The following is a 46,995-nucleotide window of genomic DNA, read 5'->3' on the forward strand; positions in this document are numbered from 1 at the left end:
ATAATGGAATCGATTCTTCTTCGTTAAAACATGGGACTACAACTGATATGGTCATTTAACTCTCTCCTTGATTTCTTCACCTTCTATTGTAACAAAAAACTAGAATAAACCCTATTTTTTTATTATTTCAATCCTATTATGATTATGTTCTCAATTGATAAAACATGATTAAAACATAGTAGATAGACGGGAGCAATGATAAATATAGAATTTGTCTTGCAGATTTTTCATCTAATTGACTCTTACCATTTGAAAAAGGAATCAGTAAAATTAGAAAAGAAATACCGTCCTTGAACACAATTAATTGCATCAGCCCCCACTTCTGTGACCTGCAAATAAAAATTAATAATAAAATTCCTAAAAATACCAATTTAGAGAAAAGATTATAAATCGTGCGATATGATTTTTCAATCACAATACTATCTTTTTCTTGAATTCTAAAACTAGTAAACATACAAAATATGGAAAAGAATGAAATTGTAATTGGAACATGCATCATTTTTAAAAGATCGGAATAACCTAACTGAAATTCAAAATATGGAAAATTTATAATGCTTTCAAAAAAAGTTTTCATCGCTTTTAACGGATGAGCAAATATAAAACTCAACTGTCTGCCTTGATCAATATTCTTTGCCCCATAGTAAATTATATTCCCGTTTATATTTTTGATATTCAAATACCATAAAACTGTCAATAAGGCACAGTAAATTAAACTTCCACTTAACAAATAAATCTGGGATTTTGATAACCTAACCCTTTTAACACCAATGTAAATTAACGGTAAGTAAAGCGCTAGGATAACTAATGCCGGCATTTTAGACATGACAACTAGAATGGAGCACAAGATTAAAGAAACAAATTCCCTCTTTTTAATTTCACTGTTAAGAGCTAATTTTTGATATAAGCTTATAATTTATGAAACAAATAGGAATATAAGGCCATAAGTAAGCGTACCAGCAGATATAGCTGTAAAGGATAAAATTACAGTTGGGATGGACCAGATGATTAAAAGAGTTGTCTTCCCAAATGGTATTTTTCGAATCGCTAATAAGAATAACCAAAAAACTGATAAAAATCCAACTAACCTTAAGAGTAAAAATGTATTGATAGTACTTAGGTTAAGTAACTTCGAAGTCCAAGCAGTTATAATATACGGGAAATATACTAAAGGAGAATACACTGCTGCCGTAGATCCATCCTTAGTGAGTACTTTTTCTTTGCTATCTGTTAGATTATTAAATTCACTCTTCCAATCTATACTTATTATCTTTTGACTCTCCTGCGCTAATGACTTAGAAATGATTGTCATTGATAAATGAATAAAGTCTTGTTCGCTTTGAGTAATATATCCCTCACTTTTGGAACTCAAATTATTCGAATAGGTATGAACTCGAGCATAATGAACTTGTTCGTCATACCATGACATTGGATAACGTACAAATATAGATAGCAAACCAATCAAGATGATGAGGTATAGTTGAATCAAGTATATTGACTTGTACCTACTCTTTTCAATCTTTATAAATCCTATTATTCATACTTTTCCTTCCCTACTAGAACCATGTCTCCATACAAAATACGATCAGAATAATTGTGACTAACAATATCCATTTGGATGCTTACTCTGCCATCTCCAAGCATCTTGGCACATCCGATGAATATCAAATTGGGCACTCCATCCTAGTTCTTTGCGTGCTTTGGATGGATTTGCATAACAGGTTGCGATATCCCCTGGTCGTCGATCAATAATCTTGAATGGAATTGTTTTTCCTACAACCTTCTCCATATTTTGAATAATTTCTAATACAGAGTAGCCCCGACCCGTACCCAGATTATAAATATTTAACCCTGAGTCGTTGGAAAGTTTTTTCAAAGCAGCAACGTGGCCTTTTGCCAGGTCAACTACGTGAATATAATCGCGTACACCAGTTCCATCAGGTGTTGGATAATCGTTCCCAAATACATTAACAGACTCTAACTTTCCTACTGCTACTTGTGTTACATATGGTAATAGGTTATTAGGAATACCATTTGGATTTTCACCAATATTCCCGCTTTCATGAGCCCCAATTGGATTAAAATAACGTAACAATACAATATTCCATGTAGAATCCGCTTTGTAAATATCCTGAAGGATTTCTTCAGTCATAAGTTTTGTTCTACCATATGGATTTGTAACAGATAAGGGAAAATCTTCCAAGATAGGAACTGTATGTGGATCTCCATAAACAGTTGCTGATGAACTAAAGATGATATTTTTACATTGAACTTCTTTCATGACCTGAAGTAAAGTCAATGTTCCACTAATATTATTTTCATAATAAGTGAGTGGGATTTGTACTGATTCTCCAACCGCTTTTAATGCAGCAAAATGGATCACACCAGTCGGTTTTTCTTTTAGAAAAATTTCTAGAAGTTTTGATTTATTTCGAATATCTTCATGATAAAAAGTTATCGATTTTCCAATGATTTTTTCTACTTCTTGTATACTTTTCTCATTACTATTTACTAAATTGTCTATAATCACAACTTCATGACCTGCATTGACCAATTCAATAATAGTGTGGGAACCAATAAAACCCGCTCCACCAGTTACTAATATTTTATGCTGCATGTAATCTATCTCCCGACTGAATCAACTTTTTTCCATTATCCCACAATTAAAAAAATTTTTCAAAATTTTTCCTATAATAATTTTCTTCTTTTCACACAAAAAAGCAAGTTTTAATCCGGTTTTTACCGGTAAAAACTTGCTTTAGCTTTTGTAGAATTTTATCCTACTTCCGATACATCTTCACTTGTAGGTAGAGGTCGTTATAGACACCCAACCACTTCTTCCCAAGTTGTTCATAGACTTCTAAGTTCTTTAGCGTGTCATCACTTGGGTAGAAAGCCTGGTCCTCTTGGACCTCTTTTGGTAGCATCTTCTTAGCTTCTTTGTTCGGTGTGGAATAACTGACATAGAGAGCATTCTTATATGCATTCTCTGGGCGAAGCATGAAGTTGATAAAGGCATAAGCTGCTTCTTTATTCTTCACGGTCTTTGGAATGACAATATTATCAAACCAAAGGTTGCTGGCTTCTGATGGGACGACGTAACGAAGGTCCTCATTGGCATCCAGCATTTGACGAGCTTCACCAGAGAAGGTCACCCCAATAGCCGCATTGTTCTGGATCATGTATCCTTTCATTTCATCGGCTACAAGGGCCTTGATATTAGGCATCAAGGTATAAAGCTTATCGACAGACTCTTGCAATTGCTGAGGATCCTTGGAGTTGAGGCTGTAGCCTAAGCTATTGAGTCCAATCCCCATGACCTCACGCGCCCCATCGTACATCATAATGTCATTCTTGTACTCTGGTCTCCATAGATCAGCCCAGTGTTCTGGAGCCTTGTCGACCATCTTGGTGTTGTATATGATACCAAGGGTCCCCCAGAAGTAAGGAACTGAGTACTGATTGTCCGGATCAAAATCCAGGTTCAAGAAGCGTGGGTCGATATTGTCTAAGCCTTTCAGTTTAGACTTATCTAATTTTTCAAGCAGATTCTCGTCCATCATCTTGGCGATCATGTATTCACTTGGAATCGCTATATCGTAAGCTGTTCCCCCTTGCTTGATCTTGGTGTACATGGCTTCATTGGAATCAAAGGTATTGTATTGGACTTGAATGCCTGTCTCCTTGGTAAATTCCTTAAGCAATTCTGGATCGATATAGTCTCCCCAGTTGTAGATGACCAGCTTGTCACTGTCTTTTGGATTGGTCTTGGCTTCAAGACGGGCACTTAACCCTGCTAAAACAAGGATGACCACGACAATCCCTAGCAAGAATGAATAGAGTTTTTTCATACTGTCTCCTCCTTCTCTCTAGTGATGAAGTAATAGCCGACCACCAGTAAGATACTGAAGAGGAAGACCAAGGCAGAAAGGGCATTGATATTCAATGAAATCCCTTGACGAGCCCGTGAGTAGATCTCAACAGACAAGGTTGTAAAGCCGTTCCCTGTGACAAAGAAGGTCACCGCAAAGTCATCCAAGGAATAGGTAAAGGCCATAAAGTAACCAGCGATGATGGCAGGTGTCAAATAAGGAAGCATGATTTCCTTCAACATCTGTACCTGAGTAGCTCCTAGGTCATAGGCCGCATTGACCATATCACGGTTCATTTCCTTCAAGCGTGGCAAGACCATCAAGACCACGATTGGAATAGAAAAGGCCACGTGACTCATCAAGACAGAGGCAAAGCCCAGCTGGAACTTGATGGTCGTAAAGAGGATCAGGAAGCTAGCGCCGATCATCACGTCAGGTGCCACCATAAGGATGTTATTGATGGACAAAAATGGTCCTTCAAACTTCTTCTTAGACTGGTAAATGTAGATCGCCCCAAAGGTCCCAATAATGGTCGCAATCAAGGCTGACAAGAAGGCTAAGAGGAAGGTCTGTGAGAGGATCAACATGAGACGCGTATCCTCAAAGAGACTCTGGAAATGCTCCAAGGTAAAGCCTGTAAAAGCATTCATATCCCCGCCAGCATTAAAGGCATAGGCAATCAAGTAGAAGATTGGCAGATAAAGGAGAAGGAAAATCAATCCTAAATAGATACGTGAAATCTTTTTCATCGTTCACTCCTTTCTCTCGTTACCCACATGACTAAGAGCATAGCAAGGATCAAGACTACCCCAATGGTGGATCCCATTCCCCAGTTTTGCGTCGTAAGGAAGTGCTGCTCGATGGCAGTCCCCAGGGTAATAACTCGGTTTCCTCCAATCAAACGCGTCAACATGAAGAGACTCAAACTTGGAATAAAGACTGACTGGACACCGGAGCGAACCCCGTTCATAGACAGTGGAAAGACAACCCGACGGAAGGTATCCCACTTGTTAGCTCCTAGGTCATAGCTGGCATTGATGAGGTTTGGATCCAAATCATCCAAGACATTGAAGATAGGAAGGATCATAAAAGGCAACTCAATGTAACTAGCAACAAAGATGAAAGAAAAGTCCGTAAAAAGGATCTGTTGCGGACCGATTCCGATGAAACTCAAGAATTGGTTAATAGATCCCCCTTGACCAAAGATCCCGATAAAGGCATAAGCCTTGAGCAAGAGGTTGACCCAGGTCGGAAGGACAATCAGCATGAGCCAGAGTTGGCGGTGCTTAAGCTGGGTCAAAAAATAAGCTGTCGGGTAAGAAATCAAGAGCGTCACAAAGGTGACGATTCCAGCATAGAGAATGGAGTTAAAACTCATCTTGAGGTAGGTCCAATTCTGCGCTGTAAAAAAGGTTTGGTAGTTCTCTAAGGAACCCTGTCCCTGGACATTGACAAAGGATTGCCAAATAATCAAAACTACAGGAGCCAAGACAAAGAGGAGGATCCAGAGAAAGTAGGGAACCACAAAGAGGTTAGAGGTTGTTTTCTTCATCTCTTTCCTCCTCGATGGCATTGATCAATCCAGCTTCTTGCTCTTCCACTTCGACGTACTCTTCGATCCGAGCATCAAACTCTTCTTCCGTTTCATTGAGACGCATGACGTGGATATCTTCTGGCTCAAAGTCCAGACCGATTTCCTCTCCTACAATAGCCTTACGGGTTGAGTGAATCATCCACTCATTACCCAATTCATCATAGGCGATGATCTCATAGTGAACCCCACGGAACAGTTGGGTATCTACTTTCACCTGGAGCTTGCCTTCTTCAGGCAGTGTAATCTGCAAGTCTTCGGGACGAATCACGACTTCGACCGGTTCGTTTGGTCTCATCCCTCCATCGACTGACTCAAAACGTTTACCATTAAACTCTACTAAGTAGTCTTCAATCATGATCCCTGGAAGGATGTTGGACTCACCAATAAAGGTCGCAACAAAATGGTTAATGGGCTCATCGTAGATATCGACTGGCGTCCCTGACTGGACGATTTCTCCTTCGTTCATGACAAAGATCCAGTCACTCATCGCTAGCGCTTCTTCCTGGTCGTGGGTTACAAAAACAAAGGTAATACCCAAGCGTTGTTGCAATTCACGGAGCTCATACTGCATGTCAGTCCGTAACTTCAAGTCAAGGGCAGACAAGGGCTCATCCAAGAGGACTACTCGCGGTTCATTGATAATAGCCCGTGCAATGGCTACCCGCTGGCGTTGACCACCAGAAAGTTTCTGGATGGACCGTTTCTCCAAGCCTCCCAATTGCACCATCTTGAGGACTTCTGTTACTCGTCTCTCGATTTCAGACTTGTCAACTTTCTTCAAACGGAGAGGGAAAGCAACATTCTCAAACACATTCATATGTGGGAAAAGGGCATAGGATTGGAAGACGGTATGGACGTCCCGTTTATTGGTCGGTACATCATTGATCCGAACACCATCCAAGAGGACATCTCCTGTCGAAGCGTCTAACAAACCAGCAATGATGTTCAGAATCGTTGATTTACCAGAACCTGAAGCACCGAGGAGGGTATAGAATTTCCCTTCTTCCAACTCAAAGTTGATGTCTTTGAGAACCACTGTATCACTGTCTTCAAATACTTTTGAGACATTTCTAAACTCAATAATTGGTTTTTTCAATTCACATAAATTCCTTCTTTTTCATGCGTTTCCTTCTGAGACCAACCAACTAGTCTCATAGGCTGACGAGCGAACCCGTCAGACCACCAACACCTCTCGGGGACTTATAAGACTGCCCCACCTATTTTCAGTATCGATAGGCACTCACCCCCCTTCTAAAGTAGGACGGGTCTACCCTAGAGTAGCCCCTATTCCATCTCGAACCGTTAATCTTTCCCAATAATACGGACTTCGCGCTCCAAGGTCACCCCAGCTGATTTTTCAACTGTCGCGATGACATGGGCAATCAAGTCTTCATAATCTTTGGCAGTACCATGATCGACGTTAATCATAAAGCCAGCATGCTTTTCAGAAACCTCCACACCACCAATTCGATGCCCTTTCAGTCCAGCTTCACTGATCAACTGTCCCGCAAAGTGCCCGACCGGACGCTTAAAGACAGAGCCACAAGACGGGTATTCCAGGGGTTGTTTCATCTCTCTCAAATGCGTCAAGCGAGCCATTTCTTGATCGATCTGATCATAATTGCCAGGTGCTAAGGCAAACTTAGCCGAAATCACCACGTCACCAGTCTCTTGGATCTTGGAATGGCGATAGCCAAAAGCTAATTCTTCTACTGTTAAGGTTTTAATTTCTCCTTCTGGCGTCAAGACCTTACACGATTGGAGAATATGGGCAATCTCACCACCATAGGCGCCAGCATTCATATAGACTGCTCCACCGATGCTACCTGGAATCCCACAAGCAAATTCAAAGCCTGTTAAGCCATGGTAGCGGGCTACATGAGTCACATCGATGAGCTTAGCTCCTGCCTCTGCTTCAATCACATAGCCATTGACACGGATGTCATGGAAATGATCAAACATGATCACAAAACCTTCAATCCCACCGTCACGGACGATAATATTGGAAGAATTCCCCAAGACCATCCAAGGAATTTCCTGAGCATTAGCAAAGGTGACAATTCGTTTTAATTCATATTGATTGCGAGGGAAGGCTAAATAATCTGCCGCTCCTCCAACCTTGGTATAGGTATATTGTTTGAGTGGCTCATTGAACAAAATATCAATACCAGCCAACTCCTCTTTGATTTGCTTTAGGATTTCCATCTCACAACTCTCTTCTATACGTTATCTTATCCATTATAACAAAAACCAGCTCACTTTTCGACTCAGAAGTAAAAAAACAGAAACAGTCAAAGGACCGATTCTGTTTTAATTTTTTTAAACAATGGTTAATTTAATTAGCCAATCTTACGTGCAATGCCACGTGATTTTTGAGTAGACAAGGCTGAGCTAATCGCTCCCCATGCTCCAATACCCGTAAATACAGCCAGCAAAAGGAAGTTAATGAAATATTCTTGTGGAGCATCCCCATTTAAGACTGTCGCGTTAACCGCATCAAAAGAATCAGCGAAGCTCAATTCATATTCACTCATAAGATGTAGAGTATAGTCAAATTGGTGAACTAACACAATGGTCAACAACATCAGAACTGTTGAGATCACAGCACCTTTTTTGCTAAATTTCTTTCCTAAGATCTCATAACCTTTGACAACGCAGACACCCAGAACCAAGCCAGCGATATAGGATACATAGCCCATACGAGCGATAAATAGTGCAACTGCCCCTCCAATAATGGCACCAACAAAGGCACCGACTGTTCCAATAAGAACATTTTCATTCTGACTATTATACGAATCGGTTTCAATCTTTAGTTGAGTACTTAACTCTTTAAAGCAATCTTCGTTCATCAAGAAGAGGGAGTCATCGATTTGGTAGAGGCCAACCGGTCCTTTTTCACCAGAGTATCCACAAACAGTGTAGAAGCCATTGGTTTGCAAAAATTGCAGGATTTCTGTTAAGGCTTGACGAATGTTTTCAATCGTTTTTGCTTTAGTCATTCCAGCTTTTACAGTAAAAGTTGTGACATATTGGTTGAGGCTAATGCTCTTCAAAACAGAAGAGTCTTTCACCATTTGATGCAATTGAGCCGCTGCTTCTTCTGCATCATCACGCGACACAGAAAGCGAAATGGTAAAAACATTTTTTGTGTCTGTTTCTCTCAGTAAGAAGAAATAGCCAGAGTTTTCCCCATAAATAGATGATGTTTCAGGATCATACTGGAATCCAAGTTCCGTAGCAAGTTGATGACGTTCAAAGTCTTTCATTAGAATTACAATCTCCTTTACAATTCTATCTATCTTTCGAATAATTGTTTATTATCCTAAAATAATTTGATAGACAAATGATTTATAGAACTATTTTATCATAGATAAATAAAATTAGATAGACTAATTTAGCCTATCTAATCATTTTTTTATTAAATCAAGATTCGCTGTTCTCTACCTTCACACCAGTTGTGTCAATATTTAAAGAGAAGACCTGACCATTTAAGCCCTTCGATTCTAAGTCTTTGGCAAAGGCTTCTGCATGTTCAACAGGGAGCAAGGTCATAATAGTTGGACCTGCACCAGAAAGGTAAGTGGCATAAGCATCGTGTTGATGTGCAACTTCTTTCACCTGAGGGAACTCTGCAACCAACTGTTGGCGGTAGCGTTCATGGAAGCGATCTGCTTCAATAGCTTTTCCTGCGACTCTTAAGTCTCCCTTAGCAAGGGCAGCAATGGCCACGTTTGCGATCGAACTAGCTGCAACAGCCTCCTTATAAGTCCATTCACTTGGAAGGACATTTCGGCTATCACTGGTCTTGAGTTCGTAATTCGGAACAAAGGCTACCAAAGCACATTCAGGGAAGGAAAGGACCAAATGATTGGTCTGCTGATCCACATAGCTCGCTACGACCAGATTTCCAAAAATGGCTGGCGCTACGTTATCTGGATGGCCTTCGATTTTTGTCGCAATTTCTAGTTTATCTTCATCACTTAGGGATAATTTGCCCAGTTGATTGGCCAACTCAATCCCCGCTACGATAACAGAGCTGGATGACCCCAAACCACGCGCCAAAGGCACTTCACTGATCATCTTGAGACGATGAGGAGGCATATCTGGCGCAACTTGGAGAGCAGTTTGAAGCAAGAGATTCTCTTCATTGCTTGGAATCTCCTCCCCCAAGTCATGTTCAATCCACCAGTTTTCTTGCGCTTCTAGCACTTCAATGGTCAAATAGCGAGTCACGGCAATCCCAACAGAATCAAATCCTGGACCGACATTGGCACTGGTCGCTGGTACTGTAATTCTCATCTTATTCTCCCAATACTTTAAAGGTATTCAACAAGGTAAAGTCAGCTTCGGCATCAATTTTCTCAATGATATGGTGCAATTGTGTTTGATTCAATTGGTGAGTGATAATCACAACACGAGCCACAGAATCTTTAGCACCTGCTTGAAGAACCTGCTTAAAGGAAACATCTTCTTGGTTGAAAATTTGTGCCAACTTGAGCAATTGTCCCTTCATATCTGGAGTTTGAATAGAGAAGTAATAATCACTCTTCACATCTTCTGGTTTAGCTAATTGCACAGGACGGCTGTATTCGTTAAAGGCTTTTCCAATTGTTCCCTCATTGAGGCGACGAACAATGCGAATAATGTCAGCGACTACACTAGTTGCTGTTGGTTTTTGACCTGCACCAGGACCATAGTACATGGATTCCCCGATTCCGATAGACTCCACATAAACGGCATTCATGACACCATTCACGCCAGCTAGTGGGTGTGCTTTTGGTAAGAAGGTTGGAGTTACTTCTGCTGAGAGACCTGAAGGAGTTTCTTCGATAGATCCCACCAATTTGATTACATAGCCTAAACTTTGAGCCACAGCAACATCCTCAGGAGTAATGTTGCGGATCCCCTTATGACCTACTTGGTCAAACTGAACGTTCATCCCAAAAGCAAACTGGCTCAAAATCACCATTTTGTAGGCTGCATCAATCCCATCTACGTCATTGGTTGGGTCACTTTCCGCATAGCCCAACTCTTGAGCCTTAGCTAAAGCATCTTCATAAGTCCAGCCCTCTTCGACCATCTTGGTCATCATAAAGTTGGAGGTTCCATTGACCACACCGAGGACACGAGTCACCTTATCTGCAGCGAGAGAGTTAACCAAGGTCCGAAGTATTGGAATGCCTCCAGCTACTGCTGCTTCATAATAGAGGGCAACGCCATGCTCTTTGGCAATCGCAATCAACTCAGCTCCATGAACCGCAAGCAAATCTTTATTAGCTGTTACGACATGTTTTCCAGCTTGAAGAGCACGTGTAATAAAGGTCTTAGCTGGCTCAATTCGACCCATCAATTCAACAACGATGGCAATGTCTTTGTCTTCAATGATCTCATCAACATTGGTCACAAAGTTATAGTCATGACCAGCAGCTAACAAGCGGGCTTTCTCTTCTTCATCCTTGACAAGAACTTTAGCTACTTCAATTTCAGACTGAGCAGCTTGGAAGATCTTATCACCATTTTCTTTTAATAGAAACGGCACACCACTTGCTACCGTCCCAAATCCTAGTAAGGCAATTTTTACAGACATGTTGGTCTCCTTAAAAATCTAATATAGTCTATTATATCAAAAACTAGCCCCTTCTGACTAGTTCTATAGCCTTCTTCCTCTACAAGAACTCCACTTTCTCAGATTTATATCTTCTCACTAAACCTACTAGCAAGCCATTCCTTCAAAAGTCAAGGAGATTTCCCAAAATTTTAGTCCATTTGTAACTTTGTCTTGAAGAGATTTCCTGCCCCTATGATATAATGATAATGAATTAGAAAGGGGTCTCTATGAATCACCGAAAAAGACGTGTCCCAAAGAAAATACGCTTACTACTTATTTTAAATGCTTTTCTCCTATCTTGCATCTTCATTTTAGGCTTTCTCCTATTAAAACGAGCTGCTAGTACTCCCGTTACAGACAAGCAAGAAACAAATACAAGTCGGACTGTGAATCAGCAAGGCTCCACCACTAAATGGGTGAAACAAGATCAACCTGTGAAAATCCCTATTCTCATGTACCACGCTGTTCACACGATGGCTCCCTCTGAAGAAGCCAATGCCAATCTCATCGTGGCACCAGAAACCTTTGAAAGTCATCTCAAAGCTCTTAAAGAAGCCGGCTACTATACCTTGACGCCTGAAGAAGCTTATCGGGCACTTACTAAAAATGAACTACCTGAAGGAAGAAAAGTCGTTTGGTTGACCTTTGATGATGGAATTGCTGACTTTTATACCATTGTCTATCCTCTCCTAAAGAAATACCAAATGACCGCAACCAACAATATCATTACTTCTTTTTCTGATGAAGAAAGACCCAGTGTTTTAACCTTCGATCAGATCAAAGAAATGAAAGCGCAAGGTATAACCTTTGAGAGTCATACGGTATCTCACCCAGACTTAGCCCAATCAGATAGCTCTCGTCAGGAATCTGAACTATCAAATTCTAAACAAGTACTAGACAAGAAACTCAACCAAACCACTACTACCATTGTCTACCCAGCCGGTCGCTACTCTGACGTCACCATGGAACTAGCAAAAAACAATGGCTACAAAATGGGCTTAACGACCAATAATGGACTAGCTAGTCTAGACGATGGTCTCTACTCACTAAAACGCCTGCGGATTTTACCGACTACGACAGCTGAAAACCTACTTGCAGAAATGCAAACCAATTCATAAGCACAAAAAAGCACGAGTCCGACTGACTCGTGCTTTCTTTCTCCATAAGGGAGGCTTTTATTTCGATTTGATATAGTTCACACCATCTGCTTTCGGTGCAACCGACTTACCAAAGAAGGCTGCTAGTACGATGATGGTCAACACATACGGAGCAATACGGAGGTATACTCCAGGAATATGGGCAAGGAAAGGAATCTGCGTAGATACAACCGCCAAGGCTTGTGAAAGTCCAAAGAATAGACTGGATAGCATGGCACCGATTGGGCTCCATTTACCAAAGATCATTGCCGCTAGGGCGATAAATCCTGGTCCCACAATGGTAGTGGCAGAGAAATTGACAGAAGCAGATTGTGCATACAAGGCACCGCCAACTCCTCCTAAGAATCCAGAGATGAGCACACCATAGTAACGCATAAGGTAAACATTGATACCGAGGGTATCCGCAGCTTGTGGGTGTTCACCAACTGAGCGAAGGCGAAGACCGAATTTCGTTTTAAACATAATAAACCATGCTACAAATGAAAATGCAATCGCTACATATCCCATTAAGCTAGTATTCTTGAAGAAGATATCACCAATGACAGGAATATCAGACAAGAAAGGAAAATCAAATTTACCAAATGACAAATCGATATTGTTGGTTTGGCCTTTTCCGTAAATAGCTTTAACCAAGAAGACGGCTAAGGCAGGAGCCAACAAATTCAATACTGTACCACTCACCACATGGTCAGCACGGAAATTAATAGTCGCTACCGCATGGATAGCAGAGAAAATGAGACCAACCAAACCTCCTGCAAGGAGAGATAACCAGATTGTCATGCCTCCAAGAGAGCCAGCAAAAGTCAAGTTAAACACGACTCCTGTGAAAGCTCCCATAACCATGATCCCTTCCAAACCGACATTAACGACACCAGCATGTTCGGAGTAGGCACCTCCGATACTAGTGAAAATGAGGGGAGCAGCATAGACCAGCATATTCGATACAAGAATCGTTAGTATAGCAACAATATTCATCCTTACTCTACTCCTTTCATTTGTTTTTTAGGCTTGATGTATTTTTCGATAATATAGTGAGCACTTACAAAGAAGATGATCGAAGCTGTCACAATATTGACAAGTTCTGGTGGAATAGTCGCTGTGGTCATACCTGGCGCACCTGTTTGCAAGGTTCCAAGCAAGAAGGCAGCAAAGACAATCCCAATAGGGGAATTGCTAGCAAGGAGAGCCACTGCCATCCCATTAAATCCAACAGCCAAGGAACCAGCTTGAACATAAACATTCTGGAAGGTACCAATCCCTTCTACAGCTCCTCCAATCCCACAAAGGGCACCTGAAATCACCATGGAAAGGATGATGGTACGTTTAGCTGACATCCCTGCATAGTCTGAAGCATTGGGGTTAAGACCAACGGAACGGATTTCAAAACCAAGTGTTGTTTTCTTAATAATGAACCAAATAACTGCAACAGCAATCAAGGCGATAAAGATACCGATATTCATCCGTGACTTAGTCAATTCTGTCAAGAACCCTAGGCGGTAACTTGCATTTGCTCCAACTGTAATACTGGATTCAGAATCGACCATGAACTTTTTAGGGAAGTTCCGGATAATTTCATTTCCAGCAAACAGTACGATGTAGTTCATCATAATAGTAACGATGACTTCACTCGTCCCCAAAAATGCTCGCAGAAGTCCTGGAATTAAACCAATGAGACCACCGGCAATTGCAGCCACAAGGACCGTCAAAGGAATCATCAGGATACGCGGAATATCTGGGAAGGACAAAGCGAACCATACTGCCGCGATCCAACCAGCCAAGGCTTGTCCTGGTAAGCCGACATTGAAAAATCCAGCTCGACTGGCTACCGCAAATCCGAGAGCGATCAAAATCAGCGGCCCCATAGTACGGAAAATTTCACCCACATTTTTAATGGAACCAAAAGCTGTCTTGAAGAGTTCTTCATAACCCCAAAGAGCATCATAACCAAAGATCCACATGATAATGGCTCCGAGGATGATTCCTAGGATTACAGAAATAAAAGGAATAGCAATTTGTCTTGTATTTTTATTCATTTGAAGCCTCCTTGATTTCTCCACCAGCCATTAGAATACCAAGCTCTTGTTTGTTGGTCTCAGATGGCTTCACAATACCTTGGATTTTTCCATCATGAATAACAGCAATCCGGTCTGATAGATTTAGAATTTCATCTAATTCGAAGCTGACTACGAGGACGGCTTTCCCTTTATCACGTTCACCAATCAAACGTTTATGGATGTACTCAATCGCACCAACGTCCAATCCACGTGTCGGTTGGCTAACGATTAACAAATCTGGATTCCGATCAACTTCACGAGCAATAATGGCTTTTTGTTGATTTCCTCCTGATAGAGCACTTGCTGGCACAATCTCGTTGGCTGCACGAACATCAAATTCTTCCATCAACTTGCGGGCATAGGAATTAATTTGATTGTAATTTAATACACCATTTTTGCTAAGTGGTTCTTTGTAGTAAGTTTGAAGTGCGATGTTTTCAGAAAGCATCATTTCGAGCACAAGACCATCACGATGACGATCTTCAGGCACGTGGCTGACATTCATTTCCGTAATCTTACGTGGGGAAAGGCCAACAACTTCTTGTCCCTTAATTTTGATACTACCTGATTTGACTTTGCGAAGTCCGGTAATCGCCTGAATCAATTCACTCTGACCATTGCCATCAATCCCTGCAATCCCGACAATTTCACCTGCGCGAACGTCAAGAGATAGCTCTTTAACCGCAGGGACACCACGGTTTTCATTCACGACCAAGTCAGAAATTTGCAGAACTACTTCTTTAGGCTGCGCTTCTTCTTTTTCTGTTACGAAAGAAACTGAGCGCCCAACCATCATTTCCGCCAAATCTTTATTGGTAGCACCTTCGATGCCAACGGTTTGAATGGATTTCCCACGACGAATAACTGTGACACGGTCCGCAACGGCACGAATTTCATCCAGTTTGTGAGTGATAAGGATGATAGATTTCCCTTCTTTAACAAGAGTTTTCATGATTTCCATCAACTCCAAAATTTCAGCAGGAGTTAGCACTGCTGTAGGCTCGTCGAAAATCAGAATATCAGCTCCGCGATAGAGTGTCTTCAAGATTTCTACACGTTGTTGAGCCCCAACAGAAATATCTTCAACTTTTGCGGTAGGATCCACAGCCAAGCCGTAGCGTTCTGACAACTCAAGGATATCTGCATTAGCCTTTTTCAAATCTAATACACCTTTATTAGTAACTTCGCTACCAAGAATGATATTTTCTGCAACAGTGAAAGCCTCTACCAACATGAAGTGCTGGTGAACCATCCCGATCCCTAGAGAAGCAGCCTTTGAAGGAGAATCTAGTTTTTCAGATTTCCCATTGACCACAATTTCTCCGCTCGTTGGTTCCAAAAGACCAGCCAACATATTCATCAGGGTTGATTTCCCAGCTCCATTTTCACCAAGAAGTGCATGAATTTCACCTTTACGCAATTCGAGGTTGATTTTGTCGTTTGCGACAAATTCACCAAAGATTTTGGTAATTTCACGCATCTCAATGACGTTTTCGTGTGCCATTCGAATATTCCTTTCTAGAAAACTATATTTTATTTCAGTAGGACCTGCTAAACGAGTTAGTAAGTTCTATTGAGACAAAATGTCCCAACACCTCATAAAAAAGCGACCCAAGAAGGATGGATCGCTTCCGGAAGGTTTTATTTCTCAGGTGCTTTTACACTACCATCGATAATTTGTTTTTTAGCATCTTCTACTGCTTTTTTAGCATCTTCAGAAAGATTAGAAGTTGTCAAATCAACACCACCATCTTTCAAACCAAATGTGATCACTTTTCCACCTGGGAATTTGCCATCAGCAGTTTGAGTTGCGATTTCTTGAACAGTTTTACCAACTTGTTTCAAAGTTGAAGCCAATACGAAGTTAGATTCTTTACCATCTTTTGAAGTGTATTTACCTTCGTCGACTTGGTCACGGTCTACACCAATAACCCAAACTTTTTCGTCTTCATTTTTCTTCTCGTTCAAGTCTTTAGCTTCCTTGAAGACACCAGCTCCTGTACCACCAGCAGCTTGGTAAATAACGTCAGCTCCTGCAGCGTATTGTGTCGCTGCAATAGTTCTTCCTTTTTCAGGGTTGTTGAAGTCTTCAGCATATTGTACGTCTACTGAAATATCTTTGTTTACAGACTTCACGCCTGCTTCAAATCCTTTTTCAAAACGAGTGATAACTTCACCACGTGCTCCACCGATGAAACCAACTTTGTTAGTCTTAGTTGTTTTGGCAGCAGCAACCCCTGCAAGGTAAGCAGCTTCATTATCCGCAAAAACAGCAGATGCTACGTTCTTTTTGTCGCCTACAACAGAGTCAATGATAACGTAGTTGATATCAGCATTTTCATCTGCAGCAGCTGTAACAGCTGGAGCAAGTTTGTAACCAACACCGTAAACTAATTTGTAGCCGTTTGTAGCAGCTTGGCTAAAGTTATTCGCAAAATCTGCTTCACTTGTAGATTGGAAATAAGTGAATCCGTTATCTTTAGAAAGACCGTTTTCTTTACCCCAAGCTTGTAGACCTTCCCATGCAGATTGGTTAAATGATTTATCATCAACACCACCTGTGTCAGTAACGATAGCAGCTTTTAAATCAGTTTTTGCATCTGAAGAATCTTTGCGAGACGCACGATTTCCACATGCAGCAAGTCCGATTGCAGCGACAGTTACTAGACCTAGGCCTAACCATTGTTTCTTGTTCATTTCTGAACCTCCTAAATAAGATATGCAACTAAGTTGCGGATTAATGAAAGGGTCAATAGACCGCCTTTACAGAAGCTACTAGGTAAGATCTGTAAAGGAATATGGAAGCAATTCCTTGACCGTCATCACGACCGTCGATTTATCTTTGGCTACCAGAGTAACCGGTAGGTCTGGCTCGAAAAATTCAGCCATCACCTGGCGACAAGCACCACAGGGTGAAACTGGTTTTTCCGTCTGACCATAAATAATTAATTCCTTAAATGAACGCTCTCCTTCTGAAACAGCCTTAAAGATGGCTGTCCGCTCGCCACAATTGGTCAAGCCGAAGCTCGCATTTTCAATATTGACGCCTGTATAAATCTTCCCCTCATCTGTCACAAGAACAGCTCCAATTGGAAAATGAGAATAAGGTACATAAGCATTCTCACTTGTTTTTACAGCTAGGTCAATCAACTCAGTAGTCGCCATGGGCTACTTCTCCCTTCATGATGGCTACTCCTGAGGAAGTACCGATTCGGTTAGCACCCGCTTGGATCATGGCTTGAGCATCCTCATAGCTACGAGTACCACCAGATGCTTTCACTCCCATATCCGGTCCAACAACCTGGCGCATGAGAGCTACATCCTCAACAGTTGCTCCACCAGTAGAGAAGCCAGTCGAAGTTTTGACAAAGTCTGCTCCTGCCAATTTGGCAATCTGACAAGCCACTACTTTTTCAGTTTCAGTTAATAAGCAAGTTTCGATAATCACTTTTACCAAGCGATCGCCACTAGCATCCACAACGGCCTGAATGTCCTCTTCTACTAATGTCAGATTTTTTGATTTCAAGGCACCGATATTGATGACCATATCGATCTCATCGGCTCCATTTTGGATGGCATTTTGAGTTTCAAATGCTTTAACAGCTGGTGTATTTGCGCCAAGAGGGAAACCAATCACTGTACACACTTTTACATCTGAATCTCGAAGACCTTCTGCAGCGAAGTTGACCCAGGTCGGTTGGACACAAACACTTGCAAAATCATATTCTTTCGCTTCTTCGATCAAAGCCTCGATTTGTTCTTGTTGTGCATCAGGTTTTAATAATGTGTGGTCAATATATTTGTTTAATTTCATTAATAAATCTCCCCCAAATGAATTACGAAACAATTTCAATAATTTCTGAAACGCTTACAACCTTGTCTAGTATTTTAACATTTTTTTGGAATTCTGCAATGGTTTTTTGACTAATTTCTAAATTTGTATAAATAGTTGCAACAAGGTCGCCTTTTTGAACAGGATCCCCCACTTTCTTAGCAAAAACAATCCCTGTTTCATAATCTAAATCATCTGATTTGACTGCTCTGCCAGCTCCAAGACGCATAGCGAAGAGTCCGTGTTCCATCGCAGGCAAGGCTGCAATATAGCCATCCTCTTCTGCATAGACAGGCACTTGTTCTTTTACCTGAACTGGACGATAGAGATCGTCTAAATCTCCACCTTGAGCAAGGACCATTTCTTCAAACTTCTTCAGTGCTTTGCCGGCTGTCAGATGCTGCTTGATTTCTTCCAAGCTGGCCGTCACCCCACCGAGTTCCAGCATAATTTGAGCCAATTCACAAATGAAGTGAGTCACATCTTCTCTTCCTTTTCCTTGAAGAATATCTAAGGCTTCAAGAATTTCGAGACGGTTCCCGATGCTGGTTCCTAAAGGCTGGCTCATATCTGTCAAGACAGCAATGGTCTTACGACCAACAGCATTACCAAGATCTACCATGGTACGAGCCAGTTCACGCGCCTCTTCAATGGTCTTCATAAAGGCCCCTTCTCCAACGGTGACATCGAGAAGGATGGCATCCGCTCCAGCCGCAATCTTCTTACTCATGACCGAGCTGGCAATCAATGGAATTGTATCAACTGTCGCTGTTACATCCCGAAGCGCATAGAGGAGCTTATCCGCCATGACCAATTGGTCAGACTGACCGATAACAGAAAGACCAATCTCTTGCACTTGTTTAATGAACTCTTCCTGGGTCCGCTCAATTTGGAATCCTTTAATGGATTCTAGCTTATCGATGGTCCCCCCTGTATGTCCAAGACCACGACCGCTCATCTTGGCAACTGGGACGCCAAAGCTGGCCACTAGAGGTGCCAGTACAATTGTTACTTTGTCCCCTACACCACCTGTTGAGTGTTTGTCCACCTTGATGCCTTTAATAGCGGAAAGGTCGAATTGCTCCCCTGTCTCCACCATCTTCATGGTCAAATCTGAGATTTCTCGGGTCGTCATCCCCTTGAAATAAACTGCCATAGCAAAGGCAGCCATTTGATAATCAGGTACTGTTCCAGCCACATAGCCTTCGATCAACCAATGAATCTCATCTTTACTCAACTCAATGCCATCACGTTTTTTCTGAATGATATCTACAGCTCTCATGTGACTTTTTCACTCCTTAAAATATAATATCCTTTGTCTTTTTTGAGGATTTCACAATTCCCAAAGACTTCCTCCATTTTGGCCTTCGCACTCGGAGCTCCCTGTTTTTTCTGGATGACAATGGTTAAGTCTCCACCAGGATTCAAATGGTCAAAACTCCCAGAAAGCACTTGATGGACTACCTTTTTCCCAGCCCGAATGGGAGGATTACTGATAATATGATCAAAACTTCCCTCAACCTGATCATAAACATTGGATTGGAAGATCTTTGCTTCAACTTGATTTAAATCTGCGTTTTTCTGAGCTAGATCTAAAGCCCGTGTATTAACGTCTACCATAGTCGCATGGATCCCTTGGGCCTTAACCAAAGAGAGACCAAGTGGACCATAGCCGCAACCAACATCCAAAACCGTCTCTCCTTGCTGGAAGGACAAACAAGATAAGAGGACCTGACTACCAAAGTCGATCATTTTCTTACTAAAAACACCGGCATCCGTCAGAAATTTCATCCGCTCTCCTAGAAGAACCACCTGTAACTCGTGGATATCATGTTGAGCATCTGGATGTTCATCATAGTACATTTTACTCATATTAGCATTATAGCATAATTTAACCTATTTTTAAATCGTTTACAGAAGATCTCAAAACTGATATACTAAAGGTCACTATGGAGGAAAGGCTTGCAATGGATAAAGAATTTCTACACTTCGAAAAGATCAATCGACAAACTTGGCAAAATCTCCACCGGAAATCAACCCCTCCTCTATCTGAAGAGGAATTGAATTCAATCAAGAGTTTTAATGACCTCATTAGCTTACAAGATGTAACCGATATTTATTTACCCCTGACACACTTAATTCAAATCTACAAAAAAGCGAAAGAGGATTTAGCTTTCTCAAAAGGCATTTTTCTCCAACAGGAAAGTAAAAAACAGCCTTTTATGATTGGAATTTCAGGGTCTGTGGCTGTCGGCAAATCAACGACTAGTCGTCTCCTTCAAATCCTTCTTTCTCGGACCTTTTCAGATTCTACTGTTGAATTGGTGACCACCGATGGTTTCTTGTATCCCAACGCCACCTTGATTGAACAAAACATTCTCAATCGCAAGGGCTTCCCTGAAAGTTATGATATGGAGCTCCTTTTGGATTTCCTCAACCAACTCAAAAATGGTCAAAGCTATCAAATCCCCGTCTATTCTCACGAGATTTATGATATCGTCCCTGACCAGAAGCAAACCATCCAAGCTGCGGACTTCATTATCGTGGAAGGGATCAATGTCTTTCAGAATCCACAAAACGATCGTCTCTATATGACAGACTTCTTTGACTTTTCCATCTATGTGGATGCTGAGGTTGCCAATATTGAATCCTGGTATATCGATCGCTTTAAAAAGTTGTTAGACCGTGCGAAAGATGACCCAAGCAACTACTACCACCACTTTACTAAGCAACCTGAAGAAGAAGTCCTCGCCTTCGCTCATCAGGTATGGGAGTCGATCAACCTCTTAAATCTCAAAGACTATATCGAGCCCACCCGGAACCGAGCCGAACTGATCCTGCACAAATCTGCTAACCATGAGATTGACGAAATCTATCTCAAGAGATAGTGAGATATGAAGCAAAACAATCCTAGAAAAATAAGGATTCGAAGAAAAATTAGTTTGGGCTTGTCAAAAGAAAAGTTTTCAGATATAATAAGAGAGTTAGAATATCATTGGAGGTGAAATAATTGGCAAACATTAAATCAGCTATCAAACGCGCTGAATTGAACGTTAAACAAAACGAAAAAAACTCAGCTCAAAAATCAGCTATGCGTACTGCAATCAAAGCTTTTGAAGCAAACCCATCTGAAGAACTTTACCGCGCTGCTAGCTCAGCTATCGATAAAGCAGAAACTAAAGGTTTGATCCACAAAAACAAAGCTAGCCGTGATAAAGCACGTCTTGCAGCAAAACTTGGCTAATCAAGCATTGCATACAAAATGAGCTCCTCGGAGCTTTTTTTGTTGCTTCCAAATGAGGAGAAGACATGAAAATTATGATTATCGGCTATTCAGGATCTGGTAAGTCAAATTTGGCTGAAAACCTAGCCCGCTACTACTCCATTCCCAAGCTCCACATGGACACCCTTCAATTTCAACCGGGTTGGATAGACAGTGACCGGGATTGGATGGAGCAAGAAATGAAACAGTTTCTCAGCGAGCATAGAGACTGGGTTATTGATGGCAATTACTCTTGGTGCTGCTATGAGGAGAGAATGGAGCAAGCCGACCAGATTATCTTTCTCAACTTCTCTCGTTGGAACTGCCTCTATAGAGGATGGAAACGATACTGCCATTATAAAGGCCGTGTCCGTGAGAGTATGGCAGCAGGATGCCCTGAACGCTTTGACTGGGAATTCATCCGTTGGATTCTCTGGGATGGACGAACAAAAACTGCCAGAGAAAGGTATCAAAACATCCACTCCACCTACCCAAAAAAATTCATCTCTCTCAAGAACCAAAAGGAACTGGACCGTTTCCTGGATAAAGTAAAAAATGATCTACTGGAATCGAAGTAAACACTCGATCTAGTAGATCATTTTTCTTATTTTCTTTTCTTTTGAGGAAACAAGGGAAGTCCTAAAGAAGCCATCTTCTCCGCCGGCACCTTCATGCCATCCTTAATCCACTTGGCTAGGACAGAGACAATGGCTGAGCTGAGGAAGGAATTCAAATAGCTAGCTGGTCCTTGTGAGGATTTCTGACTTTTACTCCTCTTTTCCAGAAATTCATAAACGGCCTTGGTAAGCAGTTTCTCAAAATTATAATCGACGGCCAAGCTGATAATACGGGCTTCCTTCTTAGCCTCTTTAAAGAGATAGACCCAAATCTGGTACAAATCGGTCTTAAAATTGTAGCCTTCCAAAGACTTGGTAATCTTCGAAACAGTTGATTGGAAGATGGATTCGAGCAATTCTTCTTTTGACTCATAATTTCGGTAAAAAGCTGCACGAGAAACGCCTGCTCTCTCCACCAATTCTGAAATGGTAATCTTTTTCAAGTCCTTTTTATCCAACAACTGAAGCAGGGAAATCTCCAAGGATTCCCGTGTGATGGCATTGCTTTCTTGATTGGATCGCTTTAGGTTCGCTAAGGATTTTTCGAATATCTTTCTTTCTGCCATAACACTTACTTTCTATCTGTATCATCTGAATGTATCTGCTTTCAGAGAATGCAACTTCATGATATAATTGTAAAAAAAGACTAACTACTTGTCAATGTACAATTTTTTACATTTTGAGGTAATAAAAATGAAATGGAAAATTATTGCAGATTCTGGCTGTGATTATCGTACTTATGAAAGTGTTGCACCAGATACTAGCTTTGTTTCAGTTCCCCTTACCATCCAGATTGGTGAGACCATCTATACAGACGACGCCAAGCTTGATACAGATAAAATGATGGAAGATATGTATGCGACTACTACTGCTTCCAAATCAGCTTGTCCTAGTCCTGATGACTATATGAAGGCCTTCGAGGGTGCTGATAATATCATCGTTGTTACCATCACTGGTACTTTGTCTGGAAGCCACAATAGTGCTCAGGTCGCAAAAAAACTTTATCTAGAAGACCATCCTGCAAGCAATATCCATGTGATCGATAGTTTATCAGCTGGTGGTGAAGTGGACCTCCTCGTCCGCAAACTCCATCAACTCATCGCTCAAGACCTTGACTTTGATCAAGTGGTCGAAGTCATCACTAAATACCAAGAAAAAACCAAACTGATTTTTGTACTGGCTAAGGTCGATAATTTGGTTAAAAATGGTCGACTTAATAAAATTATCGGAACGGTTGTCGGCCTCTTAAACATCCGTATGGTCGGCCAAGCCAGCGATACCGGAACCCTTGAACTCCTTCATAAAGCCCGTGGCCAAAAGAAAGCTATTTCCACTACTTTTGAAGAAATGCTCAAAGCCGGCTATAAAGGTGGACACATCACCATCGCTCACCGCCGCAACGATAAATTCGTAGAACAACTCTCTGCCTTGGTCCATGAAAAATTCGCCAATGCGGATATCGAAGTTCTTCCGACCTCTGGCCTCTGTAGCTTCTATGCTGAAGAAGGTGGCCTCTTAATCGGCTATGAAATTTAACAACAAACTATAAAAGAGGCTGGGACAAAAGTCCTAGCCTCTCAATTATCTTTAGATTATCGAGCAAGACGCAGTGGTTGAGTGGGCTCTACTACGCTGATTTCATCAGCTTTTACAGCCCTACTCAACTGTGCGGAGGTGGGACGACGAAATCGAATTCTAACGAATTACCGATTTCTGTCCCACTCTCTTTTACCATAGAGATTCCCTCCGGTCAGGACCAGAGGGATTTTTTTTTATTCACCAATCTCTTGGTTAAATTTATAAAAAGTACGTTTATAGATAGAAACAGTTGCAAGAGCTCCTATAGCTGCAATGAGAAGATAAATCACACTAGCAATCAAGGTGGTGAAGGCCACAGCGGATAAATAGAAAGCAAAACCTATCAGAATCAGCATAACGATAATAAAGATAAAGATCAATAATCCTCTCAGGGCAGCATTTCCTCTATTACGGTTCATCAGATCCGTTACAGTCGACCAGTTGGTCGTTAAGAGCTTGTAGTCACGTCTAAAAGCGATCACACTCAAACTCAAACTGGTCAAAAACCAAATCAAAAGCATGGCTAGAAGGGAGAAGGGATGGACCCCAAAGTAGCAAGATACCCCTACTAAGAGCACGATCGGCAAAGCAGACTGGACCGAAAAGAGGATCCAAAATTTCTTCAAACAATAGCGTTTAAAGTCAATCGGAAGGGCACGAAGATATGCGAAATTTTCCCGCTCCAATGAGATCCCAATACTGGTCAAGCTTTCCACAGAGTTGAAGATTCCAATCATAAAAGCAATCAGCGATAAAGGAAGCAGGTATTGGGGCGTGAGGTAGTTTTCAATTTGGAGGGAAGCTCGCGATGCTCCTAAAAACAAGCCAAATGTGAACAGATAAGGGAAAATTGCCATCATGAAGATAACCTGCGTCAGCAAGGTACCATCACTCAGAAGCCGTTTATGGTAGGAAACGGTAAAGCGATGAAAGGCCTTCTGATCTCCTAGCTTCATCTGACTGACCCGCTCCTTGACCGCATGGCTAGAAGAAACCTCAAGGGCAGCATCATAGAAATGAGGCAAGACCTGACTTTTTACCAGCCAAAGGAGGACTGCTAGAACCAATACCCAAGCCAACATCCCAAGTAGAGCTCCTGAATCCAAAGGATTCAAGATAAAGGTATGGAAGACCTCTATCGGAGGAAAAATGCTGGGTTGAGTGACCAGATCACCAGCTACCGAGTGCTCTGACTGGAGCTTATTGATATAGAGATAGGCTCCAATGGAAATGAGACTACTCAATCCAATGATGAGGTTAGACACCAAACTCGTGTGTTTCTTAAAGACAGCTGATTTGGTAATCAGATGGGATAAGAACAAGGTGCCTAAAAAGAGGATGGAGAGGAGAATCAAGGCGCAAAGAAGGCCAAGAAGGAGCCCCACCAAAACATTTCCCCCTGCTTGAATAGGAAGAATGATGAAATAACTCAGCATTGGAAGCAAGGCCATCAGGAGCACTAAGATGACCGAAATACTCTTTCCTGCAATCACTTCTGCATCCGAAAAGGCATAGGGACGGTAAAATTGTAAATCCTTGCTTTCGTAAAAGACATTGTAAAAACTCATCAAGCCTTGGGATATAGCCAAGAGCGCAAAGAGCGTAATCATATTGACAAAGGGACCAGGGCTAGAGACAAAATCATTGGCACTAGAAAGTATCCCAAAAAGGAAGAGATAAAGGAGACCGATAAATATATAGGTCCGAATGGACTGGGCGGAAACATTGACTTTCCTAGTCGGATCCTTTTCCTGCTTCTTTCTAAATTTCGCTAATTGGGCAGGCTGAGTAGCGTAGATAATGTTGACGTCCACTAGGCGACGAACCATTTTAAGACGCATCTGGACTCACCTCTTCTCTTCGACCGGCCAGTCCAAGATAAATGGACTCTAGGCTTTGTTCTGGGTGTTGTCCCTTTAATTCCTCGATAGTTCCATAAAAGATGAGGTTCCCCTTCTTCAGGATGGCAATCTTATCACAGAGCTGTTCTGCTACTTCGAGGACATGGGTAGAGAAGATAACAGTGTTGCCCTTATCCGCATGCTCCCGCATCATCTGCTTCAGATCGTAAGAGGCTTGGGGATCCAAACCAGTCATGGGCTCATCTAGAACCCAGATGTCTGGATCAGATAGAAGAGCCCCGATGACAAAGACCTTCTGGCGCATCCCATGAGAGAAAGACTCAATGACCTCATAACGATGACTAGCAAAGTCAAACAGATGTAGCAAATGCTCCAAGCGGTCATCACATTCCTGCTGGCTCATATCATAAGAAGTAGCGACCAACTCCCAAAATTCATTGGCCGTCAATCGAAGGAAGAGATCTGGCGAATCGGCTACGTAGCCAATTTTCTTCTTTATTTCTAAGCGATTGCTATAGAGCTCCTTCCCATCTACTAGGATTCTACCAGTCGTCGGGGTGATGACACTGACCAGGCTCTTAATGGTCGTTGATTTTCCGGCTCCATTATGGCCGATCAAACCGACAATTTGCCCATCTTCAATGGTTAAGTTCAAATGGTTCAATGCCAGTTGACCATCGTAATCCTTGGTGACTCCTTGAAATTCAATCATAGATTCTCCTTCTCCTATTCCATTTCCCTAATGAAAGAAAGTGGTTACTTATTTTGCCTATATTTTAGTCCTCTTTTCCTCATTTGTCAATGGAAAACTTAAGTATTAAAGCAATTCCTCAAAACGGTAGAGAAGGCCAAATAGATAGTTAGGGATGGTCTCCAGGAGATCCTCCCTATAGACCCGCTCCCCTCGTTGATGGAGCTCCTTGCCCCAAGGTCCTAAATTGACCGCCGGCACTTGGATCTGGGCAATTTTTTCCAGATCCAACTCGTAGACTTGAGAAGGGGTCGCCAAACTATCCAAGACGACCTGATAGCTTGCTAGGTCTCTCTCCAAGGCACAATAACTGGTGTCACAAATGCCCATGAAGTATTCCTCCACCTTTAGGCTCAGGCCGCGTTTTCCTAAATAGTGGCGGTAATCATCCACCAGGGTGCCAATTTTGAGACTGGTGTTTGGTAAAGAACGACAGTTCATGGATGGGTAATAGGGTGGTGCAAAGCCAATGACAACCAATGGAGTCTTCTCCGCTAGGAAGTCTAAGTAAGCTTGGATCTGCTGGATGGCAATGGCCTGATAGCTGACTCCAGCTAAGAAAGCTTGGTAGGCCCTTTGCTCACATTGCTCTTGGAAGCTTGAAAAGCCTTCCTTCTTTTGGCAACGATCCAGCAATTCTTGATAGCTGATCACCCATGGCTGAGCTATCACATGTTCTTGTCCTGCTTGGTCCTGGAGGGACAGGTATTTGACATAAAACTCATCAACCGCTTCCTGGCTCAACTCCTTGATGCGTTGCAGCAATTCTTGTGGAGTCTTTTTCAGATGCAGCACACTGAAATAGCCAGCAGCATAGAGGACCGTCGATACATCATACTGGTCCTTCAAATCTCGCAGATAAGACCAAGAAGGAAGAGGAGACTGCTCTCCCAGCGCTTGGTCGGATAGGTCCGGATGGAGATCCAATTTCGAAGCGACTGCTATTAGGAGAGAGAGGGCGTTGATTCCTTTAAGAGGCTCCTTCATATGGGATAAGACCCCCTGGGCCACGACGACTGGCATGAGCTTGCCGACAGTACCGATGTGCAGGACCTTCTCCTTATCACTAGTGGCTTCAAAGGGTTCTGAATCGACCGCTAAGACATAGTCCAAGTCAAACTCATCTTTTAACTGACAGAGCAAACTTAATGCTCCTCTCATCCCACGTGAATAGGACTCCTCATCTCCCACAGATAGGTAAAGGAGGTTGACCTGACCCCCTTCTGGATCGGAGGCGTAGGCTTCTAAGACACCCAGTTGGAGCGCTAAAGCCGCCTTCATGTCACAAGAACCTCGTCCAAATTGCCATTGGCCAGAATCTAGGTCCTCCTGCATTTCTGATCGAAAATCAATGCCCTTCAAGGCTTGAACCAGTGCCTCGGAATCCAAAGCTATAGGGGCTAGGGGACCGTAATCTTCTAAATCTACCGTATCGTGGTGGTGAAAAAGGATCACTGTCTTTTTCTTGCCCTTATCGACCAAGGCCCAATTGACACTGCGATGAAGATGGTCATTGGGAAGAGGGTAGAGACCAAAGTGCTGGGGGTGACTCTTGAAATATGGAATAGACCCAATTCGTTGGTCTAGATAGTCTTCTATCTCCCTTTCTGTCTCGGTATTAGTAAAGCTCGGTATGGACATTGCCTCTTGAAAAATGGTGGCAATTTGTTCTTGGAAATGTTCTATGGATCTCAATGAAAGCCTCCTTCTGATGGACTGGATCCTTTGGTATGCTATCACCCTTGGGCGATCAGTCTGGTATTATTGATCTTCTTTGCGACGGTAGACAACTTTCCACAAGCTAGTCGCAAGGAAGGTTAGCAAGCCATAAACTGTCCAGATATTTACTGTTTCTCCAGTTTCAGGCAAGTGAGCTTCCTCCTTTTCAGGCAAGCGAGCGACACTTTCCTCTCCTTGGCTTTTGCTTTCGCTGACGTGTGCTAATTGAGCCAATTCTTCTTTCTGTTCTTTACGGAAGTCCATTTGGTCTCGTCCGACTGGTGGTTGTTGTTCCAGATGATTAGCTTGATCAGCAACAGAGACCTTACCGGCTTCTTCCACTACAGTAGGCTTCTTCTTAGCAATTGGGAGAATACGATCTGCCAAGCTTGCATATTCAGTATCCTTTTCACTTGGCTGGTAGCGGAATAAGAGCGACCGACTAGCTTCGACAGTTGGGATGGTTGTTGAAATAGAGTCTGTTTTGAAGGTCACTTCATATGGATCCGCAAAATAGATATAATCCGGATCATAGGTGTGTAGACTCAAGACCAGACGATGACCTTTTTTCACTGTATACAAGTTTGGCTGCAAGTACATGGTGTAATCATGGAATTCATTTTCTTTCACATCGATGGACTGACTAGAGCTAGCAGAGTCATAGCGAGAAGCTGGATTGGCCAGATTCATCCAACCACGCGCAATCACCACACTCTTAACCTTGTGGGTCTTATAACGTTTGAGAGGCAGAGTCTCTAGGTTGCTACCGTTCCAGTAACCTGTCTCATCGATGGTTTCTTTTTCCAGTGTGCGCGTGCTGTAGCCATCTTTATCATAGGTGATTTCTTCCTTAACGACATCAAATTCCTCATCGGAAACATCCATCAGGGTCGCACTGACATGGGCATGGTTCTTGTCTCCCTTGACAAAAGCTGCGCTAAAATGCACCGGAATATGACCTTTAATGGTCGTATCTTGGTCGACGGTGGCTGCATAGGAAGCTGCCACTTCGGAAGAATGGAAGGCTGCATCCTGGTTGCGTGTTGTCCAGTTGTTTCCCGTGCCATAATAATCCCCCGTTACCGTTACCTCTTCACGCTTGGAGTAGATCCGACCTGAGATAGCTTGATCCGTATCCCATTTGTCAAAACGGTGCCACTTGCTAGGATCCAAATTGTCCTGAGCCGTTACTTGTGGGAGATTTTCAATGCCATTTTCGATACCGTAGAGGTAATGGCTATACCAGAGATTCATCAGGTCATTAAAAGCTTGTCCTGCCACTTCTGTCCCTGACCAACGCGTGGATGGATAGATGTGATTGCCCTGGTGGAGCAAGACCTTGGGATCGATTCCTGCCTTCTTATAGGCTTCCAGCATAAGTTCGAAATGTTTAGGCTTGACGTTGTCATCATTGAGCCCTTGGATAATGAGAGGAGCTGCCTTTAAGTTGGCAGCGTTGAGCGTGTAGTCGCGTTTCGCATATTCTTCGTTATAATTATGACCATCCTTGTGTTGGAGTTCATTGAGCTTGGTGATATAGGCTGCATAGTAATCCTTGACCTTGTCCCAATCTTCCTTGTCAAGGATACGACCAGAGGTATAGACAGATAACCAGGAAAGGTCATTGGAAGCTCCTGTATCAAGGGGAGATCCTTGGCTGTTGAAATGGTCATACCAACTAGCAATCCCTGCAGCTGGCACAATGGTCTTGAGCCCTTCCACTCCAGTGGACGCTACACCAAATGTCGTCGTACCTGCCCAAGACAAGCCTGTCATAGCAACATTGCCGTTGGACCAGTCTGCCTTGACTTCGTGGTTGCTAGTCTTATCAGAGTAGGCTTTGCGTTTGCCGTTAAGCCACTCCACGATATTCTTGTATGCGGCCACTTCAAGATCAGAGCCGGTCGTATTGATCCCATCGGATCCTTTTGAGCCCAAACCACTACTGGTCACCACTGCATAGCCACGAACCAAGTAGTAATTGTACCAGTTGAGATTTTCATAGTCATAGTGTGTATAGTCATCCGAGCTTTCACGCGGATTGACATAGTACCATTCTTTTGGATCGGTCGCCTTGGCTACTTCTTCTGTCGTTACAGTTTTGCTGGCTTGGCGTTTGGCAGGTTTTTCATAGAGCTTGGCCATCTCGAAGTTTCCACCTTCTTTGAGACCAATTCCCTCTAAGGTACGCTCTTCGGTCGTCCCTGTTACATAAGGGCTAGCTTCAAAGATACTGGCAGCCTTATAGTCCCCATTGACAGCAGCTTTTGGCACCTGTACAAAGGTCTTGACTAAATCAGGTTTGCCATCTCCATCCGTATCATAGTCAGTTTCAACATAGACAATATAGCGGACGATGTCACTCTTATCATAGGAATAATGCTCAATATCATCCCCAGGTGAAAATGGGAAGACGGGCTGGGCTCGTCCATTCAAAAAAAGAGGTTTCTTCCGCTCTGCTCGGTATGCAGTATGGAGCTTTTTAGCCACTTCCACCATGCTGGAGAGATCTGTAACTGGAGCAGTACCCTCTACTCCCTCCTTGACCATTCCTAAGCTCTTAGCAAATGCCAATCGGTCTTTATCAGTTGATCCGACTTGGTTTTCCTTGGTCGAAGCCCAGTTCAAGAGGTGGTTGACAGCGTCTATCACTGTAGCTTCCTTCTTCACATCTGCCTCTGCTACTGGTTGACCTGTCACTTCTGAAAGTTCTCCTAGAGTCACTTTAGAAGCGCTAGAAACTGGAGAAGGATTCTTCTCTGCATCTGACACTTCTGCTGATTGAGGAGCATCACTAGTAGGCTGGACAGGAGCTTTTTCTGCTACAGCAGTCTCCTTGGTCGGAGAGGATTCATTTCCCGTTGTCGGCTGAATCGTTGTAGGACCTGTTTCAGCAGTCGCTTGATCCAAGTTAGGTTGATTCGTAAGCTCCTTCTTAGGAGACAGCTCCCCACTTGCTGGAACTGCATCTGAAATAGGAGTGGCTTCAACTGTACTTGGCTGTCCCACCTGGGTAGTCAAGGCTGGTTCTACACCATTCGTAGCTACTTCCTCCGCCTGGACATGGCGCGCCAAAACAACTGGACTCAGTAACAAACTTGCAAAAACAATCGAAACAAGGCTAGATTTTTTCATATACAAACTCCTTTGAAAGGTGTCGTTTTAACGGATTATCCGAAACGACAACAATAAGTAGACAAGATCATTTTTCAATAGATGCAGTAAAAACGAACCCTCCTTTCAACAACGGCATCTCCTCCTGTCAGCAAGCTAGAATTCCTCCCATCTGGTATTACGCTAGCTTTCAAACAGGATAACAACTTAACTGACAGCAGGGAAGATCCTACAGACATTCCTTCCTGTCAATCAAATGATGGAGACACTTCTTCGACTTATAGTCCCTTTTTAGACAGATTGAGCCAACTTGGACAAAACCGAAAAAAATAGTTCCTATTCATGAGGGCAAATTCCCCATTTTTCTCATGCGAGAGCTCGTTTCCAGCCCATTTATCCTTAATCCAATAAAGACAGCGTTTTCGAGAGTGCAAACCTTTGCCCTATCCTGTCATTTTTGGTAAAATAAGGCATTATTCACGAAAGATGAGAACAAAATGGAAAATCAAACCTTAATGCAATATTTTGAATGGTACTTACCCTCAGATGGCCAACACTGGTCCCGCTTAGCTGCAGATGCTCCTCACCTGGCAGATTTGGGCATTCGTAAAATCTGGATGCCACCTGCTTTTAAAGCGACATCTGCCAATGATGTCGGCTATGGCGTCTATGACCTCTTTGACCTTGGAGAGTTTGACCAAAAAGGGACTGTCCGCACCAAATATGGTTTCAAAGAGGACTACTTGCAAGCCATCCAAGCCTTAAAAGAAGCTGAAATCCAGCCCATGGCTGATGTGGTCCTCAACCATAAGGCAGCAGCCGATGGTTTAGAAAAATTTGAAGTGGTCGAAGTGGACCCTAACGATCGGACCATTGTCTTGACAGAGCCTTTTACTATCAAGGGCTGGACCAAATTTACCTTTGATGGTCGAAATGGAGCCTACAATGACTTCCACTGGCACTGGTACCACTTCACCGGTACCGACTACGATGCTTCCCGCAATAAGAGTGGGATTTACCAGATCCAAGGGGACAACAAAGGCTGGGCTCAGGATGATCTGGTCGACAGCGAAAACGGCAACTACGATTACCTCATGTATGCCGATATCGACTTCAAACACCCAGAAGTGGTCGAAAACCTCAACCAATGGGCTGAATGGTTTATTGAAACAACTGGGGTAGAAGGCTTCCGTCTCGATGCGGTCAAACACATCGACTCCTTCTTTATGAAGAACTTCATCCAACAAATCACAGACAAATATGGAGAAGATTTCTATGTATTTGGCGAGTTTTGGAATGGGGATGAACAAAGCAACAATGACTACCTAGCTAGCATTGACTATCAGTTCGACTTAGTCGACGTTGCCCTCCACCAAAATCTCTTTAGAGCTAGCCAAGAAGGGGAAAACTTTGATTTAACCACTATTTTCAATGGTACGCTCGCAAGCAATCATCCAGAAAGTGCTGTAACCTTTGTCGATAACCATGACACCCAAAGAGGACAAGCTTTAGAGTCCACTGTTGGTGAATGGTTCAAGCCTGCTGCTTACGCCCTCATTCTCCTCCGCGAGGCCGGACTTCCATGTATCTTTTACGGAGACTATTACGGGATTTCAGGGGACTTTGCCCAGCAGGATTTCCAAGCCGAGCTTGATCAACTCCTTCGTATCCGAAAAGACTTATCCTACGGTGAACAAAAAGACTACTTTGACGATCCTAACTGCATTGGTTGGACTCGCTCTGGAACGGAAGAGTCTGCTCCTATCGCCTGCGTCATTTCAAATGCGGCTGCATCTGCCAAACGCATGGAAATCGGCCAAGCATATGCAGGACAGACCTACTACGATGCCCTAGGAAATTACCAAGAACCCGTTCAAATCCAAGAAGACGGCTGGGCTGATTTCCCAGTCTCAGAACGCTCTGTCAGCGTATGGATTTTAGCAGACTAACTAGAAAATTTAATTGACTGAAGAGGCTGGGACAAAAGTTCTAGCCTTTTAATTGTCTTTTGATTGTCGAGCAAAAAGCAGTGGTTGAGTGGGCTCTACTACGCTGATTTCATCAGCTTTTACAGTCCTACTCAACTGTCGGAGGTGGGACGACAAAATCGAATTCTAACGAATTACCGATTTCTGTCCCACTCTCTTTCTTATATTTTATGGCAAACCACAGGTTCATTCTAACACCTTAGGAAAGCGCTGTCAATTCCTTATCTTATTCTGTTAACAAATTCATAAAAAGAAAAAACTCGCCCACTTCCATCATCGGAAGTGAACGAGTTTGATACGCTAAGAAGCCAAGGGGCCCTTTTTATCTTAGCTTAATTCCGCAACAATCGCTTTGAGTTGTTCTTTGGTGTGAACACCAGCGACTTGTTTCACCACTTGGCCATCTTTCTTGAACAAGAGTGTTGGGATAGACATGATGCCAAAGTTACGAGCAGTGTTTGGATTTTCATCCACATCCATCTTAAAGATTTTCAAGTCATCTTCATGGATCTCTTCTGCCAACTGTTCCAAGATTGGTGCCTGCATCCGGCAAGGACCACACCAAGTTGCCCAGAAGTCGACCAAGACCAAGCCTTGGCTAGTTTCTTGTTCAAATGTTGCATCTGTTAGTACGTGTACCATAGTTCCTCCTTTGATCAGTGCTTTCCACTAATCTCTCATTGATAGTTCTATTCTACACCAAAATTCTAGTTTTTAGAAATATTTGCTACGTTCTCAGCCTTGGACATCTTCTTTCTTTTTCTTCCAGAAAAGAAGGCTAGACAAGAGGAGGGTACCTAACCCATAGAATCCTATCCATTCCTCTTCAGTGCCTGTTTGAGGAAGCTGACCTGCTTTTTCTTGCGCTGGAACTACTGCTTTACCCGTCTCATAGGCAAATGTTTGTCCATAAGCAACAGATAGAGATTCTGGTTTTGCAGTTTCTTTCTCAGCCGTTTTGACGAGAGGACGAAGATTTGTACTAGCAGGAATCTCTGAGCTACCATATATTTCAGGCTCTGGAAGGACTGGCAGATGGTAGTCTTCGATGTAATGAACTGCTGGTTCTACCAATTTAGCTCCTTGAATCTCAGGAAGGGCAGCATATGCTGTATCAGCTGCGTTAGGAAGATAAGTAGCTACTTGCGAACGCGTCCCTTCTACAATCGGAATGGTCGCACGGATCGAATCTGTCTTGAAGGTGACTTCGTAAGGATTTTCAACGGTTAAGTCAGATGGATCATAGGTATTGAAGACTAGGGCTAATTTGTGGCCCTTTTTAACCGTATAGAGGTTTGGTTGCAGATGGACCGTATAGTCGTGGAAATCTCCAGCTTTTGGCTCGATACTATTTCTTGAGCTGGCTGAATCATAGCCAGACTCAGGGTTGGCCAGGTTGATCCATCCTTTGGCAATGACCTTGTATTTGGTCTTAATGGTCTCAAACTCTGCTACTGAGAGATTAGAAAGGTTACTTCCCATCCAGAAGCCGTCTGCTTTTTTATCCGCCTTGACGCCACCGTTGCCGACCACATCAAATTCCTCATCAGAGACGTCGACTAAAAGGGCATTGATCTGGAAGTTCTTGCCTTTCCCCTTAGCCAGGGCTGCCTTGAAGTGCACAGGGATATGCCCTTTGATGGTAGTATCTTCTGTCACTTCTGACACAAAGGTCATGTTGGCTTTTGAAGATCCTTGGCTCACAGTTTCGTTGCGTTTAGCAATCTCTATGCCAGCTCCTGCGTAGTCACTTGAAATCGTCTCTTCCAAGCGTTTCGACTGTGCATTAAGGAAGAGGCGTTGCGAAGTCTTCCAGTTATCATAAGTGGTCCACTTACTTGGGTCATAGTTGTTTTGAGCCAAGACAGCTGGTAATTTGTCAACTTGATTCTCTACCCCGTACAAGTAATGACTAAGCCAGGTATTCAAAAGATCATAGAAATCTTGGCCATTGGCCTGGATACCATAACCACGAGACATGGCTGCTGGATAGACGTGATCTCCCTGGTGGAGATAGAGCTTGACGTCTTGGCCTGCCTTCTTGAGAGCATCGTACATGAGTTCAAAATGCTTGGTTTTAACGTTGTCATCATTCAAACCGTGAACCAAAAGAGCGCTGGTCTTGAATTTTTCAGGATGAAGGGTATAATCCCGTTCCTTCCAGACATCGCTGTAATTGCGTTCGTGCGCATTTTGATCCTTGTTGAGCTGGTTGATATAGTTGGCATAATTTTGCCAAATCCCTGCCCAATCGTCTTGATCCAGCATCCGCGTGCTAACATAGAGGGAGAGCCATGAAAGGTCACTATAAGGTGCATTGCCAAACTGGGTTCCTTGACTATTGAAATAATCATACCAAGAAGCAATCCCAGCAGCCGGAACGATAGTCTTTAGGCCTTCTACGCCTGTCGCTGCCACACCAAAGGTCGTGGTTCCAGCCCAGGATAGACCGGTCATAGCAACATTTCCTGTAGCCCAGTCTGCCTTGATTTCGACATTGCTGGTCTTATCGGTGTAGGCCTTGCGTTTGCCATTGACCCACTCGATAATATTCTTAAAGGCATTGATTTCGAGATCAGATCCTGTGGTGTTAAATCCTTCTGATCCCTTGGTACCAAGTCCTGCACTGGAGATAAAAGCATAGCCTCTGACCAAGAAATAGTCGTACCAGTTGAGATTTTCGTAGTCATAGATATACTCGTAGGGACTGTAGTAATACCAATCCGAAGCCTTGGCCTTCTTAGCCGCTTCTACTGTTGACGAGTTTCCAACTGCCTGACGTTTAGCCGGTTGCTTCCGCAATTTCTTCATATCATAGGAGCCATCTGTCGGCAAGCCCAAGCTTTTAAGAGTCACATAGTTCTCATCCAAGGTTCCTGCTACATAAGGACGCGCTTCCAGAATGGTCGCTGCCTTGAAGTCTCCCCTGGCAACTGCCTTAGGCAACTGGACAATGGCCTTGACTAGATCCGGCTTGCCATCCGCATCTGTATCGTAATCGGTCTCCACATAGACTGGGAAGCGGACGATTTCGCTATCCTCATAGTGGTAGTCTTCATCTGATTTTTCCCCAGTTGTATAAGGGAAGATGGGTTGAGCCCGCCCATTTAAAAAGAGAGGAGCTTTCTTTTCAGACCTATAGGCATCATAGAGTTTCTTAGCAATGCTATACATATTGGTCAGCTCTTCTTGACTGACCTTGCGGTTCAAGTCTTCTTGAGTACTGATCATTCCTAGACTCTTAGCAAAGCGTTCCCGATCCGCCGCCGATTGACCGACCTGTTTGGAATCCGTCGCAGCCCACTGAAGCAATTCATCAACAGCATTTTGAACCGTTAATTCCTTATCCTTGAGCTCACTATTTGCCAAGCTTCCTGTGTAAGAGGTTAAGACTTGTCCTGTCGCTGGAGTTGATGTTCCCGTCGAAGCCACTGGACTAGTTGGGACACCTGCCCCCTGAGGTGCCTGCGGGAGGTTTGTTTTTTCAGTTACCGTCACGGTCTTTTCTTGTCCGACTGGCTGGTCAACCTTCTCCGTCTCTGCCGGAGCAATTGGACTCGGTCCTGCAGGTTCAGAAGTTTCTACTTCCTTCTTAGGTTCCACACTTGGAGCGGATGCAGACTGGTCTACTTGAGATGGGGAAGCTACCCCTTCAGAAGCTACAGGCTCCGGAGCCACCTGAGTCACCACTTCTTTCGTTGGAGCAAGCTCTGCTAGGTTCTCATCTGCTGCTACCACTTGATTTAAGACAAAGGGAGCTAGCAAAAGGCTTGAAGCCACCATGGACACCACTGTTTTCTTTTTCATAAAAGAGACCTCACTATTTTGTAATCAATACAGCTATTATACTATGTAAGCGTTTTTATAGCAAATTCTGAACAAGAAAAAAATCGAGGCAAATTTGCCTCGATCAAAAGATATTTATTTCACGTGATCTTTTAATTCTTCTTGAGCTTTTTGGTTAGACTCTGCTTGCTCTTTCTTCCATTTTTCAAGAGCTTTGTTGTAGTCTTCGGTTGTTACAGCCTTGTCTTGAAGTTCCATACCTTTGTAGACAACGTTGTCTTTCCCTTTACCACCGGTCCAGCCAAATGGTGCTGAGAATGGTACGACACGAGTCAAGAATGGACGACCAGTCTTAGAAGTGGTTGGGATGACCAAAGCACTATCCGTCAACCAAGCTTGAGCTGCAGCATATTTCTCATAACGTTTGTTAAGGTCTTGTGTTTCAGCTCCTGCTTCTGTTACCATCTTCTCAAAGTCGTACAAGCCAACTTTCTTAGCTGCCTCATTGTTTTCGCTTGGGTCAAATCCAAGGAAGGTACGAGTGTTTTCACCAGAAGAAGCTTTCAAGATATCAAGGTAAGTTGATGGGTCTTGATAGTCTGGGCTCCATCCGACGTTATCTGAGATATCCCAGTCTTCGTCTTCTGCTTTAGCAGCAAAGAGGGTTACGTTCAAGAGATCTTCTTTTGATACCATATGGATATCGACAACGACATTTTCTTTTCCAAGCGTACTTTCAACCGATTGTTTGAAGGATTGAGCGCGTTGAACCTTAGATTGAGTCGTTTGGTCTACTGGCATATCCAAGTGGATTGGGAACTTCACGCCATCTGCTTCAAGTGCAGATTTCGCTTTGGCAAACTCTTCTTTGGCTTGTTTTTCGTTGTAAAGACCATTTTGACCATCGTCAAGATTTGCATCTTTCCACTCGTCTCCATAAGTCACCAACTCAGATTTAACCATCTCACCGAAGGTCTTGCCATCTGCTTGAACGAATGTAGGTGGGATGTACAAGTTACGGATCAGTTTGCTTGCTCCATCTTTACCATTTGCTTGGGCAGCATAGGCTTCACGGTCAAAGGCAAAGCTGATTGATTGACGGAAGTCTTTGTTCAAAAGAGCTTTCTTAGTAGATGATTTTTCTTCATCTGTTGTTTTTGAAGTGTACTTGTAAGACTGACGGTCGATATTCACACCAATAACGAAGGTGCTGGCATCTTGAGGTGTGTAGATGATTTCATCTTTAAACTTCTTAGCTTGGTCTGTAAATCCAGGTCCAGTTGGGAACAATTTAGCAAGGCTAAGAGCGTTGTCCTCAAATGAGTTCGCCAATTTACTTTGGTCTTGTCCATCATAGTATTCGAGCTTAACGTCTGTGATGTGAACATTGTCCTTATCCCAGTAGTTTTCATTCTTGCTCATCTCGATAGATGATTTAGAAGTGAAGCTCTTCAAGATGTATGGACCATTGTAAAGAAGAGAGCTAGTATCACTTGCTTGGGCAAATTTATCCCCTTTTGATTCAACGAATTTCTCATTGATTGGGAAAGTGATCCCAAGAGTCAACTTAGAATTCCAGAAAGGCTCTGCCTGGTTCAAAGTGATTTGAAGGGTATGATCATCAACTGCTTTAATGCCTACATTTTTGAAGTCTGAAGTCTTACCTTCAACATAATCATTCAAGCCCTTGATAGAGTTTTGAATGATGTAGAGCATTTCAGACTTGTGGTCAGCGGCATACTTGATCCCTGCAACGAAGTCATCTGCTGTCACATCCGCATACTCTTCCCCTTCTGAATCATACCATTTGGCATCATCACGAAGTTTGTAAGTATAAGTCAAGCCATCTTCTGAAACTGTCCAATCTTTAGCAAGTGAAGGAATCAAATTTCCATACTTGTCGTTTTCAAACAAACCATCGATCAAGTTTCCTGTGATTTCGTGGGTTGCAGCTTTACCAGATGTGATGTAGTTCAAGTTTTCAGGTTCTGTCTCATAGACGTAAGAGAATTTTTGACCTGACTCACTTGATTTTGAGCTTGAGCTTGATGATTTAGAACCACCAGAACATGCTGCAAGAATACCTGCTGAAAGAAGAGCTACTCCTGCAAGAGCAATGACATTTCTTTTTTTCATTGTTTACTCCTAATAAATTTTTAAGGTTGTCTTAAGATTATACCACAAAGATTTTCAGAAGAGAAGTAATTTTCTGAAAATTTATTAAATTTTGTAATTTTTCTTATCCTTAGCATTTATTAAAGTGTGAACCATAGTCTACAAAGGCCTTAACATCGCTGGTTTTGCCCTCATGAAGGTCCCGAACAATTTTCGAGCCTACGATGACACCATCCGATACCTGATTAAAGCGTTGGATGTCTTCTTGGGTGGAAACCCCAAATCCTGTCAGAACTGGAATAGTGGCCAAGTCTCTCAAGGTTGCCAAGTGCTGATCCAAGTCGTCTCGGTAGTTGCCCATTTTCCCAGTAACTCCATTGATAGCTACCGCATAGATAAAGCCTTCTGCTTCTTGGATCAAAGCCTTTTGGCGTTCGATGCCTGTGGTCAAGCTGACCAGGGGAACAAGGGCAATATCACTCCCTTCCAAGTAAGGTGCTATCATATCCGCATGCTCATTTGGCAGATCTGGAATGATCAACCCTTTGACGGAGGTAGAAGCTAATTCTTTTATAAAGGCTTCAATCCCATATTGGTAGACCGGATTGATATAGGTCATGATGACCAGGGGAATCTTGGTCTCTTGTTCTTGGAGTTTTTTTACAATAGCGGTTAAGGTCACTCCCTTGGCCAAACTACGTTGACCAGCCATCTCGATGACTGGGCCATCCGCTACAGGGTCCGACCAGGGTATCCCCACTTCAATAGCCGATGCTCCACTTTCCTCCAAGAGATGAATAGTATCAAAGAGCCCATCTAGTCCCTTCTCATGATCCCCCGCCATGATGTAAGGGACGAAGATTCCTTGCTTGCTGTCTTTAATAGCTTGTAAATGCTGTGTTAGTGTTTTGGTCATCTCTACTTCCCTTCTGCTTCAAACCGTTCTTTCACCTGCATGACATCTTTGTCTCCACGACCAGATAGGCAAATGATAAGATTTTGGTCCGGAGTCATTTTCGCTGCGACTTTTTGCGCTAGTGCGATAGCATGACTGGACTCCAATGCTGGAATGATTCCCTCCAAACGAGAGAGCAACTTAAATCCTTCGAGGGCTTCTTCATCCGTGATGGAATCATAGCTTGCTCGGCCAATTTCATTGAAATAGCAATGCTCTGGCCCCACACCAGGATAATCCAATCCAGCAGAGATAGAGAAGGCCTCCATGATCTGTCCATGGGCATCTTGAAGCACTTCCATCAAGGCTCCGTGAAGGATACCAGGACGACCTTTGGCAAAGGTTGCTGCGTGTTTGTCCGTATCCAAACCAAGACCAGAGGCTTCCGCTCCGTACATGGCTACAGATTTGTCTTCTACGAAGGGGTAGAACATGCCAATAGCATTGGAGCCCCCACCGATACAGGCTAGGACCGCATCAGGAAGTTTTCCTCCTGAGACTTCAGCAAACTGACGTTTGGCTTCCATACCAATCACGGATTGAAAATCTCGGACAATCTCTGGGAAGGGAGCTGGTCCAAGGGCAGATCCCATGATGTAGTGAGTATCATCAATCCCAGCTACCCATGCACGAAGGGCCGCATTGACCGCATCTTTCAGCACGCGCGATCCGTCTGTCACACTATGGACTTTTGCTCCCAAGAGCTCCATCCGAAAGACATTGAGGGCCTGGCGTTTGACATCTTCTTCTCCCATATAAATGGTACACTCCATCTCAAAGAGTGCTGCTGCCGTCGCTGTCGCAACTCCGTGTTGACCAGCCCCTGTCTCCGCGATGATCTTCTTCTTGCCCATCCGTTTAGCCAGCAAGACCTGACCAAGGGCATTGTTAATCTTGTGGGCCCCTGTATGGTTGAGGTCTTCTCGTTTCAGGTAGATTTGTGCTCCTCCGATGTGCTTGGAGAGGCTTTTGGCGTGGTATAGAGGAGTCTCCCGTCCTACATAATTCTTGAGCAAGTCATCCAATTCCGCTTGAAAGCTTGGATCTGCTTTGGCTTCTCGGTACGCCTTATCCAGTTCGATCACGGCTGTCATCAGGGTTTCTGGGACAAACTGGCCCCCAAATTTTCCATAAAACCCTTTTTCATCCGGTAGTTGATAGTTCATGCTTTCGCTCCTTCTATAAATGCTTTTATCTTTTCTATATCTTTGTGTCCGTCTGTTTCGACCCCTGAAGAGACATCCAGGGCATAAGGCTGAAAGGTCTCTCGAGCTTGGCGGACATTGTCCACTGTCAAGCCCCCTGCAATAAAGAAATTCTGCTGAATCTTCTGATCTTTCAGCAAGTCCCAATCAAAGGTTTGCCCACTCCCAGCTACTGGAGCATCAAAGAGCAGATAGTCCGCCAGGCTTGTCACTTGGGCTTCCTGAGCACTGAGCTGGATCGCGCGAATGACGGGAACTGAAATCTTTGGAATCAGAGCTTCATCAAACGTTCCATGAATCTGAACAATGTCTAAGGGAACCTGAGCAATGGCTTGCTCTAACTCCTCTAGACTGGGTGAGACAAAGACTCCGACAATTTTGGTCGGACCAGTCACCAGTCTCGCCAATTCATGGGCTTGCTCCAGACTGACTTGCCGCTTGCTCTTAGCGAATACAAAGCCGATATAGTCTGCTCCTGCTAGGACAGCCGTCTCAACGGCTTCCGCTGTAGATAGGCCGCATATTTTAACCTTTGTCAATTTGTAACTCCTTGACTTTTTCTGCTACATCTCCTGCTGTCATGAGGGCAGTCCCTACCAAGATCCCATTAAAGTAGGGAGCGACTAGAGCCGCATCTGACCCATTAAAAATAGCGGACTCCGATATATAAACCGGCTGATCTTTGAAATGCGTGGACAATTCAAGACTGGTATTCAGATCCGTTTCAAAAGTGACCAGGTTCCGGTTGTTGACCCCGATGATGTCCGCCCCGATCCGATGGGCGATTTCGAGCTCAGGTAAGTTATGGGTCTCTACAAGCACTTCCAAACCAAGCCCTGTCGCAAAGTCATAGAGTTCTTTAAGCCGGTCTTCTGGCAGGGCTGCGACAATCAAGAGAATGACCGTCGCTCCAGCATTGCGAGAGCGGACAATTTGCTTCTCATCGATGATAAAGTCCTTGGCCAAGGTTGGAGTCGTTACCTGGGAAGAAATCTCACGAAGGTAGTCGAGATCTCCCTTGAAAAAGACTTGGTCCGTCAGGACTGAGATCATGGCTGCCCCGTTTTCTTCATAGGTTTTGGCTTGGGCAACAATATCCACATCCAAGTTAATATCCCCCATACTAGGGCTGGCTTTCTTCACCTCAGCGATGATCTGCAAGTGCTCTTGATGGCTCTTGAGAAAATCGTAGAGACGATAGGTCTGACGAAGAGGCTGGAGGTCTTCCATGACCATTTGCGCCACTTCTTTTTCTTTTTGTTCTAGGATTGTCGGTAGAAAGGCTTTACTCATACTTGAACCTCTTGTAAGTGTTGCAATTTAGCAAGGGCAGAACCATCGGAAATCAATTGACGCGCTAGCTCCACACCTTCTTTGATACTTGCGACTTTTCCATTGGCATAGAAACCAAGACCAGCATTGAGAACCGTTGTTTCCAGATAAGGGCTGGCTTCATTCCTCAAGACACTGAGGATTATTTCTGCATTTTCCTTGGCATCACCACCAGTTATTTCAGACAGCTCCACCTTGTCCATCCCTAGATCTTCATAGGTAAAGGTATGCTGGCTGATCTTGCCGTCTTCTAGGAGGGTATAGGTATTGGTTCCATAAAGAGCCGCTTCGTCCATATTGTCAGGACCAGTGATGACGACGGCACGTTTGCGTCCCAACTGCTGGATGGCACGCGCGACAATCTCTTGCAATTCGACACGGTAGAGTCCCATGAGTTGGGTTTCAAGATCCAGTGGATTGGCAAGAGGACCGACCAGGTTCATAATGGTTGGAATCCCCATAGCTTGACGAGCAGGACCAATAAAACGCATAGCCGGATGCATGGTTTGCGCAAAGATAAAGGCCAAGCCAACCTCGTCCAAGGCCTTAGAGAGGGTCTCTGGTGAGGCAGCCACATTGATGCCCAGCGCTTCTAGAACATCTGCAGAGCCCGATTTAGATGAAACAGAGCGATTACCGGCCTTGGCCATGCGGATCCCTCCAGCAGCCAAAACGAAGCAAACAGTCGTCGAAATGTTAAAGCTATAGGATTGGTCACCACCAGTCCCACAGTTACACATGGCATCTGAGAAGGTCTCTGGCAATACCGTCGCATGGGCCTTTAAGGCGCGTACAATTCCGGTAATTTCGTCTGCTGTTTCTCCCTTGGTTTTGAGTCCCATCAAAAAGGCAGCGATTTGACTTTCTGATAGTTGGTTTTGCAAGATTTGATCAAAGACTTCTTGGACTTGCTCTTGCGTCAAGTCTTGGCGATTAGAGATTTGTAAGAATAGTTCTTTCATAAGGGTTTCCTCTTGTCTTTTCTACACGTTTCAATAGAAATTTTATCTGCTTTGAACTGCTGGTCTAGTCTAGGACCAGCTTCACAAAATTTTCGATCATTTTTAGACCATCTGGACTACCGATACTCTCAGGATGATACTGAAGTCCGTAGATGGGCAGGCTCTTGTGTTGGATGGCCATGATTTCTTGGTCGTCCGTGGTAATGGCTGTTACCTCAAATTCTTCTGGCATTTGGTCAACGACGATAGAATGGTAACGCATGATGGGCACATCATTCTCAATATCCTTGAAAATGGGAGATGGTGTTTCAAAGGTAATCTGGCTTTGTTTGCCATGCATGACATTCTTAGCCAGGCGCAACTTGCCACCAAAGGTCTCCGCCAGGGCCTGGTGCCCTAAGCAAATCCCCAACATAGGTTTCTTACCTGCAAAGTCTTTGATCATGGCTTCCATTTTCCCAGCATCTGCTGGCCAGCCTGGACCTGGGGAGAAGACGAGAGCATCTGCCACTTCCGCATGCTCATACAAGCGCTCATCATCATTTCGCAAGACCTCAACCTCTGTAAAAGTTCCCAAGTATTGGGCCAAATTATAGGTGAAGGAATCGTAATTATCCACTAATAAAATCATTGAACATCTCCTATTCTTGTCATTGATTTTGCCTTGTTAATCGTCTCGTAAAATTCATTCTCCGGAATACTGTCGTAGACAATCCCTGCCCCAGCTTGGACATAGGCCTTTTGATTCTTGAGAATCATGGTCCGGATGGCAATGGCGAAGTCCATATCCCCTGTCGCTGAGAGGTAGCCGATAGCCCCTGCATAGACGCCACGTTTTTCCTGTTCCAACTCATAGATCCGACGCATGGCCCGAATCTTAGGAGCCCCAGAGACTGTCCCAGCTGGCAAGGTGGATTTAAGGGCATCGAGAGCTGTTAGGTGTGGCAGGAGTTGCCCCTTGACCACACTGGTCAGGTGCATGACATAGCGGAAATACTCGACTTCCATATACTTGGTCACTTCGACCGTCCCGTTTTGAGCGATTTTCCCGATATCATTTCGTCCCAGATCCACCAGCATGCGGTGCTCGGCTGTTTCCTTGATATCGTGAAGGAGTTCATGAGCCAGAGCTTGGTCCTCTTCTTCCGTCGCTCCACGAGGTCGGGTTCCGGCGATCGGATTAGTCGTCACCTCTCCCTTTTTCACCGATACCAGACTTTCAGGACTGGCTCCAATGATCTGGTAGTCGCCAAAGTCATAGAAATAAAGATAGTTGGATGGGTTGGTCACGCGCAAATTCCGGTAATAATCCAAAGGATCACCCTCAAAGTCTGCTGAGAAGCGTTGACTGAGGACACATTGGAATATATCACCTTCACGGATCAGCTTTTTGGCCTTCTCCACCATCTCCATAAAGACTTCCTTCTCGATATGATTGGTGAAGTGCAGGGCCTGCAAGGCCTGAGGGGTGAACTCGTTGGGTGCTTGAGTTTGCAGATTGGTCACCACTTGCCCCAGTGATTGGCGGACCGCGTCATTGCTCCGACCAGAGTAGATATTGTCTTCCACCACATAGACTTTTTCCTTCTTGTGGTCAAAAATCAAATAGGACTCGTAGATGAAGAAATGCATATCTGGTGTCCCGATGGTATCCTGAGGAATGGATCCAATCTCCTCATAGACTCCGATCATATCATAGCCTGCAAAACCGATGGCTCCGCCAGCGAAAGGAAGATCAGACGTCAGCCCCTTTACCGTTACCTGGTGGAGGTAGTCAAAAGGATCTTGCTCCAGCACCTTGCCATTCTCATAAAGGATGCCATCCTGATAGGTCACCTCAAATACTGGATTGTAGGCCACGATAGAAAAACGGGCATTCTCCTTCTCACGCGGGATCGACTCAAGGATGACCTTATGGTCACCTTGGACACGCATGTAGGCTAGAATGGGGGTTAAGGTATCAGCTGGTAAAATTTTTTTCATAGGAATTCCTTTCTTTTCCTAGGGACGAAGCGATGCAAGTCCTGACCCAAGCACATCCAATACTCTTCGAAGTTAGCAAGCTGACCAACTTCAACAGAATACAAAAAACCTCACAGAGTAACACTCTGTGAGGGCATTAAATCAGGTTTAACACGGTACCACCTCAGTTAATGGTCAAAAGGGTAGAAAGCGACCATTATCTCTATCTCCTCTAACAAGGAGTCGCACGATAAGGGGTGCCTACCGAGAAGAATATGTGTTATCCTCTCCTACTCTAAACAATCAGCCCAATGTTCACTAATCCCGACTACCTACTCACAATACCCGCAGGCTCCCTGAAAATCTTAGACTAGTTACTTTCTGATTTACTACATATTTTACTACATTTTTTTGGCTTGTCAAGAATTTTTTGACAGTTTATCCTAAAAAATCTACCCAGTCAACTGGACCAGGCAGATTCAATCCTATGTTTTAACCTTGAAAACGAAGCTTATTTGACCAAGTCGCTCTTGAGATAAGCATCGACCATGCGCTCTGTTGCCACCACAGAATCCACATGGGTCCGCTCATAGGAGTGGCTCGATTCGATCCCTGCTCCGAGAAGACCATGCTTGACTTCTGCTCCTGCACTCATGGCTGCGGATGCATCGGATCCATAGAAAGGATAGATGTCCAGTTTGTAAGGGATATTTTGCTCCTTGGCCAAGGCCACCAAGTGCTGACGGAAACCGTAGTGGTAAGGACCAGAAGCATCTTTGACACAGATAGAAACTGTGTACTCGTCTGTCTGCTGGTCATCTCCCATAGCCCCCATGTCCACTGCCAAGTATTCGACAGCTTGAGCTGGGATACTGGAGTTAGCCCCATGGCCCACTTCTTCAAAGACAGAGAAGGCAAAGTGAGTCGTTACTGGAAGGGTCACGCATTCTTCTTTGTAGATGCGGAGAAGGTTGAGCAAGATAGCAGCGCTGACCTTATCGTCCAAGTGACGAGACTTGATAAAGCCCGTATCTGTGACGATAGTCCGAGCATCAAAACTGATAAAATCTCCCACTTCGATCCCCAAGTTACGCGTTTCTTTTTCATTGGTCACTTTTTCATCCAAGCGCACTTCCATATTGTCCTGGGTCCGCTCCACAGTTCCCGCATCCTTGTAGACATGGCAAGAGGTTTGGTGGACAAGGATAGTACCCGAATGAGTCTTTCCTGTATTGGCCACATGGACGGTACAATTTTCCCCTTCGATCATATTCCAAGGGAAGCCACCGATACGATCCAGCTTGAGACGGCCATCTGGCTTAACTGCCCGTACGATCGCTCCAAGCGTATCCACATGGGCCGTGATGTAGCGGTGTTGCTCGTCATTTTCCCCTTTGAGGACGACTGTCACACCCCCCTTAGCTGTCCGAACAGGGCTGTAGCCCATGTCCGCCAAGGTCTTGACCAGGTAGTTGGCCACTTCCTCTGTAAACCCTGTCGGTGATGCGATGGCTGTGAGTTCTTTTAGATATTCGACTGTTTGATTCATGAATTTCTCCTTCAATAATCTGCTAGTACGATTATAGCACGACTGCCCCTAAAAGACTAGCTCCGACAGAAAGCAAAAAGAGGCTGGGACAAAAGTCCTAGCCTCTCAATTGTCTTTGGATTGT

General features: G+C 43.7%; 39 protein-coding genes and 1 pseudogene. 6 read left to right on the plus strand and 34 right to left on the minus strand.

From position 1 onward, the window contains the following. Window positions 1–142 precede the first annotated feature (142 nt). The 10 genes and pseudogenes from RCH62_RS02200 to RCH62_RS02245 form a co-directional block, all read right to left on the minus strand. Window positions 143–1,486 (minus strand): annotated as a pseudogene (locus tag RCH62_RS02200) (DUF2142 domain-containing protein). Window positions 1,487–1,597: 111 nt separating this feature from the next. After that, complete coding sequence (gene galE / locus RCH62_RS02205) at window positions 1,598–2,614, minus strand: UDP-glucose 4-epimerase GalE (RefSeq protein WP_023023679.1); 1,017 nt, start codon at window positions 2,612–2,614, stop codon at window positions 1,598–1,600. 163 nt (window positions 2,615–2,777) lie between these two features. Then, complete coding sequence (locus RCH62_RS02210; RefSeq protein WP_048789148.1) at window positions 2,778–3,848, minus strand: PotD/PotF family extracellular solute-binding protein; 1,071 nt, start codon at window positions 3,846–3,848, stop codon at window positions 2,778–2,780. Continuing rightward, window positions 3,845–4,618: an ABC transporter permease gene (locus tag RCH62_RS02215; RefSeq protein ID WP_048687979.1), complete on the minus strand. Its 774-nt coding sequence runs from the start codon at window positions 4,616–4,618 to the stop codon at window positions 3,845–3,847. The genes RCH62_RS02210 and RCH62_RS02215 overlap by 4 nt, the downstream gene beginning before the upstream one ends. Continuing rightward, window positions 4,615–5,421 carry an ABC transporter permease gene (locus RCH62_RS02220; RefSeq protein ID WP_048687974.1) on the minus strand — a complete coding sequence of 269 codons (807 nt, stop codon included), beginning with the start codon at window positions 5,419–5,421 and terminating at the stop codon, window positions 4,615–4,617. The genes RCH62_RS02215 and RCH62_RS02220 overlap by 4 nt, the downstream gene beginning before the upstream one ends. Further along, entirely contained in the window at window positions 5,402–6,559 is a 1,158-nt protein-coding gene (locus tag RCH62_RS02225) for an ABC transporter ATP-binding protein (protein ID WP_306474516.1), read from the minus strand. Before RCH62_RS02225 ends, RCH62_RS02220 begins: the two co-directional genes overlap by 20 nt. Before the next feature lie 206 nt (window positions 6,560–6,765). Continuing rightward, complete coding sequence (murB, locus tag RCH62_RS02230; RefSeq protein ID WP_306474517.1) at window positions 6,766–7,668, minus strand: UDP-N-acetylmuramate dehydrogenase; 903 nt, start codon at window positions 7,666–7,668, stop codon at window positions 6,766–6,768. Between the two features lie 134 nt (window positions 7,669–7,802). Beyond that, window positions 7,803–8,729: a hypothetical protein gene (locus RCH62_RS02235; RefSeq protein WP_306474518.1), complete on the minus strand. Its 927-nt coding sequence runs from the start codon at window positions 8,727–8,729 to the stop codon at window positions 7,803–7,805. Window positions 8,730–8,886: 157 nt separating this feature from the next. Next, on the minus strand, window positions 8,887–9,762 hold the full coding sequence (gene thrB, locus RCH62_RS02240; protein WP_306474519.1) for a homoserine kinase: 876 nt from the start codon (window positions 9,760–9,762) through the stop codon (window positions 8,887–8,889). 1 nt (window position 9,763) lies between these two features. Then, the gene (locus tag RCH62_RS02245) at window positions 9,764–11,050 is read right to left on the minus strand and encodes a homoserine dehydrogenase (RefSeq protein WP_306474520.1); all 1,287 of its coding nucleotides are present in this window, start codon (window positions 11,048–11,050) and stop codon (window positions 9,764–9,766) included. A 248-nt stretch (window positions 11,051–11,298) separates the two neighbouring features. On the opposite strand from RCH62_RS02245, the gene RCH62_RS02250 reads away from it, so the two are divergent. Then, entirely contained in the window at window positions 11,299–12,189 is an 891-nt protein-coding gene (locus RCH62_RS02250; RefSeq protein ID WP_306474521.1) for a polysaccharide deacetylase family protein, read from the plus strand. Window positions 12,190–12,246: 57 nt separating this feature from the next. On the opposite strand, the gene RCH62_RS02255 is transcribed toward RCH62_RS02250, so the two are convergent. The 8 genes from RCH62_RS02255 to RCH62_RS02290 all read right to left on the minus strand — a co-directional run bounded on the left by RCH62_RS02255 (window position 12,247) and on the right by RCH62_RS02290 (window position 19,986). Beyond that, window positions 12,247–13,203 (minus strand): ABC transporter permease, encoded by a 957-nt coding sequence (locus RCH62_RS02255; protein ID WP_048687951.1) that lies wholly within the window; start codon window positions 13,201–13,203, stop codon window positions 12,247–12,249. 2 nt (window positions 13,204–13,205) lie between these two features. Further along, complete coding sequence (locus RCH62_RS02260) at window positions 13,206–14,261, minus strand: ABC transporter permease (RefSeq protein ID WP_048687948.1); 1,056 nt, start codon at window positions 14,259–14,261, stop codon at window positions 13,206–13,208. Next, window positions 14,254–15,786 (minus strand): ABC transporter ATP-binding protein, encoded by a 1,533-nt coding sequence (locus tag RCH62_RS02265; RefSeq protein ID WP_125335876.1) that lies wholly within the window; start codon window positions 15,784–15,786, stop codon window positions 14,254–14,256. Before RCH62_RS02265 ends, RCH62_RS02260 begins: the two co-directional genes overlap by 8 nt. A 137-nt stretch (window positions 15,787–15,923) precedes the next feature. Further along, the gene (locus RCH62_RS02270) at window positions 15,924–16,979 is read right to left on the minus strand and encodes a BMP family protein (RefSeq protein WP_048687944.1); all 1,056 of its coding nucleotides are present in this window, start codon (window positions 16,977–16,979) and stop codon (window positions 15,924–15,926) included. Window positions 16,980–17,057: 78 nt separating this feature from the next. Next, on the minus strand, window positions 17,058–17,447 hold the full coding sequence (locus RCH62_RS02275; protein ID WP_048687941.1) for a cytidine deaminase: 390 nt from the start codon (window positions 17,445–17,447) through the stop codon (window positions 17,058–17,060). Continuing rightward, on the minus strand, window positions 17,434–18,096 hold the full coding sequence (gene deoC / locus RCH62_RS02280) for a deoxyribose-phosphate aldolase (protein ID WP_061564122.1): 663 nt from the start codon (window positions 18,094–18,096) through the stop codon (window positions 17,434–17,436). The genes RCH62_RS02275 and deoC overlap by 14 nt, the downstream gene beginning before the upstream one ends. 22 nt (window positions 18,097–18,118) lie before the next feature. Continuing rightward, window positions 18,119–19,396 carry a pyrimidine-nucleoside phosphorylase gene (locus RCH62_RS02285; RefSeq protein ID WP_125335879.1) on the minus strand — a complete coding sequence of 426 codons (1,278 nt, stop codon included), beginning with the start codon at window positions 19,394–19,396 and terminating at the stop codon, window positions 18,119–18,121. Next, a complete protein-coding gene (locus tag RCH62_RS02290) occupies window positions 19,393–19,986 on the minus strand; it encodes a class I SAM-dependent methyltransferase (protein WP_123160424.1) in 594 nt (197 codons plus the stop codon). Before RCH62_RS02290 ends, RCH62_RS02285 begins: the two co-directional genes overlap by 4 nt. A gap of 95 nt (window positions 19,987–20,081) precedes the next feature. Between RCH62_RS02290 and coaA the strand changes: the two genes are divergently transcribed. From coaA to RCH62_RS02305, 3 genes are all read left to right on the plus strand, one after another. Further along, entirely contained in the window at window positions 20,082–21,002 is a 921-nt protein-coding gene (gene coaA / locus RCH62_RS02295) for a type I pantothenate kinase (RefSeq protein ID WP_125335883.1), read from the plus strand. Window positions 21,003–21,124: 122 nt separating this feature from the next. After that, window positions 21,125–21,358, plus strand: a complete 234-nt coding sequence (rpsT, locus tag RCH62_RS02300) for a 30S ribosomal protein S20 (protein ID WP_001274004.1) — start codon at window positions 21,125–21,127, stop codon at window positions 21,356–21,358. Between the two features lie 65 nt (window positions 21,359–21,423). Next, entirely contained in the window at window positions 21,424–21,954 is a 531-nt protein-coding gene (locus RCH62_RS02305) for a DNA topology modulation protein (RefSeq protein ID WP_125335886.1), read from the plus strand. Between the two features lie 26 nt (window positions 21,955–21,980). On the opposite strand, the gene RCH62_RS02310 is transcribed toward RCH62_RS02305, so the two are convergent. After that, on the minus strand, window positions 21,981–22,559 hold the full coding sequence (locus tag RCH62_RS02310) for a TetR/AcrR family transcriptional regulator (RefSeq protein WP_306474522.1): 579 nt from the start codon (window positions 22,557–22,559) through the stop codon (window positions 21,981–21,983). A gap of 127 nt (window positions 22,560–22,686) precedes the next feature. Between RCH62_RS02310 and RCH62_RS02315 the strand changes: the two genes are divergently transcribed. Beyond that, window positions 22,687–23,529 (plus strand): DegV family protein, encoded by an 843-nt coding sequence (locus RCH62_RS02315; protein WP_306474523.1) that lies wholly within the window; start codon window positions 22,687–22,689, stop codon window positions 23,527–23,529. 236 nt (window positions 23,530–23,765) lie between these two features. On the opposite strand, the gene RCH62_RS02320 is transcribed toward RCH62_RS02315, so the two are convergent. The 4 genes from RCH62_RS02320 to RCH62_RS02335 form a co-directional block, all read right to left on the minus strand. Continuing rightward, a complete protein-coding gene (locus RCH62_RS02320) occupies window positions 23,766–25,412 on the minus strand; it encodes a hypothetical protein (RefSeq protein ID WP_306474524.1) in 1,647 nt (548 codons plus the stop codon). Beyond that, entirely contained in the window at window positions 25,402–26,145 is a 744-nt protein-coding gene (locus RCH62_RS02325) for an ABC transporter ATP-binding protein (protein WP_236127893.1), read from the minus strand. The genes RCH62_RS02320 and RCH62_RS02325 overlap by 11 nt, the downstream gene beginning before the upstream one ends. Window positions 26,146–26,250: 105 nt before the next feature. Next, window positions 26,251–27,825 carry a M20/M25/M40 family metallo-hydrolase gene (locus RCH62_RS02330; protein ID WP_306474535.1) on the minus strand — a complete coding sequence of 525 codons (1,575 nt, stop codon included), beginning with the start codon at window positions 27,823–27,825 and terminating at the stop codon, window positions 26,251–26,253. A gap of 120 nt (window positions 27,826–27,945) precedes the next feature. Continuing rightward, window positions 27,946–31,038 (minus strand): CocE/NonD family hydrolase, encoded by a 3,093-nt coding sequence (locus RCH62_RS02335; protein ID WP_306474525.1) that lies wholly within the window; start codon window positions 31,036–31,038, stop codon window positions 27,946–27,948. A 476-nt stretch (window positions 31,039–31,514) separates the two neighbouring features. Between RCH62_RS02335 and RCH62_RS02340 the strand changes: the two genes are divergently transcribed. Next, the gene (locus RCH62_RS02340) at window positions 31,515–32,966 is read left to right on the plus strand and encodes an alpha-amylase (protein ID WP_306474526.1); all 1,452 of its coding nucleotides are present in this window, start codon (window positions 31,515–31,517) and stop codon (window positions 32,964–32,966) included. A 366-nt stretch (window positions 32,967–33,332) separates the two neighbouring features. Here RCH62_RS02340 and trxA read toward each other — a convergent pair whose 3' ends face one another. From trxA to RCH62_RS02395, 11 genes are all read right to left on the minus strand, one after another. Next, entirely contained in the window at window positions 33,333–33,647 is a 315-nt protein-coding gene (trxA, locus tag RCH62_RS02345; protein ID WP_006595996.1) for a thioredoxin, read from the minus strand. A gap of 93 nt (window positions 33,648–33,740) precedes the next feature. Continuing rightward, a complete protein-coding gene (locus tag RCH62_RS02350; protein WP_306474527.1) occupies window positions 33,741–36,812 on the minus strand; it encodes a CocE/NonD family hydrolase in 3,072 nt (1,023 codons plus the stop codon). Window positions 36,813–36,926: 114 nt separating this feature from the next. Further along, a complete protein-coding gene (locus RCH62_RS02355; protein ID WP_306474528.1) occupies window positions 36,927–38,927 on the minus strand; it encodes a peptide ABC transporter substrate-binding protein in 2,001 nt (666 codons plus the stop codon). A gap of 109 nt (window positions 38,928–39,036) precedes the next feature. After that, window positions 39,037–39,822: a tryptophan synthase subunit alpha gene (gene trpA / locus RCH62_RS02360; protein ID WP_306474529.1), complete on the minus strand. Its 786-nt coding sequence runs from the start codon at window positions 39,820–39,822 to the stop codon at window positions 39,037–39,039. A 2-nt stretch (window positions 39,823–39,824) separates the two neighbouring features. After that, complete coding sequence (gene trpB, locus RCH62_RS02365) at window positions 39,825–41,027, minus strand: tryptophan synthase subunit beta (RefSeq protein ID WP_306474530.1); 1,203 nt, start codon at window positions 41,025–41,027, stop codon at window positions 39,825–39,827. Next, complete coding sequence (locus RCH62_RS02370) at window positions 41,024–41,605, minus strand: phosphoribosylanthranilate isomerase (protein WP_195213759.1); 582 nt, start codon at window positions 41,603–41,605, stop codon at window positions 41,024–41,026. The genes trpB and RCH62_RS02370 overlap by 4 nt, the downstream gene beginning before the upstream one ends. Beyond that, the gene (gene trpC, locus RCH62_RS02375) at window positions 41,592–42,359 is read right to left on the minus strand and encodes an indole-3-glycerol phosphate synthase TrpC (protein WP_306474531.1); all 768 of its coding nucleotides are present in this window, start codon (window positions 42,357–42,359) and stop codon (window positions 41,592–41,594) included. The genes RCH62_RS02370 and trpC overlap by 14 nt, the downstream gene beginning before the upstream one ends. Then, a complete protein-coding gene (gene trpD / locus RCH62_RS02380; protein WP_306474532.1) occupies window positions 42,356–43,360 on the minus strand; it encodes an anthranilate phosphoribosyltransferase in 1,005 nt (334 codons plus the stop codon). Before trpD ends, trpC begins: the two co-directional genes overlap by 4 nt. Before the next feature lie 64 nt (window positions 43,361–43,424). Further along, window positions 43,425–43,991 (minus strand): aminodeoxychorismate/anthranilate synthase component II, encoded by a 567-nt coding sequence (locus tag RCH62_RS02385; protein ID WP_287514962.1) that lies wholly within the window; start codon window positions 43,989–43,991, stop codon window positions 43,425–43,427. After that, window positions 43,988–45,343, minus strand: a complete 1,356-nt coding sequence (trpE, locus tag RCH62_RS02390) for an anthranilate synthase component I (RefSeq protein WP_306474533.1) — start codon at window positions 45,341–45,343, stop codon at window positions 43,988–43,990. The genes RCH62_RS02385 and trpE overlap by 4 nt, the downstream gene beginning before the upstream one ends. A 490-nt stretch (window positions 45,344–45,833) precedes the next feature. Beyond that, a complete protein-coding gene (locus RCH62_RS02395; RefSeq protein WP_306474534.1) occupies window positions 45,834–46,871 on the minus strand; it encodes a M42 family metallopeptidase in 1,038 nt (345 codons plus the stop codon). Window positions 46,872–46,995 lie beyond the last annotated feature (124 nt).

This window comes from Streptococcus sp. (assembly GCF_030825805.1).
GTDB lineage: Bacteria > Bacillota > Bacilli > Lactobacillales > Streptococcaceae > Streptococcus.

Bases quoted from the DNA above. Each gene is read 5' to 3' on its own strand.
- RCH62_RS02270 (WP_048687944.1), bottom strand. From the start codon at position 16,979: ATGAACAAGAAACAATGGTTAGGCCTAGGTCTAGTAACTGTCGCTGCA.
- RCH62_RS02250 (WP_306474521.1), top strand. From the start codon at position 11,299: ATGAATCACCGAAAAAGACGTGTCCCAAAGAAAATACGCTTACTACTT.
- trpD (WP_306474532.1), bottom strand. From the start codon at position 43,360: ATGAAAGAACTATTCTTACAAATCTCTAATCGCCAAGACTTGACGCAA.
- trpC (WP_306474531.1), bottom strand. From the start codon at position 42,359: ATGAGTAAAGCCTTTCTACCGACAATCCTAGAACAAAAAGAAAAAGAA.
- trpE (WP_306474533.1), bottom strand. From the start codon at position 45,343: ATGAAAAAAATTTTACCAGCTGATACCTTAACCCCCATTCTAGCCTAC.
- RCH62_RS02265 (WP_125335876.1), bottom strand. From the start codon at position 15,786: ATGGCACACGAAAACGTCATTGAGATGCGTGAAATTACCAAAATCTTT.
- RCH62_RS02285 (WP_125335879.1), bottom strand. From the start codon at position 19,396: ATGAGAGCTGTAGATATCATTCAGAAAAAACGTGATGGCATTGAGTTG.
- RCH62_RS02330 (WP_306474535.1), bottom strand. From the start codon at position 27,825: ATGTCCATACCGAGCTTTACTAATACCGAGACAGAAAGGGAGATAGAA.
- murB (WP_306474517.1), bottom strand. From the start codon at position 7,668: ATGGAAATCCTAAAGCAAATCAAAGAGGAGTTGGCTGGTATTGATATT.
- RCH62_RS02325 (WP_236127893.1), bottom strand. From the start codon at position 26,145: ATGATTGAATTTCAAGGAGTCACCAAGGATTACGATGGTCAACTGGCA.
- RCH62_RS02310 (WP_306474522.1), bottom strand. From the start codon at position 22,559: ATGGCAGAAAGAAAGATATTCGAAAAATCCTTAGCGAACCTAAAGCGA.
- RCH62_RS02260 (WP_048687948.1), bottom strand. From the start codon at position 14,261: ATGAATAAAAATACAAGACAAATTGCTATTCCTTTTATTTCTGTAATC.
- RCH62_RS02255 (WP_048687951.1), bottom strand. From the start codon at position 13,203: ATGAATATTGTTGCTATACTAACGATTCTTGTATCGAATATGCTGGTC.
- trpA (WP_306474529.1), bottom strand. From the start codon at position 39,822: ATGACCAAAACACTAACACAGCATTTACAAGCTATTAAAGACAGCAAG.
- RCH62_RS02340 (WP_306474526.1), top strand. From the start codon at position 31,515: ATGGAAAATCAAACCTTAATGCAATATTTTGAATGGTACTTACCCTCA.
- RCH62_RS02210 (WP_048789148.1), bottom strand. From the start codon at position 3,848: ATGAAAAAACTCTATTCATTCTTGCTAGGGATTGTCGTGGTCATCCTT.
- RCH62_RS02245 (WP_306474520.1), bottom strand. From the start codon at position 11,050: ATGTCTGTAAAAATTGCCTTACTAGGATTTGGGACGGTAGCAAGTGGT.
- RCH62_RS02385 (WP_287514962.1), bottom strand. From the start codon at position 43,991: ATGATTTTATTAGTGGATAATTACGATTCCTTCACCTATAATTTGGCC.
- RCH62_RS02215 (WP_048687979.1), bottom strand. From the start codon at position 4,618: ATGAAAAAGATTTCACGTATCTATTTAGGATTGATTTTCCTTCTCCTT.
- RCH62_RS02290 (WP_123160424.1), bottom strand. From the start codon at position 19,986: ATGAGTAAAATGTACTATGATGAACATCCAGATGCTCAACATGATATC.
- RCH62_RS02305 (WP_125335886.1), top strand. From the start codon at position 21,424: ATGAAAATTATGATTATCGGCTATTCAGGATCTGGTAAGTCAAATTTG.
- RCH62_RS02395 (WP_306474534.1), bottom strand. From the start codon at position 46,871: ATGAATCAAACAGTCGAATATCTAAAAGAACTCACAGCCATCGCATCA.
- RCH62_RS02320 (WP_306474524.1), bottom strand. From the start codon at position 25,412: ATGCGTCTTAAAATGGTTCGTCGCCTAGTGGACGTCAACATTATCTAC.
- galE (WP_023023679.1), bottom strand. From the start codon at position 2,614: ATGCAGCATAAAATATTAGTAACTGGTGGAGCGGGTTTTATTGGTTCC.
- thrB (WP_306474519.1), bottom strand. From the start codon at position 9,762: ATGAGAATTACAGTACCAGCGACCAGTGCCAATGTCGGTCCAGGATTT.
- trxA (WP_006595996.1), bottom strand. From the start codon at position 33,647: ATGGTACACGTACTAACAGATGCAACATTTGAACAAGAAACTAGCCAA.
- RCH62_RS02335 (WP_306474525.1), bottom strand. From the start codon at position 31,038: ATGAAAAAATCTAGCCTTGTTTCGATTGTTTTTGCAAGTTTGTTACTG.
- deoC (WP_061564122.1), bottom strand. From the start codon at position 18,096: ATGAAATTAAACAAATATATTGACCACACATTATTAAAACCTGATGCA.
- RCH62_RS02315 (WP_306474523.1), top strand. From the start codon at position 22,687: ATGAAATGGAAAATTATTGCAGATTCTGGCTGTGATTATCGTACTTAT.
- RCH62_RS02355 (WP_306474528.1), bottom strand. From the start codon at position 38,927: ATGAAAAAAAGAAATGTCATTGCTCTTGCAGGAGTAGCTCTTCTTTCA.
- coaA (WP_125335883.1), top strand. From the start codon at position 20,082: ATGGATAAAGAATTTCTACACTTCGAAAAGATCAATCGACAAACTTGG.
- RCH62_RS02235 (WP_306474518.1), bottom strand. From the start codon at position 8,729: ATGAAAGACTTTGAACGTCATCAACTTGCTACGGAACTTGGATTCCAG.
- RCH62_RS02350 (WP_306474527.1), bottom strand. From the start codon at position 36,812: ATGAAAAAGAAAACAGTGGTGTCCATGGTGGCTTCAAGCCTTTTGCTA.
- RCH62_RS02220 (WP_048687974.1), bottom strand. From the start codon at position 5,421: ATGAAGAAAACAACCTCTAACCTCTTTGTGGTTCCCTACTTTCTCTGG.
- RCH62_RS02275 (WP_048687941.1), bottom strand. From the start codon at position 17,447: ATGGCGACTACTGAGTTGATTGACCTAGCTGTAAAAACAAGTGAGAAT.
- trpB (WP_306474530.1), bottom strand. From the start codon at position 41,027: ATGAACTATCAACTACCGGATGAAAAAGGGTTTTATGGAAAATTTGGG.